Origin of the sequence: Lujinxingia vulgaris (assembly GCF_007997015.1) — a bacterium.
GTDB classification, from domain to species: domain Bacteria; phylum Myxococcota_A; class Bradymonadia; order Bradymonadales; family Bradymonadaceae; genus Lujinxingia; species Lujinxingia vulgaris.
On the sequence record NZ_VOSM01000004.1, the window covers coordinates 519045 to 568134 of the forward strand.

Sequence of the window (49090 nt, forward strand, 5' to 3'; positions counted from 1 at the left end):
CGACGCCCTCATCACCTCCCTCAAACACATGCTCGAGGTCTGCCCCCCGCTCTCCGACGCCTCCATCTCCACCCTTTACACCGCCCTCCCCTCCCTCATCAAAGACCTCAGCGCCAACTTCACCTCCATCGCCCACACCCTCAAAAACCTCACCACCCACCCCACCATCACCACCACCTTCCCGTCCGTCCGAGACACGGACATCACCCTTATAAACAGCCAGCGATCGGAGGTTGACCCCATCCACAACCTCACCCACACCGACCTCTTTGATGCCCGCGACGCCTTTTTGCGCGACCTCGCTGCCACCATCGCCGCCCACGCCCTCCACCATCACCTCGATGCGGTCCTCGACAAAAAACTCAGCGCCGACGACTTCCACCACCGCCTCCACACCACCTACACCGAACGTTTCTGGCAGATCGTTCACACCGTCGAAGACCCCGCCACCAGCGGCGACGGCATCATCCTCACCGCCGCCCGGCTGGCCGCCCCCAACAGCACCGTGGAGCTCCTCGGCACCCAGAACATCAAAGGCACCGGCCTCGACTTCGTCTACCGCTGGGTCGACCTCAACAACACCCTCACCCGCCACCAACGCCTGGAAAACGCCGACGACAACGCCCTGCGCGACGAGCTCATCTTCCTGGCCACCGCCTCCTCCCTGGGCCTCATCGAGGCTCTGGCCTGCTTCGAGAACCTGGAGCGCTGGCGCGCCTCCCGCAACCTCTCCGCCCCCCTGCGCACCCTCCTTGACCGCGCCCAATCCCACCTCGCCACCCTGGCCCAAACCCGCTTCACAAACGCCCTCCCCGACGACCAGGACGCCACCCCCGACTCCCCCCTCACCCGCGTCCTCGCCAAACTTGAGCGCTCCCTCGATAGCTTCGACGCCATCTACCGACGCCGCAAAGCCGACCGCCTTCAACGCCTCCTCGTCGAACAACGCATCAGCCACGCCCGCATCGCCCTGGAGATGCAGAAGCTGGTGAAGAGGCAAAAGGGTGGGTGGCTTGTGAAGCGATAATGCCCCCCTAAACTCGCGCGCCCATTGTCCGACCGAGACACGGACAATCTCCCTATTTTACGCGCCTCATCCCCCCTTCAACCTCCATCAACACCCCATCTTCCGCCTCCCCAACTTCCCCCCCCACCTCAACAAAATTCACCTCCTCCACGCAACTTCTCCCTCCACCTCTCGATAACAGCTCCACGTACTTCTCTTCACCCTCACCTGGAGCTGCCCATGACTCGCCCCCGTCGCCACCTCCCAGGCCAGGTCGTCGCCATCACGCGCCGCTGCTTCGACCGCACGTTTTACCTGCGCCCCGACGACACCATGAACGCCATCGCGCTCTATGTCTTCGCCAACGCCGCGCAGACCTACGACATCGAGATTCACGCCCTCGTAGTCATGTCCAACCACATCCACTTGATCATCACCGACGTCAAAGGCCGCCGCAGCGAGTTTATGCGCGACGCGATGTGCCTGATCTCCAAGGCCCGAAACCGCGATCTCGACCGCACTGACTACCTCTGGGAAGGCGGCTCCTACCGCGAAACCCTGCTCCTCGATCGGGACGCCCTGGAGCGAAAGCTCCTCTACACCTGGCTCAACCCGCTCGTAGACGACCTGGTCGAACGCGCACATGAATGGCCCGGCGCCAAAATCCTCCCCTGCAACTGGGGAACTTCGATAAAAATCCCAAAGCCGGACGTCTATTTTGGCCGCAAGTCGCCGGACTTCGCCAGGTTCACCCCCCAACCACCCCCCGGCTTCAACGCCTCGGACATCCCCGAAGTCACCACCCACTTTGAAACCCTCCTCACCGAAGCCGAAGACGACCTCATCGCCACGCGCACGCAAGAGAATCGCCAGGTTTTGGGCGTCGAAAAAATCCTGGCCTCCAGCCCCTTCAGCAAACCGAAAACGCCCTCACCCCGTTCAAAAATCATCCCGCGTTTCGCCACCCGAAATGCTGCGCTACTCGTCGCTGCAATCGCCCGCCACCGCGCCTTCCTCACCGCCTACGACCACCAACGTCATCGATGGCTCAAAGGCAAAAAGCGCGTTGAGTTCCCCTGCGGCACCGTCTGGCTCCGTCGCAATTCTCCTGTGAAATGTCGGGATCCCGAAGCCCCCGAGCCAGGCCTGGCCTCTATGATGTAGAAGCCGCCTTTTCGATATCAAAACCTTCGCGGGCATCCCCCTGATGCCATTTTCGACGCGACCCCAACGCGTTCCACGCACACCTCTGCCCGCCCCTCCGCACTACCGCCAATTCGTACGCCCAGATTCCCCTCTAAAGCGCCCTCCCGCCGCCAAAATCGGCAAATTTCTACCCGCGCGCGACCCTATCCCCTCCGACCAGCGCTCCCCGCACCCACGTCCGCCTAACTTCGTCGCGTTTCGCGCATCCTCGCGCTTCACGAGAACGCTTAATCACCCGCATAAATACTGCGCATCGTCCCTCTCTCGGTCGGCACAATGTCCGTCCCTCGGTCGGTCAAAGAGTCGCCGAATTCTCACCCAACTCCACGCCCTCGCCACCACAACACCACCCCCTGCCCCACCTGAATCGCCACCAGAGGCAACACCCCCATCCCCACCGCCAGCCCCCACCCCACCGCCCCGGGATTGACCGTCTCTAAAATCCCCCGCAACCACGGCACATACACCGTCATCGCCAACAACCCCGCACATAACCCGATCGCCGCCCACACCCAGCCATTTCGCATCACCGGACTGACCCGGGCATCGCTATCCCCACCGCGCGCCGCCAGATCCCGCATATTCAACGCATGAAACGCCTTCCCAAAACCCAGCGTCAAAAACGACACCGTCACCGCCCGCCCCACCTCATAGCCCATCACCTGCAACGCAATCGCCAGCGACCCGAGCACCGCCGCCGCAATCACCACCCCGTACACACCGATCGCCCCCCAGTGATGCCCCGTCAGAATCGACTCCTTCGGCGAACGCGGCGGCCGACGCATCAACTCCGACGCCCCCCCGGTCGCCACCAGCGCCAGCGCCGGGAAGACGTCCGTCACCACATTTAAATACAGAATCTGCAACGCGGTGACCGGAATCGGGGCCCCCACCAGAGACGCCACCACAATCGCCACGATCGATGCCCAGTTGATCGACAGCAAAAACACCACAAAGCGGCGAATGTTCGTAAAGATCACTCGCCCCTCCTCAATCCCGTACACGATCGTATTGAACCGGTCGTCGCGCAGCACAAGGTCCGCCGTCTCCCGCGCCGCCTGTGTTCCCCGCTGCCCCATCGCCACCCCGATATCGGCCCGCGCCAGCGCCGGCGAATCATTCACCCCGTCGCCGGTCATCGCCACCACCTCCCCGGCCTCCTGGTGCAACGCGATGATGTTGAGCTTCTGCTCCGGGCTCACCCGCGCAAAGATCGACGCCGCTCGCACCCGCTCTCGCTCCTCCTCCGAAAGCTCCTCCGGCGCCCGTAACTCCTTGCCACCAATCACCTCGGCATCTTCCGACGCCACGAGCCCGATCTGCGCCGCAATGCTCCGCGCCGTCGCCGCCTGATCCCCGGTGATCATCACCACCCGCACCCCGGCCTGCGCGCACTCCCCGATCGCATCGCGAACCTCCTCCCGCGGCGGATCATAAAACCCCACAAGCCCCACAAACGTGAGCTCCTCATAGGGCGCCACCTCCGCATCCGCCACCTCCCGCGACGCCAGCGCCAGCACCCGCAACCCCCGACGCGCCATCGCCTCATTCTCCCGGCGCCAGCGCTCCCGCTCCGCCTCATCAAACGCCCCCTCGCCAGCCTCCCCGCGCCACCGCGTCGACACCGCCAGCACCTCCTCCGGCGCCCCCTTGACCGCCACCCGCACCCGCCCATCTTCCAACCGGTGGTAGGTCGCCATCATCTTCACCTCCGAGTCGAACGCCTCCTCCCGAACCTCCGGCATCCGCGCCAACACCCCCTCCACCTCCACCCCCTCCTCCCGCGCCAGCCTCAGCAGCGCGACCTCCATCGGGTCCCCCATCGCCTGCCCGTCATGACCAATCGAGGCATTCGTACACAACACCCCCACCTCCAGCGCCTCGCGCACCTCAACCTCCCCGCCCGAACCTCCCCCGCCCACCAACCTCGCACCCTCCCCATCCCCCTCCACCATCACCTCCCCCGAGGGCAGCGCCAGACTCCGCACCACCATGCGATTCTCGGTCAGCGTCCCGGTCTTATCCGTGCAGATCAGCGTCGTCGCCCCCAGCGTCTCCACACTCGCCAGCCGACGCATCAGCGCGTTCCTATCCGCCATACGCAACATCCCCCGCGCCAGCGTCAGCGTCGCCACCACCGGCAGCCCCTCCGGAACCGTCGCCACCGCCAGCGCAATCGCCGTCATCCCCACCTCCTCCAACGTCCGGCCCGCCAGCACTCCGGCCGGCACTACCAGCGCCGACAACCCCAGCGTCACCCAGATAAGCCGACTCGCCAGCTTGTTGAGACGATGCTCCAGCGGTGTGTCCCCTTCCTCCTCTCCCTCCACCAACGCCGAGATCCCCCCCAGCTCCGTCGCCATCCCCGTCGCCACCACCACCCCTCGCCCCGTCCCCCGCGTCAGCGTCGTCCCCTTAAAAAGCATATTGCTGCGCTCCGCCAACGGCGTCTCCGCCTCCAGCGCCCCACCACCCTTCTCCACCGGCAACGACTCCCCCGTCAGCGCCGCCTCATCCACCTGCAACCGACTCGCCTCCACCAGCCGCATATCCACATTGATCACATCCCCTTCTTCCAGCAGCACCACATCCCCCGGCACCAGCTCATGCGCCCCGACCCGCACCGGACGCCCCTCCCTCACCACCGTCGACGACTCCTCCTCCAACTCCCGCAACGCCTGCATCGAACGCCGCGCCCTCAAGTCCATCGCCAGCCCCAACACCCCGTTGATCAGCACCACGATCGCCACCGCGACGCCCTCAACCCAGAACCCCAGCACCATCGAAAGCACCGCCGTCACGATCAAGAAGATGATCACCAGGTCATCGACCTGATCCACCAGGATGCTCCAGATCGACCGCCCCTTGATCTCCCGCAGCTGATTCGGCCCATACTTCTCCAGCCGCCACTGAGCCTCCTCCCCGCTCAACCCCCGCTCCGGCTCCACCTCAAACGCCCTGGCAACCTCATCGCCATCCCGACTCCACGCCCCCAACTCGCCACCCGGCGCCTCCACCGCCTCCATCCCCACCGACGTCTCCTCTCCGCCCTGCTCTCGCCGCATACGCATCCCCTCAGCTTCAACTCCCTCCCCCCAAAACTCGACGCATCCCCCCCCGAACCCTAAACAACTCGCTCCCCACGAGTAGCCCCTTCCCCCGGCAGCCCCCCAGTTCCCGGCACGAGCACGGGTTCCAGCACGAGTTCCAGCACGAGCACGAGCTCCAGCACGCGCACGAGTTCCAGCACGAGTACGAGCTCCAGCACGAGTACGAGCTCCAGCACGAGCACGAGTACGAGTACGAGTACGAGCTCCAGCGCGAGATCCAGTACGACATCGAGCTCCAGCGCGAGATCCAACAAGGAGCAAGGACGAAGCTGTAGCAGCGCTACCCCGAGTCCACTCCGACGCATCCAACGTCGTCCTCCTATCCAAACGCCCCCAAACCCGAGCGCATCCAGGGCTTCCGATAGCAAGAAGCAACGAGCAAGGAGCAACGAGCAACGAGCAGCGACCTCCCCCCGCACTTTACAAGATCCGAGCGCATCCAGGGCGAAGTCCAGCAAGGAGCAAGAAGGAGCGTGTAGCAGCGCTACCGCGACGACGCAGCGACACAGCTGGCTTCGTCCTGGTGCGCTCGGCACCGAGCGCATCCAGGGCGACGCCCGACAAGGAGATAGGGATGACGCTGTAGCAGCGCTACCGCGAATCCCTATCGACGCCGTCAGCGTCGTCCTGGTGCGCTCGGCACCTTGCCGTGAGTGGAACTGCGGGGCTACTATCCCCCCTCCCCGCACCCCCGGGCTCTCGCACCTCCACTCGCCGGCCACCTCACATGCCCACCCCTCGCCAGCTAGCCTTGTTGCTGCTTGTCCTCGGCACCCTGCAGGCCGCCGCTCTGCCCGCAACAGCCCAGCAAAGCCCCCGCGGCTTCGGCCCTACCGTGCGCATGAGCAGCTCGCTTCCCTCCGAAGACGCCGAGGCCGAGGCCCTGCTGCGCGCCACCCGCGCCGCACTCCGAGACCAGGCCCGTCAGGCCCTCTACGCCGCACTCGTTGACCCCGCTCCCCCTCTCCCCGACGACGAACGCAGCGCCGAACGCACCCTCCAACGCGTCATCGACGACCCCACCACCACCGCCAGCTTCAAAACCGCGCTGCAACTTCAACTGGCCGCACTCCACCTCTTCCGCGACCGCCCCCTCCTCGCCAGCCAGACCCTGGAGCGCGCCCGCCGACTCGCCGGCGACTCCCGCAGCCTCCTGCGCTCCATCGACCTCTTCGACGCCGGCCACGCGCTGAGCCTCGGCCAACCCGAACGCGCCCGAGCCCTGCTCGGCTGCGAACAACCCGCCGACGTTGACGCCGCCGCAACCCTCCTCTGCAACTCCGAGAGCCCCCTTCCGCCGGCCCCCGTCTTCCGACGCGAACTGATGGTCGCATCGCTTTTGCACCGCCCCCTCGAAGACGCCCGCGACACCGCCGAGGCCGCCCGCCGCTTCATCATCGAACCCCTCACCCTGGCCCGCGCTCGCGTCGAAACAGGTCCCCTTGAGCCCCTCGACGCCCTCCTCGCCAGCGCCCAACTCCGCGACGACGTCCCCGCACGCCTGCGCCTGCACCTCGCCATCGCCGAGCTGACCCTGCAACGCTCCGGCCCCGCTCGCCAGGCCGACACCCACCTCCAGAGCGCCACCGAACTTCTCCAGCGCCAACGTGATGGTTTCGCCGAACTTCGCCTGCTCGCCATCAACGCGCGCCACTGCCTTGACCGAGCGCCGGCAACCGCCTGCCCCTCCACCGCGCAGAAACTCGCCACGCTCACCGAGCTCCCCCCCGCGCTCCTCCCCGACATCCCCTGGACCCGCTACTGCACCCCGGACTCCGAAGAGCTCGCCCTCCCCTTCTGCGACGTCACCGAAGCGCGCGGCACCCCGCCCGAGCGCGCCCGCGCCGCCCTGACCCGCGCTCGCATCCAACTCAACGCCCACCACCCCACCCCGGCCCGCGACGCCCTGCTGTCCCTCGAAGATCACCTCGACCTCCTCGCCAACCCGCCACTCGACCTCCTCGTCGAACGCTGCCAGCTCAACGACCTCACCCGCACCTCGCGCACCTTCGACGTCTGCCGGCAGGCCCTCGACCTCCTCGCCAGCCCCACCGCCGAGTCACCCGCGCGCCAGGCCAACCTCGTCTTCATCCTACTTGCCATCGCCCGCGCCACCCCGCCCGAACCTACCCCGATGGCTCCCTCCGCCTACTTACGCCTGGCCATCGATCTGGCCACCGCCGGCCACCAGCCCCTCTGGGGCCTGGCCAGCCACGCCGCCCTCGACGCCGCCGACCTCCACGCCCGTCGCCAGCCCACCCCGCCCGACGCCCCCGCCCTCTTCGCCGAGGCCCTCGCCTTCGACGAGCGCGCCCGCTCCCGCGCCGAACACCCCGAACACGACCTCCTCCTCGACGATGCCGCCCGCGCCCGCAACCTCACCCGCTGGCTCGACGCCCTGGCCCAACTCCACCTCTGGCCCGATCTTCTCCACCGCGCCCGACACACCTACGACCTCGCCAGACGCACCGACGACACAACCCTCGGCGCACACGCCCTCCTGCGACGCGCCCAGGCCCACCACGCCCTCAACCGCTACGATCAGGCCTGCGCCTCACTACTCGCTGCAGACGCCCTCGGCACTCCGAGACACCTCCGCGAACTCTCCGAACGCCTCCGCTCCGAGCTCCCCGCGCGCTGCCTCCCCGCCAGCTCTCCGGCCAACGCCTCCGCCCCGAACCCCTCCCGCGCCACCCTCGCTCCGAAATAAGCCCCACGCCCCCATCGGTTCCCACTTACGCCCGCGCGCCCTGACTGACTGCCCTCTGACCTTGAGCTCCTGTATGCGCCCCCTCCTCGCCAGCTGCCTCGCGCTCGTCGCCCTCTCCCTTGCCGCCCCGACCCCCACCTTCGCCCAGGACCAACAGGGCGATGAAGCGCCTGCCGCCCCGACCTCCCCCGAAGGCGCACACCTCAACGACGCCCGCGCCCTCTACCAGGCCGGCCACTGGGAAGACGCCCTGGCCGCCTTCAACCGCGCCTTCGAGCTCGCCCCCGACCACTCCGAAATCAAAGCGGCCGCCGCCCTCGAAGCCGGCTCCCTCCTCTGGGAACAGGGCCGCTACGAGCCCGCGCGCCAGAAAGTCACCTTCGCCCTGGAGCTCGCCCGCGAGCGTAACTTCGACCACGCCACAGGCCAGATCCTGCTGACCCTGGGTCAGATCGAATCCGCCACCGGCCAGCTCCGCAGCGCCGAAGGCACCCTCAACATCTGCGTGCAACTCACCGGCGAACTCGGCGACGACGTCTACCGCGCCCTCTGCCGCATCAGCCGCCGCGCCACCCGCACCCTCCTCGGCCAGAACCCCGGCAGCGAATCCGACCTGCGCGCCGACATCCGCACCCTCCAGAACACCGACTCCCTGCTCGCCATCGGCACCGCCCTCACCCGCACCGCCGACCTCTACCAGGACAACGGGGACCTCGAACAAGCCCAACGCCTGCTCGCCCAGGCCAAACGCCATATCGAAGCCGCCGACAGCGTCCCGGCCCGCGCCCGCCACCACCTGCGCGAAGCCCAACTTCTCCGCCAGCAAAACAACCTCTCGGGCGCCTCCGAACTTCTCGACCAGGCCCTCCCCCTCTTCGAGTCCATGAACAACCGCCCCATGATCGTCCACACCCTGGGGCTCAAGGCCGAGATCGCCGCCCTTAACAACCAGGCCGCCCACGCCCTCACCCTCTACCGCCGCGCCCTCAACGTCGCCGACGCCACCTCCAATCCCCTCCTCAAAGGCCGCGTGCACCTGGCCCTCTGCGAACTCAACATCTCCCAGGCCCCTCAGCACTGCCAGCAGGCCATCGACACCTTCGCAAACGGCCAGCTCGCCACCTACCGCGTCCGCGCCCACGCCTCGCTTGCCCGCGCCCACCAGGCCGCCAACCGCTTTAACGACGCCCGCACTCACTACATGCGCGCCATCGAGCTCATTGGCGACCTCCCCGAAGGCAACACCCTCTACACCGAGTCCCTGGCCACCCAGCACGCCAACCTCTGCGTCGTCAACAACCGCCTGCGCGCCACCGGCGCCCTCGCCAGCTGCTTAGAGGCCCGTCAGCGCCTCCAGAAACTCCCCGACGCCGACGCCGACCACCACCGCCGCACCCTCGCCCACGTCACCCACGCCGCCGGCATGGCCGCCCTCCAGGAAAACAACGCCGAGCGCGCCATCGACCTCCTCCAACAGGCCGCCGACCAGGCCCTCGAACTCTCCCCCCGCGACATCGCCATCGCCTCCGACGCCCTCCTACGCCTGGGCGCCACCTACGCCGCCCTCCCCGACCACGCCCGCCAGGCACGCGACGCCTTCACCCGCGGCCTCGAAACCCTCAACCTCCCCGACCAGCCCGAAGGCGCCGACAACCGCCCCGCCCGCCTCGCCATCCTCACCCAGCTCACCCAGCTTCACCTCAACCAGCGCGACGCCGACGACACCCTCTCCCGCGCCGCCCAACTCATCGACGTCGCCACCGCCCTCAATGACCCCCGCACCCGAGCCTGGGCACACAACGCCCGCGCCAGCGCCCACCTCATCAACAAAGACCAGGACGCCGCCCGCGCCGAACTTCAGCGCGCACTCCCCCTGGCCCGCCAGGCCGACGACGCCGAGCTCACCGAACTCATCGAAGAGAACCTCCAGAAGTTCGACTGACCTCGTCCAGAAACACCTGCAACACGACATCGCTTGCATACAAAGAGGCGACCGCGCGAACTGCCCGGTCGCCTCTTTTCTTTTTGAGATGCAGCGACCTCTCCTGCATGCCGCCTTCCAGATCCATCGCATAAAAACTGGCCAATGTCCGTGTCTCGGACGGCTTCTCTCGGACCAGCCCCGCGCGTTTTCAGCAACTTTCAGCATCGCCGCGCCAGGCAAAAGATGTAGCGTCGCGCCCGCAAACGTAAACGTGACTCTTTTCCGGAACTCCCTCCATGACCTACACCGAAAAGATCGCCGAACTACGCGCCACCGGCGATATGAACGCCGTCCTGGCCTTCCTCGAGCAGATCTTCTGCGCACCTGAAAACCAGAGCATCAGCGGCAAACCTTCCGACTACTTGAACCAGGATGACGCCACGCAACACGCGCCACCCGCGGTGCTCTTCAAAACCTTCGTCGAGGGATTTAAGCCCGCCGAGGTCACCCGAAAGGTCGCCTTCATCTTCGACGAAGCCGAGTTCGCCGGCGTCATCCGCCCCATGGTCTTGGACCCCAAATCCGGTGAGTGGCACGACGTCGAAGGTACCCGCGCGCTCTTGAGCGAGGCGGACGAGGAGATGCAGAAGTTCCGCCCCTTCAACTGCCTGCACTTTCTCATCGGCGCCTACGAGCACGGCGACGCCGTCATCCTCAGCGGCCACTACAACCCCGAAAGCGGGGAGTTCACCCCGGGCTACCAGCTCAACGCCCATATCCTCGGCGAGGATGAGTCCCACGAAGACTACGACGTGGTCTACGCCCTTAAAGACGACGACCTCTACCGCTTCACCTACGAGGGCGACGTCATCGATCGCGAAGTTCTCTACCTCGACCTCAAAGCCACCCTCTTCACCCCTCACCTCACTGAGCTTGCCCTGGCGCTGCTGGCCGACGAACGCCTGGCGCGCTTTCCCAAAGCCTTTCCCTTCCACATCCTCTTCTCCAACCAGGAGTACTCGAGCGGCGACTTCCGCTATCAGGCGCCTCCCCTGACCCTGGAAGCCCTGGAGGCCGCCGGCGTCCACTGCGTCGACCTCCACCGCGAATCTCAGGTGGAGGCTCAGGAAACAAGCCCCGCAGAGCATTACGAATACCTCAAAAGCTGGATCGAAGACTGCGACCACGCCTCCTACACCGAGCTGCTCGATCTCTGCCGCTCCCATCGCGAAGCCTTCGACCTCCTGCTCGCTGAAGCCCACGAACTGCGGCGCATGAACGTCTCCTTCCACGTCGTCCACTTCAGCCGCGCACTCTGGGAGCTCGTAGACCTCGCACCTGAGGAGGTGGTTGCCTTCCAGAAAGCCCTCGTCGCCAACGAACCGCCGCCCTACGACCCCGAATCGCGCCGTACCGAAGCGCAGTGGTGGCTCAACCACGGCGACAACGCCGCGCTTATCCTGCGCATCTGCGAGGTCCGCACCCCCGAGCCCTACCGCGACACCATGGCCGAAGACTTCACCCGGGCCTGGCAGCGCCTGGTGAACCACGCCCACCCCATCGTCCGCCTCATCGCCCGCGATCTCCGCGTCATGCCCCGAGGCACACCGCTGGGCGACGTCGAAGAAGAGGGCGGACGTCCCATCGCCGATGACGCCGACGACGCCTACATCGCCGACGCCATCGCCATGCTCGACCTGATGCCCGAATCCTTCGATGGCTACTGGGGCCTCTGGGGCTTTACGATGGGTCGCCTCAAGGAACTCGGCCCCCGCGCCATCGCCGCCGCCCCCGCGGTCGAAGCCCTCCTCACGCGTTACATGGAAAATCGCTTCGACGACCAGCTCGCCAACACCTTCGGGCAGGTGCTCTTCGCGCTGGACAGCGACCACATCCCCGACGAGATTCACAAAGCACAGAGCCGCTACCACACCCAGGAGTACTACAAAGAGTGGGTAAAACGCGGCCCCTCCCGCGCCTGGGAGACCTTCCAGACCGCATGGCTCGAGAACGCCGAGCGTTTCGAGGCCCCCGAACTCTGGGAGACCTACCTCTACGACACCGAGGCCGGGCACCGCTTCTTTGCCGAACACCTCCTTGAGCTCGGCGCCGTCGACACCCTCATCGACACCGCTACCGGCGAAGCCGGCCCCAGACTCACCCGGCTCTTCCATGCCTTCGCCGACCTCAAAGGCATCGACGATCGCGTGCTCGTCGCCCTCCTCGGCTCCCTTAACGATCTCGACGAAACCTACGCCGAAAAGCTCGAATACGCCCGCGTCGCCGAGCTTATCCGCGCGTTTGAGCGCGACGACGACCAGGCCCCCACAACGCTTGCCCGACTCCTCGAACTCTACCCTACCAACCCTGCCCTGGCCTTCATCGCCATCGACCAGCGCGTCCGCAACGGGGAACTCGCCAGCGCCATGCGTCTGCTCGTCGACACGATGCGCGAGCGCACCGCCGACGACCTCGTCTACCGCCGCGCCTTCCACGACTTCTGCCACGACCCGACGCTCAGCTTCGCGATGTCTTCCGAGAACACCTTCCCCTTCTTCTGGATGGCCCGACGCGCCTTCCAGAACGCAAACTTCCGCGACGGGCAGTTCTCAAAAGACTTAAAAACGCTCAAAAAAGACCGCTTCTTCGACGTCTTCTACACCGGGACCGCCGACCACTCCGACGACCAGATCGCCACCTGGCTCGACGAAGCCCGCGGCGAATGGACCTTCCTCCAGGAAATCGCAGCCCGCTCCAATGAAGACTTAAGCGAAGAGCTGGAAACCTTCGACTGGCCCGTCGCCAGCGCCATCGCCGCGCGTCTCGTCAATACCGGCGACGCCTCCTTCGCCCCCGCACTCGCCGACTTCTTCGAACGCGTCGCTGACGACGAAGCGCGCCGCAAAAACCTCGCCGGCATCATCTGGCCCCTGGCCTCCCGCGAGCTCCTCCAGCGCCCCGCCTTCTTGGCCTACATCCCCACCTTCGTCTGCGACCACCCCTCTCCGCTGATCACCATCACCCGCGAGGTCCTCGTCGGACTCGAAGAGCTCGACCGCCAAGACCTCATCGTTCGCCTCTCCCCGGAGTTGCCGGCGCAAGCCGCCGTCTCCTGCTTCAAGAACATCCTCAACGCCCACATTGCCACCCGCGCCTTCGACCTGGCCGAAGCCCTCTTCGCCAGACTCGCCGACGGCATGACCGAGATCGTCCCGGACTGGCTGCTCATCCAGAACAACCGCGCCGTGCTCCTCATCGTCAGTGGACAGATGAAGCGCGCCGAAGCCCTCTTCGACGAGGTCTTTTCAAAAGACTTCCGTCGCTTTGAGCCCCGCGATCCCGACCCCACCGCCATCGCCGTCTTTGGCAACGACCTCGACCAGCAGGTCATCGACGTCTTCCAGACCTACTACGCCATGGCCAGATTCAACCAGGCCTGCCTCTTCGCCCTGACCGAGCGCCCCGATCAGGCCGTCGCCTCCCTGGAAGTCGCCACCGCCCGAGGCCACTACAGCGCCGAGAAACTCATGGCCGAGAGCGACTTCGCCTCGCTGCACGACCACGCCGGCTTTCAGCAACTCATCTCCACCCTTGAAGGAGGGCAGCCTTGACCCATCTCAAGCTCATCACCCGTCACCCGCTGCGCGACGCCAGGCAGCGGGCCTCCTACAGCGGTCAAATCCTGGTCGAGGGCGACCGCCTCTTCGTGATCGATGGCAACCAGGTCCAGATCCTCGACATCAGCGCCCCCCTGGCCCCTCGCGACCTCGGATTCGTCGCCTTTCGCGAGAGCGTCACCGGCATCGCCCTGCACAACGAGTTGCTCTACGCCGCCGAATGGATGCGTGCCCTAAATCTCGTCGACCTCCGAGATCCCATCGCTCCCGACTACTTCGATGCGCGCCCTTTCATTGGCGAACGCACCGGACATGTGGTGCGCCTCGGCGACTACCTGGTCATGGGGCTTAACCGCAAAAAGGGCTTCGCCCTCTTCGACCTGAAAAATCCCCGCGCCCCGCGCCTGCTCCAACGCCTGCCCATGGAGCAGGACATCGAGCACGTCATCCTCGACGGGGAGCTCGTACTCATCGCCAACTACGCCGACGGCCTGCGCTGGTACGACATCGCCCCCAGCGACGACGACCACCCGACCCTCCACGAGGTACGCCACCTGGAGACCCCCGACTTCAAAGCCGACAGGGTCTACCCCGGCAAAGACCGCCTCTACGTGGTCGGACGCGGCAAAGGCTGCGACATCATCGTGCTCGATCGACACACCGGCGAACGCCTCGGCGAAGTGCAGGTCGGCGGCATGGTCAGCTCCAACGTCGTCGAAGTCGGCGACCAGGCCCTCTTCTTCGCCAGCGACCACACCTGCTACCGCGTCGACCCCGACCACCAGATCGACCCACTTTTCTCTCAATACTTCGCCGACGACGACCGCCGCTACGTGGAGCGTACCAACATCGACGATCCATACGACCATCAGATGTCCCGCGCCGACGACATGCACCATTGGGTTCTGCGCGGCGACAAGCTCATCGCCATCCAGGGCGAAGCGCTCGTCGTCTACCAGGTGGAGGCCGGCTCGGCGTTCGCCGCCCCAATCCCACGCTAAACGCCGCATCACCGCATAAACACGCGCCGATGTCCGTCTCTCGGACGGACATGCCCCGATGCTGGCGCACTTAACACGCGCCTCCCATCAAAACCCACGAATATAAAAAGAGCCGGACTTCGCAAGCGAAGCCCGGCTATTCGAACAATGCACTGCGCGGTTACGCCTTATTACTCACCACCAGAAACCTCACCGCCCTCCTCCTGCCGGATCTCCCCGAGCACATCCACATCGTCGATGCCCTCCAGGTCCACCTGCTCCGCCTCACCGGCCTTCCGCCGACTCGTCGGGCGCACGCGCTCGGCGTGAGCGGGCATATCCACCAGACGGTAGAGGCTCTCCACAATCGAGGCTACCGGCACATAGTGGCGGTTCCAGTCTTCGGCCGCTTCCTGGCGCTTGTTCTGCGCGGCCTGCGTCCCGCGCTCCTCAAGCCCCAGGGCAGACAACTTCGCGTCGAGCGCGTCGATCTTCAGCTTGAGCCCGGCCGCCATCTCCCTCGTGTCGGGAACGCTGATGCCCAGCAGTGGCATATAATCTGCCAGCCCGGCCTCCAGCCCCCGATGCACCTGGCGAGCGTAGATCAACAGGTCCCAGGGCCGCTCCGGCGTCTCCCCGACCAACCCCACCGAGCGGCAGGCCTCCCGGCCCCAGAACCCCTCGACCACCCCTCGGGTCGCGATCACGCCCTGGCGAAGATCGACGACGCACGCGTCGCGATCACCGCGCAGAAATCGATCCCGGGAAAGCTCCGTGGCCACACGACGGTCCAACTCCGCAAAGGTCTCGTAGCGCCTCGAGAGCACCTCGACCAACGCGTGAATCACATCCTCCACACTCACACTCGGCGGCACCCCGTTGGGAAAGAGCTTCGCCTCCACACGCTTGCTCAGCGTGTACGAGTTCACACGCACCGACGACGCAATATTGCCATGAATCGCATACATATTGCCGGACAGACGGGAGATCTTAGCCATAACAAACCCCTCGCTTGCTATGCCCCCCGGACAGGTCGCTTTGACCACTCAAAGCGCACCCCCGACGTCGAGGACGTGTTGTGGTGTTGTAGAAAAACCCTAAAACCCATCTCGCACTGACTGCAAGCGAGAATTTCGGTGTTTTTTACGCCTGAAGCCTCCGGATCGTCGCCGCGATTTTAAGGGACGCTTCCGAACACTCCCGATTCGCAATCGCACTCACACGCAACCTCTCTGGAGTGCTCCCAACACTCGCTGACGCTGACAACAAAGGTTCCCGAGCCTCCCGAACCTTTGACTGCAGCGTCGGCAAACCTTCGGAAGGCTGCCGAACGTCACTTTTCAACTCAAAATCGCATCCGAAGGCTCCCGAAAGCCTCCCGAGCAGGCGCCGCCCCCATCCGAAGCCTCCGGACACCTCCCCCAAATGCAAAAACACGATCGGAAGGCTCCAGACGTCTTTCGCATCTGAAAAGACGCCTCAGGAAGCCTTCCGATCGCATCCTGCACCGCCCCCGGAACGATCGGACCCCTTCCGATACCTGTTCTGAGATCGCGATTCGCGTTCGGAACACTTCGGATCGCAATTCCCAAAACACGACACCCCGATCCGAAGCGCATAAACACTGGCGCATCGCACGATTCAAGTTTTGGAAGCCTCCGCCGGCCGGAAGTCGACGCGATGAGCACATTCAGCCCGGCCGGCGCTCCACCTTCTCGCTCCGGACTAAAAAGAACCCACCGCCTGCAGGTACGTCCAGTTCGCCACCCCCTGCGGTGCCGCCTCCGAATTGGAGACGCCCTGGTCGGGAACAAAAAGTCCGTGCCCCGCCCCGAGACTAAAGCCATCGCCAAACCTTGCGGCCACCTGCGCGTTGATCTCCAGACCGACGCGTTCGGTGCTGGGTTGCTGCCGGGTGAAGTCATGCGCGACGAGCTCCGCGTTCAGCCCCTCCCCCTCAAAGCGCAGCCCCGCACGAAGCTCCCGGATGTTGGTGCGCGCACCGATAAGATCCATATACCCCATGAAGGCGTGCGCCGTGGGGTAGAGGTGATTGTACGCTTCCACGTCGGCAGACTCAGGGTCGTCACCACTCGCCAGAGAGAACCCTACGAAGGGCGTAAACACACCCAGCGCGTAGCTCAACGTGCTGTCGAAGAAGAAGGCGCCGATGTCTGCACCTTCGTCCTGACACCTGGCGCTGGCAAGAGCCTCGGGGGCGCACACCGAACCCAGCTGGTAGCCCCCCTCCAGGGTGAGCCGGGCGTCGGCGGCTGCACCCTCGAGTCGGCTCCCGAGCATGACAAGGTTACGACGTGCGGCACCATCTCCGGCACCCTCGGCGCTGGGTTCACGGCCGAGTCGGGCGTCGTAGAGCACGTAAACATCCACCTCGCGAAGCAGCGGCGCCTCCATCCCTCCCATGGAGGCGTACACCCCCGAGAGGTAGGCGTCGTCGTCAAGAAAACCTCCGGCGCCATCCTGATACCGCGCCGCAAAAGCATCGACGGCCACACCGCCGCCAGGCCGCAACCCCAGCCGCACACCGTCCCACGCCCGACCCACCTGACTCCACCCCACACTCCCCAGCACACGCTGATCCCCATACGCCAACTCGAAGCGCCCCACGTCCGCAAAAAAAGTCTCCGTCGCCTCAAAACGCACCCACCCCTGATAAAGCGCCAGCGGCGGAGCCGTCAGGCTGTCCCCACCAAAGTCCCCCCAAGCCGCACTATGCTGCAGGGTCAGGCGCCCGCTGAGTCGCCCCCGCGCCACCTTCAGCCCCACCCGCGTCTGCTGACTGAATACATCCGCCTCATCCGGCTGGCCGCCGTAGTTCAGCTCGTCGGCCGCCAGCCCGAAGTGGTGGTTGAAACGCGCCTCCACGCGAGGCCGCACGCGAGCCGACAAACTCCAGGAGGTCGCCTGCTCAGGCTCGGACCGCGCCCCAGGCGCCGCCTCCGCAGCGCCCTCGCCGCCCTCCTGAGCACCCGCCAGCCCCGGCAACGTCATCGTCCAAACCACGATCAAAACGAGGAATCCAATGCGATGCGATGCGCTCATGAGAACCTCCACAACAAGAGAGTCGAATGCGTCCCAAACCATCTCCCTCGCCAGACTAAGAGCCAGAAGTCCTCAGGCCAGATCCACCTCCAACGCCGGGCGACGTCCGCCACCGACGCGCCCCCCGCCCACACCGACCAGCCCCCCCCAACGCCGTAAATCACCGCGCCTCAAGCACCCGTCGCATGCCCGAAAAGCGCCTCGGCCAACCCCTTAATCTCCGCCCCCATCGCGATCTTCTGACGCCACGCCTCCGGAATCGCCTCCGCCCCGTAATACGCCCCCGCAATCTGCCCGTAGACCGCCCCGGTCGTATCCGCATCATCTCCCAGATTCACCGCAGCAAGCGCGCCCGTTCGGAAATCCGAGGTCGTATAAAAGGCCCAGAGCGCCGCCTCCAGCGACTTGATCACATACCCCGAACCCTTGATCTCCGGCGGCTGACGCTCCTTAAACGACCCCCGTGCCACCTCCTCGATCTTCTCCGCCAACTCCCCTCGCTTGAAAGCTCGCGCCGGACCATAGCGCTCCGAAAGCAACGCCTCTTTCGAGACACCCCGCAACGCCCCGACAATCAGCCCCCCAAAATATCGGCAGGCATCCACCGCTTCGCGCGCACCGTGCGTCGTGCGCGAACTCTCCGCGCTCCGCTCCAAAGCCTCCGCCGGATCGTCCGCATAAAACATCGCCACCGGCGCAAGCCTCATGATCGAACCATTGCCCGCGCTAAAAGGGTCGGTCGGCCCCCCCAGCGGATCACCACCCCGCTCAAACGCCCGCAACGCCGTGGCCGTCGTTCCGCCAATATCAAAACACCGCCCCGTACAACTCCAGTACCCCTCCCGATACCACCGCACATAACGCTCCACCTGGTCGCGCGCGTCAAAGCCCCCACTCGCCACAAGACTCTTCGCCAGACACAGCGCCATCGACGTATCGTCCGTCCACTGCCCCGCCTCCAACCCGAAAGGCCCCCCTCCCACGATGTCGCTCAAAGGCTCAAAACTCCCCGGAGCGCTAAACTCCACCGTCGTTCCAAGCGCATCACCCACCGCCAACCCCACCAACGCTCCATAAAACCGATCAAAGGTCATCATCGCCTCTCCCTGAACGCCAATCATGCAAACCCCCTCTCCTCCTCCCATCCCATGGGCCAGGATAGCGCCGCCCCACCCGCCAACGCTACCCCCCGCACCCGATCACATCCTTCACCCTCAATCCCCCCGACCCCACCGCATCCCTCACCCTCAATCCCCCCAACCCCACCGCATCCAGGGCGGCGCCTGGCAAGGAATGCGCGATGAGAAGCTGTAGCAGCGCCTACTGCGGATCCCTCACCGCGCTGCCAGCGTTGTCCTAAAACGGTCGGCATGAGTTTTGGTGCTCGCCAGCCCCGTCCCTAAGTTTGCCCCCACAGCCACTCCGCACCGGAGGGCTTCGCGAAAGGACCTTTTGCAAGGGAGCATCCCTATGAACATCTACGACATCATGACCTCCGAGCCCGCCTGCTGCTCACCGAACGACTCCATCACCAGAGCCGCAAAGCTGATGCGCGACTGCGACTGCGGCCTGATCCCCGTCGTCGCCACCAACGGCCACCAGAACCCCATCGGCGTCATCACCGACCGCGACATCGTCTGCCGCCTCATCGCCGAGGGCAAAGACCTCAACAACTGCACCGTCGGCGACGCCATGACCTCCACCGTCATCACCGTCGAGCACGCCGCCCCGCTGGAAAACGCCATCAACTTGATGGAGAGCAACCAGCTCCGCCGCCTGGTCGTCGTCGACGATAGCGGCGACGTCTGCGGCGTCATCTCCCAGGCCGACATCGCCCGCCAGGCCAACCACACCCAGACCGGCGAAGTCGTCCAGAGTGTGTCGACTCCCTCCTCCAGCTCCCACGCCCTTCACTAAACCCGAAGAGCATCCCGGAGCACCACCGGACGCGGCCCCCTTCCCGGGGCCGCGTCTTTTTTGTGACCTTCAGCCTCCCCTCACCATCCCAACGCTTGACGCTCTGCACCAATCTTGCTCTTTTCCCCCTCAATAACCGCTTTGTTGACCTCGCCATAAGGCTGGAGCCCCCCCATGAGCACGCTTCCCACCGTCCACATCCTCTTTGAAAACCCCGACTGGCTCCCGCCCCTGCGCGACGCCCTCCAGAAACAGGGCTTTGAGTACAACGAGATCCCCGTCCACCACGGCATCATCGACGGCCCCCCCGCCCCGGGCATCTACCTCAACCGCATGAGCCCCTCCTCCCACACCCGCGGCCACCTCACCTCCGTGGCCCTGACCCGGGAGATCCTTGCCCACCTCGAAGCCCACGGCGCCCGCGTCGTCAACGGCCTGGCCGCCTTCGAGCTCGAGATGAGCAAGCTGCGCCAGCACCTCACCCTGCAGCGCTTCGGCATCCGCACCCCACGCACCGCCCTGGCCGTGGGCACCGAACACCTCGTCACACTCGCCGCATCCTTTGAAGGCCCCTTCATCACCAAACACAACCGCGGCGGCAAAGGCCTGGGCATCGAGCGCTTCGAGAACGCCGACGAGCTCCAGGACCGCCTGGCGCAAGGCGACTTCGACCTCGGCCCCGACCACCAGGTCCTCATCCAGCAGTACATCCAGGCCCCTGAACCCTTCATCACCCGCGTCGAGATCGTCGGCCAGCGCATGATCTTCGCCATGCGCTCCGCCACCGACGACGGCTTCCAACTCTGCCCCTCCGACGTCTGCCAGGTTGAGCTCCAGCGCGAGAAAGCACAGGCCGCTGCCATCGCCGACAACTGCCCCATCGACGGCGGCGCCAAATTCTCCCAGTCCCCTCTTCAAGCCGACGATCCCCTCGTGCTGCGCTACCTCGCCATGTGCGCCGCCAGCGGCATCGAGCTGGCCGGCATCGAGTTCGTCGAAGACGCCGAGGGCAAGCGCTACACCTACGACATCAACGGCACCACCAACTACAACCAGACCCTCGGCCACCAGATGGGCATCCACGGCATGGACGAGCTCGCCAGCTACCTCCGCCACGTCGTCGCCCACCAAATCTGACCCGATAATTTTTCACACCCATCCCCCTTGCCCCCGGCCCGAAACAGCCCACCTTTAGCGCTGTCTCGGGCCTTTTTTTCACCCATTTCAGACGACCCCAACCACCTACGGAGCTTCGGGGGGAGCTCATCGGCCCGCAACGTACACGCGCGCTCCCCCTCATCTGTACTCCTCGGCACATCATGGAGAACATATGAGATTCCCCCGTCGTCTGCGCCCACTCGCTGCCCTCCTCGCATTCGCCGCAGCCCTCACCCTGAGCGCCTGCTTCAGCGCCGAGCGCACTGACCACAACGCCCACCCCACCCCTCCCACCTCCGAGACGGGCCAGGCGCTCATCAGCTGCGCGCTGAACGCCCCCTGCCCCGGAAACTTTGTCTGCACCCAGGGCGGCCACTGCGTCGATCCCACAGGTCAGGTCCCGGCGACCGTCGCGCTGCAGGCCGACCTCGACAACCTCCCGGCCCCGGTGGGCCTGGGCACCCCCTACCGCCTGCCCGCCAACGCCCGCCTGCGCCTTGATGATCCCGACGGCGACGGCCTGGCCCTGCACGTCAACCGCCGCATCATCATCGACGGCCACGGCGCCCAGCTCTTTGTCGAAAACGACCTCATCGCCCTGCGCATCTCTGAGCCTGCCGACTGGTCGTCCGTGCGCGACTTAAGTTTCGCCCCCACCACCCCCTCCCAACCTCATGACGGCATCGGCCTGGATGTGCGTGCGCACGGCCTGCGCCTCGACAACCTCTACTTTGACCGCATGGGCACCGGCATCCGCGCCCACTCCATCGTCGACGGCCAGCACGCCAACCTCAACATCCAGCAGTGGAGCCGCATCGTCTTCTACGAGTGCCACAACTACGCCATGCACCTGGCCGGCGGCGACACCAACGCCGGCCTCTTCACCGGCCTGGAGGTCCGCGCCGGAAACGGCATCCTCGACTCCTCCTTTCTGGGCAACACCTACGTCTCTCCCCACCATCAACTCCACCACCGTCGATGCGCTGACCCTCGACAGCACCGCCAGCTCCGCCACCGTGCTTGGCGCCTACACCGAGATCAACGCCCCACCCATGCAGGCCAACTCCTTCCACGACCTGCACCTGGGCGGCAACGCCATCGACCGCCTCATCTCCGAGGGCGACCGCATCGGCCGCCACCACGCCTCCCTGCGCTTTCGCCACCCCCAGACCGGCCTGCGCGTGCGCATCCCCGGCGCCCCCCACGCCGCCATCGCCTTCAACCACCCCCTCGACGGCGAATGGTGGTACTTCCGCTTCTTCGACGAGCTCAGCCGCCGCATGTGGGGCTTCTCCTACCGCAACACCTCCACCAGCGCCTACCGCTTCACCGGCCACCAGCATCCCCAGGGCCCGGCCCTCTACCAGCTCGGCACCCCGCTCAGCACCACCTCCACCGCCGCCCTCACCACCTCCCCGCAGACCACCTCCACCGATGGTCCGCCCGCCCACGCCCCGGCCCACGGCCACCGCGCCCACACCCCCGTCTCCCCCGACCCCAACTGGGACGGCTCCGAGCCCCCCCCGCTCCGAAGCCCCCTTCTACAACACCGACCCCGACCACGACGCCTACTTCTGGCAGGGCATGCCCACCCCCTGACCACCTCGCACACCCGGAGATCTGACCGCACTCAGGGCGGCGACACAACCAGCGCCGTCCCGACGCGGTCAGCCCCCGCACACCCCTCCAAACGCGCTCACGAATCGACCAACACCCCGGCCCTCAACCACCCAACCACCCAACCACAACCCGCACGCCCCCCAACGCCCTCACGAATCGACCCACACCGCGCCCCTCCCACGCCCCTCAACCACCCAACCCCACAACCACCCAACCACAACCCGCACACCCCCCAACGCTCTTACGAACTTTCTACGCATCCCCAAAGACCTGACCGCACTCAGGGCGGCGATTGGCAAGGAGGCCGGGATGATGCTGTAGCAGCGCTACTGCGAATCCCGGACGACGCAGCCAGCGTCGTCCTGATGCGGTCAGCGATATTCGGGATTAGGATGCCCAAAATCACACCCCTCATCCCACAAGTCCCTCTGATTCCCCCAGGCCGGCACCCCGCCGGCCTCCTTCAGCATCCTGGCCATATGCAGAAGGTTCCACGTCATAAACGTGGTGTTCCGCTGCGTGAACGCGTTGCTCACCCCGCCCGAGCCCTCATCTCCGTAGGAGGGCCCCGGCCCTGCCTCCCCCACCCAGCCGGCGTCGGCCTGGGGTCCGACCAGATACCCCAGGTGCTGCAACGCGTAGAGGATCCCGCTTGAGCAATGTTTGATGCCATCTTCGTTGCCGGTGATCACGCACCCACCAACTTTGCCGTAATAGACGTACTGCCCCTTTTCGTTGGTCATCCCCGACATCGCATAGAGGCGTTCGATAACCCTCGAGCAGACCGACGAGCGCTCCCCGAGCCAGATGGGCGATCCCAACACGAGGATATCGGCCGCCTCGACCTCCTTGTAGATCTCGGGCCAGTCATCCTCCTCCCAGCCTTTCTCCCGCATATCCGGATACACCCCCGGCGCGAGGTTGTGATCGACGGCGCGCACGCTGCAGACCTTCACCCCGGCCCCGCGCATGATCGTACGCGAGACTTCCATCAGCACATCGGTGTTGGAGCGCTCCGGCGAGCGTTTGAGCGTGCAGTTGATAAAGAGCGCACGCAGCTCGGAGAAGTCCCACTGGTTTGGGTCGCATGCCTCATCGCGTGTCTGGGCCATCACGTCACCTCAGCTCTAAGTTAGGTCCTGGCGCGACGGCCCGCGGCCGCCCGCGTCCTTTCAAAGCTACACACGCCTTGCCGCACCGCCGCAGACGCCCCTCCGCGCACCCACCGGCCTTGTCCCCCGCTTCCCTTTGGGCTAAGACCGCGCCCATGGACGATCTCAAGAAAAAACTCGACGCCGCCTCAGACCTCATGGAGCAACTCATTGAGGATCGCGGGCTATTGGCCGACATCGACGAACCCACCCAGCGCCGTTTTCTCATCGCGGCGGGGCGAGTCTCTCACCCCTCGAAGCACGCGCGGCGAGCGCTTGCGAGGGCGAGGCAGCGTAGCAAAAGGGATCAGGAGCGCGATGAGGATCAGGCGCTTCTGGACCAGACGGGCATCCGCCAGCTGCGTGACAAGCCCATCTTCGAGACCCCGCGCCGCCGCGCGGAGTTTGAGGGGCGCCCCCACGAGCTACCCGCGCCTTACGAAGCGCCCACCAGTGAGCCCATTGGCCAGACCAACAACGAGCGCATCTGCTACGTCTGCCGTGCGAGCTACACCGAGGTGCATCACTTCTACGACCAGATGTGTCTGGAGTGCGGCGACTTCAACTTTGAAAAACGCTCGCAGACCGCGGACCTTCGCGGACGCGTCGCGCTCATCACCGGAGCGCGCGTCAAGATCGGCTACCAGGCCGCCATCATGCTCCTGCGCGCCGGCGCCCGCGTCATCGCGCTGACCCGCTTTCCCAACGATGCCGCGCGCCGTTACGCGGCCGAAGCGGACTTTGAGGAGTGGAAAGATCGCCTGGAGATCTACGGCCTGGACCTTCGCCACACCCCGGGCGTCGAGGTTTTCTGCCGCCACCTCCTCGACCACCTCCCGCGCCTGGACTACATCGTCAACAACGCCTGCCAGACGGTGCGCCGCCCGACCGGCTTCTACGAGCACCTGATGCAGGGCGAGCTCTCCAGCGACGACCTCGGCTCCGAGGTGCGCCGGCTGGTGGGGCGAGTGGAGCGTGATGACCAGCTCCCGGAAGGGGCGGCGTTGACGAAGCCGGGGGCTTCCAGTGCGCTCTTGAGTCAGGTGGAACTTCTGGCTGAAGATCGCGAGCGCGGCCACCACCTCTTCCCCAGAGGTCAGCTCGACGCCGACCTCCAGCAGGTGGACCTGCGCCGGGTGAACTCCTGGCGGCTGAAGCTCGACGAGGTCAGCGCGGTGGAGCTTCTCGAGGTTCAGCTCGTCAACGCCGTGGCCCCCTTTATTCTCAACGCGCGGCTGAAGCCCTTGATGGAGGCCGTGCCGACCCACGACAAGCACATCGTCAATGTCAGTGCGATGGAGGGCCAGTTCTACCGCATCTTCAAGACGGACCGGCACCCCCACACCAACATGGCCAAAGCCGCGCTCAACATGATGACGCGCACCTCGGCCGCCGACTACATCGAGTCGGGCATCCACATGAACTCGGTGGATACGGGCTGGGTCACCGACGAGGATCCGGCCGAGCACGCCCGCAAAAAACGCGAGATGCACCGCTTCCACCCCCCGCTCGACATTGTCGACGGGGCTGCGCGCATCATCGACCCCATCTTCGACGGCGCCAACACCGGCAACCACGTCTGGGGACTCTTCCTCAAAGACTACAAACCCACCGACTGGTAAGCCCCTCGCTTCGCCCCCTGCTCTTGCAACGCTCTTCAAAAAACATGCCCCCCACTCGCCCTTTTGGGCCCGGGGGGGCATGTTTTTCTCTACCGATCGTTGCTTCGCCCTGAGCCATCACGACCTCGGCGAGCACTCGGGGCGTTATAGAGTTGCCTTGACTGCGCTCGTCGCGTTACGAAGTCCCCCTCTGCGACTGGACTGACACGCGCCTCGCACTCGCGGCGCGCCCCTCAACCCCCGAGCCGTACCATGACCCAACCTCTCCGCGTCGGCGGCGTGCCCGAGCACTTCAACACCCCCTTCTACCGGGCTGCCGAACGCGACCTCTTCGCAGACGCCCCCTTCGACTACAGCTTCACCGAGTATTTTGGCGGCACCGGCCAGATGCTTGCCGCGCTCGACGCTGGCGAGTTGGATGTGGCGGTGCTCCTGACCGAAGGGGTGGTCACGCATATCGCCAAAGGTGGGGACGCGACCATCCTCGGCACCTACGTCACCTCCCCCCTGGTCTGGGGCGTGCACGTTCACGCCGAGGCTCCTTACGCCTCCATCGAGGAGCTGCGCGGCCAGCCCTTCGCCATCAGCCGACCGCGCTCCGGCTCGCATATCATGGCCTACGTGCTGGCGGCCGACCACGGCTGGGACCCGCGCAGCGAGATGAGCTTTGAGCAGGTCGGCGACCTGGCCGGCGCCCGCACCGCCCTGGCCGAAGGGCGCGGCACCGCCTTTATGTGGGAAAAGTTCACCACCAAGCCGGTGGTCGACTCCGGCGAATGGCGACGCGTGGGCACGTGTGCGACGCCCTGGGCGCCTTTTGTGATCGTGAGCCGCCGCGACTTCGCCCGCGAGCGCGCCGACGACCTCAACACCCTCTTTGCCACGCTTCAAACCCTGACCGCAGAGATGACGCAAGAGCCCGAGGCGACCATCGCCGAGGTCGTCTCTCGCTTCGGCCAGCGCCCCGAAGATGCGGCCGCCTGGCTTGAGCAGACCACCTGGGCGGAGCGCCCGGGCATCGACCAGCCCGACTTAAGCCGTGTCATCGACACGCTAACCGACGTCGGCGTCCTCGACGCCCCGCTGGCCCCCGAAGAGGTCCTCTTCCCGCGCTGATCACTCGACTTTTTTGAGCGGTGCTTATCTCCTCAGGGCCGCCAGGGCGCGCGCTGCGCGCGACCCCTGGCACCCTCGATTCGAGATTCAACCTGAGCCGTAAAGGGAGCATCCATGACCACCTACCCCACCCTCAAACTTCGCAGCGGCCTCTCCTTCCCGGCCTTTGGCCTGGGCACCTGGAAGAGCAAGCCCGGCGAGGTGTATGACGCGGTGCGCGCCGCCCTTGAAATTGGCTACCGGCATCTGGACTGCGCCGCCGTTTACGGCAACGAAACCGAAGTGGGCCAGGCCATCAAAGACGCCATCGCCGCCGGCGACATCACCCGCGACGAGCTCTGGGTCACCTCCAAACTCTGGAACAACGCCCACCTCAAAGACGACGTCGCCCCGGCGCTCGAGCAGACCTTAAGCGATCTTCAGCTCGACTACCTGGACCTCTACCTCATCCACTGGCCCATCGCGTTTAAGCCCGGCGTGGGCTTCCCCCGCTCGGCCGACGACTGGCTCACCCTCGAAGAGGCCCCCCTCTCCGAGACCTGGGAGGCGATGCTGGCCGCCAAACAAGCCGGCAAGTCCCGCGCCGTCGGCGTCTCCAACATGGGTCCGGAGCGCCTCAGCGCCCTTGGCACGGTTGGCGAGCTTCCCGAGGTCAACCAGGTCGAGTCGCACCCGCACCTGCAGCAGGGCGAGCTTCTGAACTTCTGCAACGAGCACAACATCGTGCTCACGGCGTACTCTCCCCTGGGCTCCACCGACCGCGAGAACCGCAAAGACGATGAGCCGCCGCTTCTCAATCACCCCACCATCGAGACCATCGCCAGCGAGGTCGGCGCCTCCACCGCGCAGGTGCTCATCGCCTGGGCCATCGCCCGCGGCACCGTGGTGATCCCCAAGTCGGTCAACCGCCAGCGCATCCAGCAGAACTTCGACGCGCTCAAGGTTGAGCTTACCGACGAGCATATGAAGACCATCGCCTCGCTCGACAAGGGCTACCGCTACCTCGATGGCAAGTTCTTCGCCTCCAACGGTTCGCCCTACACCCCCGAGGGCATCTACCGCTGAGTGCGGCGCGTGTCACAACGAAAAGGTCCGAAACCTGGCGGTTTCGGGCCTTTTCTTTTTGCGCTACCGGCGCGCCGCGCCAGTCCGCGCCCTTACTTCGAGGCTTCCACGTAAGCCGCGCGCGCGGCCGGGTCGGCGCTGATCTCAAAGATCTTCGCCTCCAGCTCTTCCTCGCTCATCTCGGCTTCAGCGAGCAGGGCTTCGACCTGCTCGGGGTTGGCCTTGATCTTGGCGCGCAGCGCAGCGACTTCGCGCGCCTCGACCACAAGCTCCGACTCCGGTGCGGCTTCTTCTTCGGCAGGCGCCTCTTCCACCGCCGCGCTCTCGGCCGGCTCGGCCGGGGCCTCCTCGGAGGGAGACTCACAGCCTGCCACCATCGCCAGACTCACCAGCATCGCAACACACATCCACATCATCTTTTGCATAGCTTTTCTCCTGGCTTACTGGTCCGCGTTCGCGTTTTTGCCCTTCGCACCGGCTGCAGCCGGGCGACGGCCCTGGCCACGCTCGGCGGCCGCTTCGCCCTCTTCACCTTCGGCCTGCGCCTCATCCTGCTGACCGCGAGGGGCTTTGCCCTTCGCGCCGCGCTCACCGGCCTGACCACGCTCACCGGCCTGACCACGCTCACCGGCCTGACCACGCTCACCGGCCTGACCACGCTCAGCCGCCTGACCGCGTTCGCCAGCCTGACCACGCTCACCGGCCTGACCATTCTCACCGGCCTGACCACGCTCCGGACGCGGACGGCGACGCTCGCGCTCCTCGCGGATCTTCGCAGCGAGCTCCTGGCCGCGCACACCCGACTCGACCTGCTCTTTGACGTAGTCGCCAAAGTTCTCCATCGGCCCGTGCTCGCGCGCAGCTTCGGCCTCGGCTTTCAGCGTGCGGGCGGCCTCGGCCGCGGCGCTGCCAGCTTCTTCGGCGCCTTCGGCACCTTCTGCCGCTTCAGCTCCGTCCGGCGCCTCGCCACCTTCGGCGCGGGCGGCCTGCCGCTCGCGAATCACCTCGATGGCGCGCTCGATTTGCACATTCTCCACGCCGGCTCGCTCAAGCTCAGCGGCAGCCTCCGGAAGCTCCAACGCCTCCAGAATCTCCACCGCCTTATCTCCGGCCTGCTCGCCACCTTCCTGAGCAAACGCCGGCACCGACATGCACACCACAGCCAGAAACACTCCGGCCCAACTCGCTCGTGTCCACCGCATCATACATCTCCTTTTTTTCGTCGCTGGATGGGTCGTCCGCTGCCAAGTTTAACCCACGCATGCTAGAATAACTACTCGCGCCAACGTGCCGCTTCACAATGTTTTCGGGTGCTTAACGTCCCCCGCACCTAGCACCCTCACCCCCCTCCGAACGCCGCCGACACTCGCAGGACGATTCATGAGCGACTTCGATTCACCCGAACCCACCCTGGTCGCGCGTTGGGAGACTCTGGCCATGGGCGACACCGACGCCGGCACGCGCGACGTCGGCGCCACCATCGCCCCTCGCCGCCCCCTGGAGACCTTCCAGCGCCAGCAGGCTCTGGGCGCCCTCCCGCTCATTCACACCGGCAGCGACGACGACGGAAAAGCCGATTTTTTGCCCGGCGAGCAGCTCGGCCAGGGCGGCATGGGCGTGGTGCGCCAGGCCCACCAGCGCTCCTTATGGCGCGATGTCGCCATCAAGACCATCCGCCCCGACCGCCGCAACTCCGAGTCCACCCGCAGCCTTCTTAAAGAAGCCTGGGTCACCGGGATGCTCGAACACCCCAACATCATCCCGGTCCACGCCCTGGGCGTCGACGCCTCCGGCGCCCCGATGATGGTCATGAAACGCGTCGAGGGCCGCGCCTGGCTCGACACGCTGAAAAAACCCGAGCTTCTGCCCCGACGTTTTGCCGGCTACCAGGAGCCGCTGGACGCCCACATCGAGATCCTCATGCAGGTCTGCGATGCGGTGCACTTCGCCCACAGCCGCGCCGTCATTCACCGCGACCTCAAGCCCGAAAACGTCATGCTCGGCGACTATGGCGAGGTCTACCTGGTGGACTGGGGCATCGCCGTAAGCCTCCTCGACGACGGCACCGACCGCATCCAGCTCGCCCGCCATGTCGACGAAGTCGCCGGCACCCCCTCTTATATGGCCCCCGAGATGGCCCGCGGCGAGGGCGCTTCGATCGACCAGCGCAGCGACGTTTATCAGCTGGGCGCCATCCTCCACGAGCTCATCACCCACACCCCCCGAAACGCCGGCAATTCGGTGATGGCCAGCCTCATCAGCGCTTACCGCGCCGAGCCGGTCGACTACGGCCCCGAGGTCCCCGAAGAGCTCGCCAGCATCTGCAACACCGCCACCGCCCACAACCCCGACGATCGTTTCCAGAGCGCCGAAGATCTTCGCCAGGCCCTCGCCAGCTACCAGCACCACCGCGACTCTCGCCGACTGGCCGACGAAGCCCGCATGCGTCTGATCACCCTGGAGGCGCACCTCCACGAGCTGCTCGGCGACGAGGCCGAATCCCATCCGACCTCCACCAACCTCCCCGCCGCCGACGACGACGCCACCGCCCGCATCTACCGCCTCTACGCCGAGTGCCGCTTCGGCTTTGAGCAGGCCCTGACCGTCTGGCCCGACAACCTCCCGGCTCGCCAGGGCCTCGACCGCGCCATCGAGCGCATGCTCGACTTCGAGCTGCGCCAGGGCGACGACAAAGCCGCAGCGCTACTCCTCGACGAAGTCCGCGGCGATCGCAGCGACTTTGAGGCGCGCCTGCGCGCTCTGCGCCTGCGCCTCAACGACGAGGCCCGCGAGCTGCAAAAGCTCAAAAGGCTCTCCCACGACGTCGACATCGACCTCAACAGCGCCGCCCGAAGCCGCATGAGTTTCTTTCTCGGCCTGGTCCTGGGCGCCATCCCCCTCATCAACAGCGGACTGGTGCACCTGGGCCTGGCCACCATGACGTTCTCCGAGTACTTCCTTCAGTACCTGGGCGTCATCGGCGGCTCCGGCCTCATCGTCTTTTTGATGCGAAAACGGCTCTTAAGCAACGCGATCAACACGCGCATCATCATCAGCATCTTCGTCATCCTCTTCGGATCGCTGATCATGCGCGTGATGGGCTTTATCCTGGGCCTGGACGTCGCCGGCTGCATCGCCCTGGAGAACGGCCTCTTCGCCTTCGCCCTGATGATGATGGCCACCTCCCTCGACGCTCGCCTCTGGCCGGCCAGCATTGCCTTTCTGGTCGGCGCCATCGGCGGCGGCCTGCTCCCCCACTGGATGCTCGAGTTCGACGGCGCCAGCAACGCCGCCGCCCTCTGGATCATTGCCTGGGTCTGGCGTGTCCCCCGCGAGCGCGTCCTGCCCGGCCAGCGCGGCGAATCCTAAGAAAAATCCCATCTTAAAGTCCCTCCACAATACGCTCGCTCTCTTCCCAGAGCCGCCGCGCAAGCTCCATATCTCGCCCGTAGCGGCTGCTCTTCGCCTCGTTGCAGTCCGCAAAATACGCCCCCGACGCATCCACCTGGGGATGCACCGCCACGTAGCACTGCGTCGCCGCCCCCTGCTCCACATTCTTGAGCGTCAGCGACTCAAACATTCCGAACAAGGACGTCAAAATCGGGTTCATATGCCGCGTCAGGTTGGTCTTAATCACCCCGGGATGCACCGAATACGCCTGGCGCTCGCTTCCCTCAAACTGCCTGGCGAGCTCCCGCGCAAAGAGCAGATTCGCCAGCTTCGACTGCCCGTAAAAACGCCACGCGTCATAGCCCTTGCGACCATCGAGGTTATCAAAAGCAATACCCCCTTTCGGCGTATGCTGATGCCCGGCGCTGCTCAACGCCACGACCCGCGCATCCTCACTCAGCATCTCGCGCAGCCCCTGCGTTAAGATGAAATGCCCGATGTGGTTTGTGAGAAACTGAAGCTCATAGCCGTGATGCACCTGCAGCTCCGGCAACGCCATAATCCCCGCGTTGAGCATCAACACATCGATCGTCCGACTCGCCGCTTTGACCGCCTCCACACTCGCCCGCACCGACTCCGGCTCCGAGAGCTCGCAGGCCACCACCGTGGTCTGCGCACTCACCCCCAGCTCATCAGCCGTGGCCTGCGCCTTCTCCTCGGTGCGCGCCGCCGCGATGATATGCGCCCCCCTGGCCGCCAGCACCCGAAACGACTCTTTGCCAATCCCGGAGTTGCACCCGGTGATCAGAATCGTCTTCCCACTCAGGTCCAGCCCCTCGGTCACGTCTTCTGCCGTCGACCCGTACCCGAACCCGCTCGGCCCACTCCCCTTAAACGCGCTCAACAATGACATCGCCTCTCCCTTGCCTCAGACCTGGACATTTCCCGGCGACCCATGCGCCGGCCCCTCTCTCACTTAGGCACACATATCCATACAGCAACGCGATGTACACGATTCCGCCCCCCACCGGCAAGGCGTCCTCCCCCCCCAACCACAAAAGCGAACCCGCCGACCCGAGCGCATTCAGGGCGGGGCTGACAAGGAGCCAGGACGAAGCTGTGGCAGCGCCACCGCGAGGACGCAGCGACGCAGTCAGCGTCGTCCTGAGTGAGCTCGGCACTCACGAACCTCCCCACCCCGCAAACCCCGACGCCCCACAACCACACAACCACACAACCACACAACCACAAAGCGCGCCCCTCCCACCGCACTCACGAACCTCCCCACCCCTCAAACCCCGACGCCCCTCAACCACACAACCACACAACCACACAACCACAAAGCACGCCCCCCAACCTTGTCCCCCTCCCCCACCTCTCGCTACTCTCCCCACCTTCAATGCCCCCCAACCCTCAACACCTCAAACCTCGAGCCCCCCATGCATCTTCACCGCCTTACCTCGCTCAGCGCCGCACTCGCACTGACGCTTACCGCCTGCGCCTCACCGGCCCCCTCCGCCGACACCGCCCCCACCGAAAGCGCCAGCCAGCCCGCCCTCACTCCCCCCATAGCTCAACGCATCGACACCACCACCGAGATCCACAGCCACACCCTCGTTGACCCTTACGCCTGGCTGCGCGATCGCGACAACCCCGAGACCATCGCTTACCTGGAAGCCGAAAACGCCTACGCCGAAGCCGCCATGGCCCACACCGAGGAGCTTCAGGAGTCGATCTACCAGGAGATCCTCTCCCGCATCGACCAGACCGACCTCTCGGTGCCCGTGCGTCGCGGCGACTTTTTTTACTACTCCCGCACCGTCGAGGGGCAGGATTACCCGATCTACGCCCGCAAACGCGGCAGCCTCGACGCCGACGAAGAGGTCCTGCTCGACCTCAATGAGCTGGCCGAAGGTCACGACTACCTCGGCCTCGGCGCCTATGAGCTCAGCGACGATCATCGCCTGCTGGCCTACGCCCTCGACACCTCCGGCAACGAGCGTTACGCCCTGCACGTCCTCGACATCGAGAGCGGTACCCACGTCGCCGGCCCCATCGAGAACACCTCGTCGGTGGCCTGGGCCAACGACAACACCACCCTCTTCTACACCACCCTCGACAGCGCGCATCGCCCCGACAAAGTCTTCCGCATGCGCCTCGATGAGCCCGACGCCGACCACGAGCTCGTCTTCCACGAAGAAGACGAAGCCTTCTACGCCTACGTCAGTAAGACCCGCAGCGGCGACTTTCTGCAGCTCACCCTCTGGAGCAACGCCAGCGGCGAATCCCACATCCTGGATGCCACCACCCCCGGCGAGGACTTTCGGGTGGTCGCCCCCCGCAGGCCCGGCGTTGAGTACAGCGTCGCCCACCACGGCGACCACTTCCTCATCGTCACCAACGAAGATGCCATCAACTTCAAGCTGATGCGCACCCCCACCGACAACCTCGCAAAAGACCAGTGGGAAGAAGTCATCCCCCACCGCCCCGAAACCCTGCTTCGAGCCGTCCACACCTTCCAGAACTGGTGGATCTTCGAAGAGCGCCACGGCGGCTCCCCACGTCTGCGCGCCCGCAACCTCGATAGCGGCGACGAGCACACCATCGCCATGCCCGAGCAGACCTACTCGCTGCGCTTTAACGACAACCCCGAATTCGCCACCGACACCATCCGCTTCACCTACAGCTCCCTCATCACCCCGCGCTCGGTCTTCGACTACACCCTTCCCACCCGCGCCCTCGATCTTCAAAAAGAGACCACCGTCCACCACTACGAGCGCGACCTCTACGAGAGCAGCCGCATCTACGCCACCTCCCCCGACGGCACGGAGGTGCCCATCTCCATCGTCCACAAAAAGGGCATCGCGCTCGACGGCTCCCACCCCCTCTTTTTGCTGGGCTACGGGGCCTACGGCATGAACTACGACCCCTACTTCTCCGCCTCCCGCATCTCCCTTCTGGAGCGCGGCGTGATCTTCGCCATCGCGCATATCCGCGGCGGCGGCGAGATGGGCCGGCAGTGGTACCTCGACGGCAAACTCACCAACAAACAAAACACCTTCACCGACTTCATCGCCAGCGCCGAACACCTGATTGAGGCCGGCTACACCTCCCCCGGGCGCCTGGCCATCAACGGCGGCTCCGCCGGCGGTCTGCTCATCGGCGCCGTCCTCAACCAGCGCCCCGACCTCTTTGAGGCCGCCGTCGCCGACGTTCCCTTCGTCGACGTCATCAACACCATGCTCGACGCCTCCCTCCCCCTGACCGTCGTCGAGTACACCGAGTGGGGAAACCCCAACACCCCCGAGGCCTTTGAGACCATCTTCGCCTACTCCCCCTACGACAACGTCACGGCCCAGGCCTACCCCCACCTGCTCGTCACCGCCGGCCTCAACGACCCCCGCGTCCACTACTGGGAACCCGCCAAATGGGTCGCCCGCCTGCGCCACACCCGCACCGACGACAACCTCACCCTCCTTCAAACCAACATGGGCGCCGGGCACGGCGGCGCCTCGGGCCGCTACGCCTACTTCCGCGAAACCGCCTTCACCTATGCCTTCGTCCTCGACCGCCTCGGCGCCACCGAACTCGCAAACACCTCCCCCGAATCGGCCCGGGCAGACGACACCACCGCCCCCCCCGCTCCCGAGTAAAACGCATCTACTAACACCGCATAAAAACTAACAAAAAAGGCGGCCCACCGGGCCGCCTTTTCACTTAAACCTCCCCCCTCAACCTCCCAGCCGCCCACACGAATCGACTCACTCCGCAAAACTCGATGCCCCACAACCACCCAACCACTTAACCACCTAACCACAACACGCGCCCCACCATCCCCCCATCACCTCAAAACATCTCAGTCCCCGGCGAGCGCCGGCGCCTCACCAGCCTCTGGCTCCGACGAGAGATCCACCACAAAAGGCGCAAACGGAATCACCGACGCCGCCAGCGCTCCGGCCGTCTTCTCCAGCGTCCATTTCGTGCGAAAGGCCTCCACGAGCACCCACGCCACAAAGATCATGAACAACACCCCGTGCGCCATCCCCACCATGCGCACCATCTCGGGCTGGTCCCAGACGTACTTCAGGGGCATCGCCACAAAGAGCAGCACCACCATCGAGAGGCCCTCAATGAGCCCGAATGTTTTGAGCGAAAACAACTTCATGTTTTGCCTCACTGCCTGTTGAGACCGCGGCCTCAGATCACCTGCTCGAATCTGCTCAGAAAGGCCGAAACACCATCAGCCCCACACACCCCACAAGCGCCAATGCGCTGACGCAGGCCAACGCCGCGCTCCGTCTGCCCTCGGCCGCTGCTGACCACATCACGGCGTTCATCACCGCGGTCATCAGCAAAAAGGTCACGATGATCCAGCCGCTGAAGAGCGCATGGTTGTACATGCCCACCATCAGCATGCCGCCGCCCCAGGTCGCCATATAGCCGGGTGCGGCCACCACGTACGCCGCGCGCTGGCGCAGCCGCAGGCCCTCGCCAAGAAAGGTCAGCGCCGCGCCGGCCGCAAAGAGCACAAGCCCCGCGTATTTGACCAGCTTTAATACCGGCAACATCTCACCGCTCATCGTCTGCCTCGTGCGTTGTTCAAAACCTGCCGGCGCCGCGTCCGTCGCGCCGCCCTGGGCGATACCTTCGCAGAATTTGCGCCCGGCGCAAGGTGGCAACCTGTCGCAAGGCCGCCTCAACGACCAGGGCACTCGTCAGTGCCTTGAGGCCAGGACGCCTGCGGCCTCCGCTCTCGAGCCCGCGCTGGCTCACGGGTCGAAGACACCACAAAAAAGGGCGGCCCCCTCAAAGGGCCGCCCTTCTTCACACCGGAACTCACCAGCCCTCCCCGACTTCCGGGAGGCCTGGTTAAGAACTTAGAGCTCGTTGGCCTCACAGCCGCCGATGTCTTCGCAGATCAGCGTGATCCCGCACTCACGCGTGGCCTCATCGCAGTCGGTGCGCGCGGAGTAGCCCGCCGGGCAGATGTCGTAATCGGTGGTGCAGTCGACCTCCGGTCCACGGCAGTACACGTTGACGTCGGGGCAAATCTCGACGGTAAAGCACATCCGGTCGGCGTCCGGCCCCAGATCCACGGTGCAGTCGACATCAGCGACCGCCTCCAGACCGTCCGGGCAGGTGTAACCGGCCGGATCACAGGGGTCGGTGGGCTCGGGCGCACACAGGATCGTGGCGTCGCACATGGTCACCTCGCGGCACTCATCGAAACCGTCGCAGCTGTCCACCTCAACCTCGCCAGTGTTGCAGACCGGCTCAGCATCGCAGGTGTCGACCTCGGGCGCACAGCCGTAGGTTTCACCGCAGGCGCTCAGCTCGATGCACCCATCAATCCCGTCGCAGCTCTCCACTTTGGTGAGCGTCTCACCGCAGCCGGCAAGCTCCACATCACAGGTGGCGTCCTGCGGCACGCAGAGCACCTGTTCTTCACAGGCATCTACCGCGCGGCAGTCTTCGTCCGCGTAGCCATTGCAACTCTCCACCTCGGCTTCATTCGCCTCGCAGACGGGCACCTCGGTGCAGCTGTCTTCCTCCGCGCAGAGGATCGTGATGCCGCAGAGCGTGACTTCGTCGCAGGACTCCAGGCCTTCGCAGCTGTCGACCTCTTCAAACCCTTCCTCACACCAGGGCAACCCATCACAGGTGTCCTGCTCATCCACATCCTCGCCGGCATCCGAGGCATCTTCATCCGGCAGCACATCTTCCTGCCCCACATCGGCTGGCTCATCGACGTTGGGGTCCGAGCTACAGCCGGCAATCAACCCGCTGGCCAGGAGCACCATCACGCTCAAACGCATCTTCTTCATCCAGTTCATCGCATCTCCCTTATGGAAATATTGAAATCTACAGATCCAAACCCCCTCCGGGGCAGCATCGCCCCTTTGTGGCAAAGCTCCCGGCGTCAAACAAGCACGAACGCCTCTGGCAGTGAGGCTGCGAACAAAGGCCCGCTGCCTCCGGAGAGCCCCCCGCCAGGCCGGAAGCCGCTCCCCCGAAGAAAAGCTCCCCACCCGTTGCCCGCGCATCGCTTCGTGGCCCCGGAGACGAGGCGCAACATCACCGTCGCCTTTTATTTGCACATATGCGCAAACGTGCTAATTTAAACAGATGAACACCATCGACCTCAGCGCGGCGATGCCGCTTCAGACCTTTCGAGCCCTGGCCGAACCCACCCGCATCGAGCTGCTCGCCATGCTCATGCGCGCCGGGGGCCAGGCCAACGTGGGCACCCTCACCGACGCGATGAGCGTCGACGGCTCGGTGGTCAGCCGCCACCTGCGCGAGCTCCACCGCGCCGGCCTGCTCGACGTGGAGCGACGCGGTCGGGAGCGCTGGTACAGCATCAACTACGACGCGTTTATCTCCCAATTCAGCGACCTTGTGCGCCAGTTCGAGGCGCTGCGCGACGGCAAGCCCTGCTGCAAATAGGACGGTCTCCATGAAGCAAGTCGCCGCTTATCTGCTCTTCCCCCTCAGCCTGCTTCTCGGGACGTGGGGTGCGTTTTTCGCCCTGGACGCTAAGCTCTCGCCAGCGCTGGTCTCCGGCGGAATCACGCTCGTCGCCTTCGGGGTGGCGATGGTGTTTGAGCGTTGGCTCCCAAGGATCAAACGCGCGCATGAGCCCGGGGAGCTGCGCGCAGACCTGACCTATGCCGGCATCACCGGTGTGCTCTCCGATCCGCTGGCCCACGCCCTGGTCGCGGGGCTGACCACCTATGCGGCCGGGCTGCGCGGGGGCAGCTGGGAGGTGGGGCTGCCGCTGGGAGTTCTGGCCGTGGTCGTCCTGCTCGTGCACGGGCTGGGCGACTACTGGGCCCACCGCCTGAGCCACCGGTGGGAGTGGTGGTGGAAGCTGCACGCGGTGCACCACGCGCCGGCCCGCATGACGGCGCTCAACAACCTGCGCCTGCACCCGCTCGATTACACGTTGAAGGTGCTCTTCGGGATGGGACCGGTGCTGCTGCTGGGATTTTCCGAAGAGAGCGTCGCGCTGGCGATGGCGATCAAGGGGGTCTGCCTGGCCTATCAGCACGCCGATCTCGACCTGCGCCACGGTCCGCTCAACCTCATCTTCGCGACCAACAGCGTGCACCGCTGGCATCACTCGGCCAGCCCGGCCGAGGGCAATCGCAACTTCGGGGGCGTGCTGAGCCTCTACGATATCCTCTTCGCAAGCCTGCTGCTCCCCGCTGAAGATGCCGAGCCTGAGCGCATGGGTCTTTTTGGGGATGAACACTATCCACGTCACAACGTGCTGCGCGCGACGGCCGCGCCCTGGTGCTGGAAGCGCTGCGTCGCAGACCCGCCCTCCCAAGGGTAGGCGGCGCTTTTCATCAAGACCGCCTGCAGATACGCCCTACCTCTCAGGCCCGCCGCCGCCAGAAAGGCCGCCCTCCCACCACCGGGCGATAGGGTTTCTGCTGCCCGGCGCCCACCCCCTCGCGCCGGGTGGTGCGGTAGAGGGCAAAGAAACCAATCGCGGCCTGAATCACCGCCACGCCCACATAAAAGCCCCCCGGTCCCATCGTATCCATCAGCGTGGCCACCCCCACTGGCCCCGCCGTCGCCCCCAGGCCGAAGACCAGCACCAGCGTGCTACTCGCCGCCACACGCTGACCCGGGCGCAGGTGATCGTTGGCGTGCGCCATCCCCAGCGCGTAGACCGGCATCGAAAACCCACCTACCAGAAAAATCAGCCCCAGGGTCAGCGCCGCGCTCTGCCCCATCATCACCCAGGCCACGAGCGCCACGGCCACACTTAACGCGCTGGTCAGCACGATCACCGCGCGGCGAGGAAGCCGGTCGCTGAGCCTACCGATGGGAAACTGCAAGATCGCCGCGCCCGCGATCAGCATCGCCATAAAGATCGAAATCTCACCGACCGAGAGTCCGACCTCCTCCCCGAATACCGCGCCCATCCCCAACAATGCCCCCGTCGAGAGCCCCGCCCCCGCACATGCCATCACCCCCAGCGGTGAGAGCTTCCACAGGGCACGCGGGCTCAGTCGCTCCTGTTCTTCTGTGGGCTGCGGCGCGCTGGTGGTCAATGAAATCGGCACCAGCGCCAACGAGATCAGCACCGAGGTCAGGACAAAGAGCAACAGCTCCGCCGGCGAGCCCACGTTGAGCAGAAGTTGGCCCCCGCTCAAGCCGACGTACTGCACCACCATATAAAGCGAGAGAAGTTGGCCGCGGGTGCGGTTATCCGCCCGATCGTTGAGCCAGCTCTCGGCCACCACATACACGCCCGCATAACAGAAGCCGGTCACCAGGCGCATCAGCCCCCAGAACCAGGGCTCAAGGATCAGCCCGTGCAACAGGATCGCCGCCGAGGCCATCGACGACCACGCCGCAAAGACGCGGATATGTCCCACATTTTTGACGATCTTCGGGGTGAGCGTGGAGCCTGCCAGAAAGCCCACATAGAACGCCGACATGATCGCGCCGGTCGCCCCGGTGCTAAAGCCCTCGATCGAGGCGCGAAGCCCCAGAAGGCTCGTCTGCAGGCCGTTGCCCAGCATGATCAGCGCGATCCCCACCAGGAGCGCCCAGGAATGTCGAAGCGCGCTTTTCACCCTGCACCTCTGCCTCAATACGTACGATGTGACGGCGCGCAATGCGCGACCTGCGGCGCTCTACTGAAATTGTCCGCCCCGGGCAAGCGCGCTGCACCCAAAGCTCATCACCGGTCGCAAAAAAGCCCCCGACCGCCTGCAGCGATCGGGGGCAACACGCGGCAGCACTAGCGCGTACCACGCTGAAGTTCAGGGGAGGAGCACCGCAGCGCTCCTCCCCCACCTCACTCACTCCGAGAGGCACTGCTCATCGAGCGGCGAAGGATGCGTCTGCTGGCAACGCCCCGAGTCGATGGAGCCGGGAATTTCCTCGAGCTGCACCGGCATGATGCGGTCCTGGTTCAGACACTGCGCCCCCAGCCCGCTATGGCAGGAACCCACGCTGACGTAGACCATGCCCGCCAGGCTCATCGGCACATTCAGCGCCCAGTTGCCCATCGCGTCGGTCACTGTATGCGCGACCACCGGCCCCCAGGTGAAGGGATCGTCCATGCCCGGATCACAGCTTCGCGCCGGGTAGCTCGAATACACATAGACCGGCACGCCGGGCGCAGGCGTCGTCCACCCGTTGAGCGACACCGAGCTCTGCAAGCACGCCGTCTCACCCGAGCCCAGCACAAGCGCATCGGCTTCGGCACACCCCTCCTCGCCACATTCGGCCGCCGCAGCGCCCACCGTGCTCGCCACGCCGGACGCCACCTGGCCCTGACCGTCGAGCGCGCTCAGCTCCAGCTCCGCATCGAGCGGAACTTCGATGCAGTAGCCGCCCTCGCTGTCGCTGACCGCCGAGAAGAACTGCGCACCCACCGCGCCATCGTAGACCGCGAACACCGTCGCGCCTTCCACCGGCGCGTCGTCGCCGTCGAGCACCTCACCGCTGAGGCAGGTCCCCCGGTCGAGAAGCTCCACGGTGACCTCCACACACTGCCCCTGGCCATCGCCAGCGCAGGTCGCGGAAACATCGCTGCCGCTCACCGTCACCGGACCACCGGCCTGGTAGAGGTAGTCGGCGTGGTAGGCCCCCACGTTCAGCGTGCCATCGAGCAAGAAGTCCATGCACGCCTGGCCATCGGCGTCGGTAAGCCCCGAGCCGACCATCGCCCCCTCGAAGTCCAGGCCCTCGCCCTGCAGGATCGCCCCGGGGATGGGCTCGCCAGTGTCCGCATCGACCACGGTGATGTTCACACAGTTGCGCAGAGAGACGGGCTTATCGGCGTTCCACCAGCTGAAGTGCGACGCATCGCACTCCGCCAGAAGTTGGCTCCCCGCCTCGGCCACAGCGCACTCGCCCTCCTGCACCCAGCGGGCCTGCGAGAGGTCAAAATGCCAGAACTCGATGGCATCGCCGGCCTCATAGGCTTCCAGCGCCTCGGGGATCACAAACTCCACGCGCGCCAGCTGACCCTCGGCCAGCTGCAACTTCTCGCCATCCTGCCAGAAGGAGATGTCCGCCATCATCACGCTCAGAATCGGCGTCTCCGCCCCTCCGCCTTCCGGAAGACCGATGAGGGGCCCCGGCATAAAACGCGCGTCCTCGGTGGTCGGGTCGAGCGAAGCGATCGTCGCCTCAACCTCGCCAGTCACCGGGTTGCCCTCACCATCAATGAGGCTGTTGGCCGGCAGGCGCACCCGCACTCGCCCCCGCGAGATGACGGCCTCAGCGTCGTGGTTAAAGACCTGCGCCGGCCCCAGGGGAAGAAGCCGCACGATGGCGTGCGCCTCAGCCCCCTCCTCGGCCTGGCGAACGGGGTAGTCCAGGCTCGAAGGCGCATAGCCCTCGGCCTGCACCTGCGCCAGAAAACGCTCCGCCTCTTCCGGCGCGCCGAGCAAAACCTCACCGGCCCCGTCGCTGAGCAGCACCTCCTCGCCATGGCGCACCTCAGCCCCCTCCACCGGAAGCCCCGCCTTGTTGAGAACCTTCACCCGCAGCGGCATCGCCGCCTGCTCAATCGGGTCTTCGGCGTCGGCGTCCGGATCTTCGGCGTCGGGCTCACCCGCATCATCCTCGCTGGCGTCTTCGTCGCCGGCATCCTCCTCACCGGCGTCCGGATCGGCATCGGCGTCCTGCTCATCTTCGATCTGCGGATCATCCGGCGTATCGGAGCACCCCAGGGGTCCGGTCGCTACAAGCCCGCCGGCGAGTATCATCATCACAAGTCGCTTCATCATCATCGCATTCATCATCATCCTCGTGCTTCAGTATGGGAACCGGGCGCCTGCGTCCTCGCCAGGGCCGACTCCATGTTCGCGTAATGTCGATAACTTCAGACATTGCACAGCCGATGCCAGACCTTCGCTCGCCACTCAGAAACCCTCGCTAAGCCCCGAAACAAGCGATCTTCGCGGGGATTGAATACGCGCACGTCTCGCCGCGTCTCTCCCCTTCCCCGCGCGATCGGAGTAGACGTTTGCCGATCGAGGCTGACCTTGCGGTCAATACACCCCGGCTCCCTACTCCACTTCGGCGTCGTCTTTAGAGAAGGGCCACGAGTCGCCCTTCCGCGAGCGCCCCGAATCCGCCCACACTCAGGGCGGCGATGGCAAGGAGACCGGGGTGAAGCTGTAGCAGCGCTACTGCGAGGACGCAGCGACGCGGCCAGCGTCGTCCTGATGCGGCCGGCGACGGCAACGCTAACCCCGAACCCGCCCGCACTCAGGGCGGCGATGGCAAGGAGACCGGGGTGAAGCTGTAGCAGCGCTACTGCGAACCCCGGTCGACGCGGCCAGCGTCGTCTTGATGCGGGCGGCGACGGCGTAAATACTGGACTTTGCGCAACTCCCGGTCGGTGCATCTCCTAAAAAAATCATTAAAAAAAGCCCCCGAGCGATCGGGGGCTTTTTGATGGTCCGTCGAAGCGCGCGCCGGCATCAGCGCTGCGCTTCAAACGTGTCATACGGCTTCACTCAGTCATTGAAGCACATCGGCGCGAGCGAGAACTCACCCACATCCTGGCAGCCACCTTCTGCGACCGTCGTCTCAATGCCTTCGACGTCGAAGAGGATGTTGCCCCCTGGCGAGTAGCCAAAGCCCAGGCATTCCTGCCCGTAGGTGGAGTGGCATTCACCGATGCTCACCGTGATCTGCTGCGAGACGCCCAGGGGCATATCCAGGGCAAAGCCGCCACTGCCGTCGGTCACGCCCTGAGCCAGAATCTGACCCCAGGTCTCGGGACCTTCGCCCGGCTGGCAGCTCCGCTGCACCTCACCGGCTAAGATGTAGACCGGCAGCCCGGCACGCGGGATCTCACCATCGATCGTGTAGCTCTGCGCAAGGCCGCTCACGCAGGTCATCGGCTCGTTCTCCAGGATCAGGTCATCGGCCTCAAGGCAGCCATCGCCGCCGCAGGTGGCCTCCACGAGCGAGACCGGGTCGAAGCTCACGCTCCCCTGCGCCACAGCGCCCTCAAACACCGAGGAGAGTTGCAGGTCTTCCACCAGGGGAATCTGCATGCAGTAGGCCCCGTCCGCTCCCGAAGTCGCCATCACCGAACCCGGGCCCGACGCCGTCTCGTACACCCCGTAGATGGGCGCACCTTCGATCGGCTGCTCGTCTTCATCGATGAGCATCCCGTTGAGACACGCCGTCTCACTGCTCATCTCAATGGTGATCTGCAGGCACTCACCGCCCTCATCGCTGTTGCAGCTGGCGGCCTCATCGTTACCGACGACCGTCAACGGACCGTCGGCCTGCGAGTAGTAGTAGAAGTGGAAAGTGCTCAGCTCGAGGGTGCCCTCGCGCATGAAGTCCAGGCAGGTCAGACCCTCGGCGTCGGTGGCACCGAAGGACATGGCAACCCCCTGAAAGTCCACGCCCTCGCCGGTCACCGAGACCCCGGGAACCGGCGCGCCAGTCTCGGAGTCGATGACGGTGACTTCGACGCAGTTGCGCGTGCCAAAGGGCTTGTCGACGTTCCACCAGCTGAAGTGGCTGGTCTCCCCACAATACACCTCACCGGGGGTCTCACCGTCTGCCGCGGCGACAACCTCGCATTCGCCCTCTTCGATCCAGCGGGCCCGCTCCAGATCAAAGCTCCAGTACGGGATCAGGTCGCCCTGGACATAACCCGAGAGCGCCGGCGCCAGCGGGTAGGTCACCTGCGCCTGCACCCCGTCGGCCAGCTGCAACTTCTCGCCATCCTGCCAGAAGGAGATGTCGGCCATATACACGCTGAGAAGATCGACCTCATCGCCGGCCTCCTCCACCCCGCGCAGCGGCCCGGGCATCATCCGAAGGTCGCCGCTGGTCGGGTCGATACCCGCCACCGTCACCTGCGCCTGACCCGTAACCGGGCTGCCCTCGCCATCGACAAAAGCGTTGGCCGGAAGACGGATCTTCAGCCCCTCGATATCCAGGTTGGCCTCCGCCTCGGCATCGAAGCTCAGGGGCTCACTCAACTTCAGAAGACGCACAAGCGCGCTCATCTTCTGCCCCTCAGCCGCCTCCACCACCGGGCGCTCCGCGCTGGAGGGCGCATAACCCTCGGCCTCAACCTGCACGATCATCGACTCGGCATCCTCGGCGGGCGCAATCTCCACCCGACCCGCGCTGTCGCTCAGGTGCTCATCGCCTTCATAGATGACGCGCGCGCCCTCCACCGGCAGCCCCGCCTCATCGAGCACCTGCACCACGAGCGGCATCGCCGACGTCTCAATCGGGTCGCCGCCATCAGCGTCCGGATCGACATCGGGATCGACATCTTCCTCCGCATCCGGATCGACGTCTTCATCCCCACCATCAATCTCGCCACTATCGGGCTCGGTGTAGGTGGTCTCTTCACTCGGGCATCCCAGCGCGCCGCCGAGCGCAAGCGCGCCCACCAACATCGCCAGACTCATCTTTGTACTCAACATCTTCATCATCTCATCCTCCATTGCACTCAACTATGGGGCCAGACGTCACAACATCAGGGTGCGTCGCAACGCCTTCAGGGAGGCCCCGGGGCCAACTCTCGTGTTGCGGGTTCTGAGCTTGCACCATCGGTGCCACCGCGCATCACCGGCCCCCATTTTCTGACGCAATGCGTCGCAACCCCGCGCCAGACCACCCCGATCGCCATCTCATTGATCTCCTCACCGGGCTCGCGCCCTCGCCAGCCCCTCTCTTCGCCCCCCGGAAGTGGACGAGGCCTGCACCGCGCCCTGACCTCACCGGAAGGTCAGTGCTCCACACATCATCCAGACTGCCCGCCAGGCCTCTTCCAATAGGGGACTGAAATTGGCTTCGAGCCGCATAAACAAAGGATGTTGCGCGACCCCCGGTCGGTCGAAAGATCGCTGTTCAATCGCATAAATGGAGGGCCCTGTGCGACTCCCGGTCGGTCTCAAATTCGCCGATCAGCCGCATAGTTCGTGGACCGTGTGCGACTCCCGGTCGGTCTCAAATTCGCCGATCAGCCGCATAGTTCGTGGACCTGGTGCGACTCCCGGTCGGTCTCAAACCCACAACCCCGGCACATGGTCCGCAACGAGCCCACCATCAACCCCCAAACCCGCCCGCACTCCGCACTCAGGGCGGCGATGGCAAGGAGACCGGGGTGAAGCTGTAGCAGCGCTACTGCGAACCCCGGTCGACGCGGCCAGCGTCGTTCTGATGCGGGCGGCGGGGCGATGGCAAGGAGACCGGGGTGAAAAGCTGTAGCAGCGCTACTGCGAACCCCGGTCGACGCGGCCAGCGTCGTTCTGATGCGGGCGGCGGGGCGATGGCAAGGAGACCGGGGTGAAGCTGTAGCAGCGCTACTGCGAACCCCGGTCGACGCGGCCAGCGTCGTTCTGATGCGGGCGGCGGGGCGATGGCAAGGAGACCGGGGTGAAGCTGTAGCAGCGCTACTGCGAACCCCGGTCGACGCGGCCAGCGTCGTTCTGATGCGGGCGGCGAGACTTCAACCGGAAGCCAAAGCGCGATATGGATAGATGACTCGGACGCTCCCACCGAGGCGCATCCAACTCCCCCATCCGACGACCCGATGTCCTCATCACCTCCCACATTCTGGCGAGATCTGCCCCTCTGGAGTGTCGGCGCGCTGATCGCCGGCGCTCTCGGCGCGACCCTGGACACAGCGCTCACCCTCTTCAGCGCGTCCGACCCCTCTCTGCTTGCAGCGCTTTTCACCTTTGTCTCGGCCATCGCCCTCTGGAGCATCGGCGCCGGGCTCTGGGCGCCTCTCTCCGCCGCGGCGCTCTGGGCGGCCACCGGCCGCCCCACCGCTACCGGACTTCTGGAGCAGACCAGACGCCTCACAATGCGCCTCTGGCGCGAGCGCGCCACCGCGTCCGACCACCGGCGCGCCGCCACCCTGATGAGCGCGCTGGTGGCGCTTCCCCTCTTTGCTGCCGCCTCGATCGCCATCACCGCCGCCCTCATCGAGCACCGCAACGGCCCGTTGCTCATCGCCGCGGCCTCCCTGGCCGCGCAGCTGCTGGTGATCGCCGCGCTCGGCGTTGGTGCGGCCGCGCTGCGCCGACTCCTCATCTTCACGCTCACCCGATGGCCCGCAGCAGGGCGCGTCTTCAACACAGCCACTCTCATCCTCGCCACCCTCATCGCGGGGCTGGGCGTGGCCCTGGCGGCCTCCTGGAGCCTGCGCCACACCCTGATGTCCATTGAGGGCCCCACGATCGTGCTCATCGGCCTGAGCCTGCTCCTTCACCCCCTGATCGCGTTTACGCTGCGCGGGCGCCGGCCCGGCCGCCTTGCCGGAGCGCTGGCGCTGGCCGCGCCGCTGCTCGCCATTCCCATCGCCGGCATTGCCAGCCAACACCCGGAAGCACGGCGCATGCTCGTCTTCCACGCCGAAACCTCGCGCTTTGCCCTCGACCTCTCCCAGCGCTACCTGATGCTCGACCGCATCTTCCTCGGCGGGGACTGCCCGGTGCCCGATCTTCTTACGAAGGATGAACTGCAAGCGCATATCGAGACCTGCCTCGACCCGGAGTTTGACCGCCCCACCGCTCGCCAGGACATTCCCGAGGTTGAGCGGCCACAGCTCGCGCAGCGCCCCTCCTTTGTGCTCATCACCTGGGACTCGGTGCGTGCCGAGCGCCTGGGATTTCTCGGCGGAGAGCGCCCCACCTCCCCCAACCTCGATGCCTTCGCCAAAGAGAGCGCGGTCTTTTCGCGCGCCTTCAGCCAGGACTCCGGCACCGGCCCCAGCCTCTGGTCACTCTTCAGCGGAAAGACCCCCTTTCAGGTCGACCTCTCCGAAGGGCACCGCTTCCCCCCACTGATCGCCCCCGACGAGCCGCTGCTCACCGAGGTGCTCATCGACGAGGGTTACACCGCTGAGGCCATCCTCTGCGCGACGGTCTTCGACAGCCCGCGCTGGACGATCCGCCGCGGCTTTGAGCGCTTCGACAACGTCTGCGGAAAACGCAAACACCGACTCGCACCCCACGTCACCCGCGAGGGTCAGAAGACGCTGCGACGCCTGGCCGAGCAGGACGCCCCCTTCTTTGTGTGGCTGCACTACTACGACCCGCACACCCCCTACTTCGATCATCCCGATGTGGACTGGGGCGACGAGCCCGTGGACCACTACGACGAGGAGCTTCGCTACACCGACGAGCAGATGGCGCCCGTCCTCGACCTCATCAAAGAGCTCGGCCAGGAGCGCCCCATCTACACCTTCTTCGGGGCAGACCACGGCGAAGCGTTCGGCGAACACGGCCCCGACCCCCACGCCCGAAACCTCTACCGGGCAGTGACCCACGTGCCCCTGCTGATGCACGGCCCCCACATTGAACCCGCCCGCTTTGAGACGCCGGTCGCCCTCAACGATCTCTACCCAACGATGCTCGATCTGGCCGACATCCCCACACCCCAGGGTCGCACCATGGTCAGCCAGGCGCCCACCCTGCTCGGCGCCCCCCCCGACGACCAGCGCATGGTCTTTCAAGAAAACTCCTACTCTCGCCCCCGCCGCCACACCCGGGCGGTGATCCGGGGCGACTACCAGTTCATCATGGATCTGACCGGCCGAACCGAGGAGCTCTACAACCTCAAAGACGATCCGATGGCCCGCCAGAACCTCATCGGCCTTGGCCTCATCGAGGAGCGCATCCTGCGCCAGGCGCTGACCCGTTTCCTGCTCACCTCCACCCTCCCCGAAGGCCTCGAAGACTGACGCCCCAAAATTGCCGATCACCCGCACCAGCACAGAACCTCGTCCAACCCCCGGTCATCATCACCCACATCATCATCCACCGACCGAGAGTCGAACATCACCCTTTATTTATGCGGGCATCGACGCTTTCCCCCCCCTCCCGGGCCGACCTCGACTTCTCCGGCCCTCCCGAGGTTTTCGATTCCATCCGGTATCCCCTGGAAGACCGGCCCGAATTCTGTCGTCATCATCCACCGACCGAGAGTCGAACATCACCCCTTATTTATGCGGGCATCGACGCTTTCCCTCCCCTCCCGGGCCGACCTCGACTTCTCCGGCCCTCCCGAGGGTTTCGATTCCGTCCGGTATCCCCTGGAAGACCGCCCCGCATCCTGCTGTCGAAAGGGCAGACCACGTCTCACACCATCTCTCCTTGACCTCACTCCCCCGACAGTCCATCACCCCGGATGACATCCGATAACGACCATCACATCGTCCGCCCGAGAGTCGAACATCACCCTTTATTTATGCGACAATTCGACTCTTGAGCTCTTCGAAACCTCTCACTTTCCCTATCTCAAACAACCTGCCATGACCGAACAAAACCGCATCGTCGCACCGACCTTCCCCTACGACATGGTTCGCCTGGAAGACGGCACCAAAACACGCCCCCCCGAAGGCTGGGTGCTGCTCAAGCCCGGCGACGCCACGCTCACTCGCCGCGTCAAAGCCGCCGGCCCTTCGTGGACGGTCCAGGAGAAGAAGGGCCGCAAGACCTTCTCCCACGGCGTCTGGGCTCCGGCCGACATCATTGAGCGTGAGACGAAGCGCCGCGAAGCAGAACAGGCCTCCCCCACCTACCAACGCCGTCTGGCCGCCGACCGCGCGCGCCGCGCCAAAAAGCACGAGGAGTACGCCGAGGACTTTGAAGCCGCCGTCTTCGACTTCCTCAACTTCCACAGCCGCTACCTCGACCTCGCAAAGACGATGGCCGCCGCCATCGCCGCCCACACCACCCCGGTGGGAAGCGGCACCGTCGCCCGCACCAAACGCATCCCCATTGAGGAGCGCGCCTCCGCGGCCACCATCGCCTGGATGCGCCACCAGACCACCGCCTACGACGACATGAAGATCGCCCGCGTCAAAGGAAGGCGTCGCGAGGTCCGCCGCGAGCTTGCCCAGCGCTCCAAGTCCCTGCTCAACACCTACCGCAAGGGCGAAGAAACCCCGGAACGCTGCCCTCTCAAACTCGCACTCTCAAAACTCTAACCCGACCGACAGTCGCACACCCACCCGACCGACAGTCGCACATCCCCCAGCTTTTATGCGGCGATGCGCCACTTCTACCCTGGCTCGCATCGCCGCATTCAGCCGAATTCCCCCCCAGATTTCACCGCTCTCATCCACACCCAGGCTCTCCGCACCCTAATTCGCCCTGCCTTCGCCTCCTTCAGCGCGCACTTCCCCCCAATAATCTCTCCCCACCGCCCCCCGAATCCCCAACCAGCCCCACCACCCCACGCAGAGATCGGCCTCAAGCGCCCATCACGCGCCCGAAGCCAGACTTCCCCCATGTTTTACCCTTCCCGCAACGCCCCCGAAGACGCGTCGCCACGCATCTCCTTCAGCATCGCCACATCTTCCCAGCAGCGCATCGCCACACCGTCACAGCCCCGCAGCCCCTCGCCACCTGGCTCAACCCGCCAGCGACACCCCCGCCGCCCCGCCACACGCAGGCCGCA

The 49090-nt window shown here is 65.5% G+C and carries 33 protein-coding genes (1 of these 33 running past the window's edge); 18 read left to right on the forward strand and 15 right to left on the reverse strand.

What is annotated here, in order from left to right; all coding sequences use genetic code 11:
- Window positions 1–1027 carry the 3' portion of a hypothetical protein gene (locus FRC98_RS11295; RefSeq protein ID WP_146981515.1) on the forward strand. It extends 3509 nt beyond the left edge of the window, so only the last 1027 of its 4536 coding nucleotides appear in the window; its start codon lies off the left edge, out of view; the stop codon is at window positions 1025–1027.
- 219 nt (window positions 1028–1246) lie between these two features.
- Window positions 1247–2170 carry a transposase gene (locus tag FRC98_RS11300; protein WP_146981516.1) on the forward strand — a complete coding sequence of 308 codons (924 nt, stop codon included), beginning with the start codon at window positions 1247–1249 and terminating at the stop codon, window positions 2168–2170.
- Window positions 2171–2526: 356 nt separating this feature from the next.
- Here the strand turns inward: FRC98_RS11300 and FRC98_RS11305 are convergent, their stop codons facing one another.
- Window positions 2527–5277 carry a cation-translocating P-type ATPase gene (locus tag FRC98_RS11305; protein ID WP_230467511.1) on the reverse strand — a complete coding sequence of 917 codons (2751 nt, stop codon included), beginning with the start codon at window positions 5275–5277 and terminating at the stop codon, window positions 2527–2529.
- Between the two features lie 59 nt (window positions 5278–5336).
- Window positions 5337–5627 (reverse strand): hypothetical protein, encoded by a 291-nt coding sequence (locus FRC98_RS11310; protein ID WP_146981517.1) that lies wholly within the window; start codon window positions 5625–5627, stop codon window positions 5337–5339.
- Window positions 5628–6049: 422 nt separating this feature from the next.
- On the opposite strand from FRC98_RS11310, the gene FRC98_RS21505 reads away from it, so the two are divergent.
- From FRC98_RS21505 to FRC98_RS11330, 4 genes are all read left to right on the forward strand, one after another.
- A complete protein-coding gene (locus FRC98_RS21505; protein ID WP_230467512.1) occupies window positions 6050–8032 on the forward strand; it encodes a hypothetical protein in 1983 nt (660 codons plus the stop codon).
- Window positions 8033–8105: 73 nt separating this feature from the next.
- Complete coding sequence (locus FRC98_RS11320) at window positions 8106–9974, forward strand: tetratricopeptide repeat protein (RefSeq protein ID WP_146981519.1); 1869 nt, start codon at window positions 8106–8108, stop codon at window positions 9972–9974.
- 278 nt (window positions 9975–10252) lie between these two features.
- Window positions 10253–13567, forward strand: coding sequence for a TPR end-of-group domain-containing protein (locus tag FRC98_RS11325; protein WP_146981520.1), 3315 nt, complete (start codon window positions 10253–10255; stop codon window positions 13565–13567).
- The gene (locus FRC98_RS11330) at window positions 13564–14574 is read left to right on the forward strand and encodes an LVIVD repeat-containing protein (RefSeq protein ID WP_146981521.1); all 1011 of its coding nucleotides are present in this window, start codon (window positions 13564–13566) and stop codon (window positions 14572–14574) included. Before FRC98_RS11325 ends, FRC98_RS11330 begins: the two co-directional genes overlap by 4 nt.
- A 170-nt stretch (window positions 14575–14744) precedes the next feature.
- Here the strand turns inward: FRC98_RS11330 and FRC98_RS11335 are convergent, their stop codons facing one another.
- The 3 genes from FRC98_RS11335 to FRC98_RS11345 all read right to left on the reverse strand — a co-directional run bounded on the left by FRC98_RS11335 (window position 14745) and on the right by FRC98_RS11345 (window position 18713).
- Complete coding sequence (locus tag FRC98_RS11335) at window positions 14745–15551, reverse strand: hypothetical protein (protein WP_146981522.1); 807 nt, start codon at window positions 15549–15551, stop codon at window positions 14745–14747.
- A gap of 727 nt (window positions 15552–16278) precedes the next feature.
- Window positions 16279–17616 (reverse strand): alginate export family protein, encoded by a 1338-nt coding sequence (locus FRC98_RS11340; RefSeq protein ID WP_230467513.1) that lies wholly within the window; start codon window positions 17614–17616, stop codon window positions 16279–16281.
- 170 nt (window positions 17617–17786) lie between these two features.
- Complete coding sequence (locus tag FRC98_RS11345; RefSeq protein WP_146981524.1) at window positions 17787–18713, reverse strand: ADP-ribosylglycohydrolase family protein; 927 nt, start codon at window positions 18711–18713, stop codon at window positions 17787–17789.
- Window positions 18714–19086: 373 nt separating this feature from the next.
- Here FRC98_RS11345 and FRC98_RS11350 point away from each other — a divergent pair, with 373 nt between their 5' ends.
- From FRC98_RS11350 to FRC98_RS22030, 3 genes are all read left to right on the forward strand, one after another.
- Entirely contained in the window at window positions 19087–19533 is a 447-nt protein-coding gene (locus tag FRC98_RS11350; RefSeq protein WP_146981525.1) for a CBS domain-containing protein, read from the forward strand.
- 174 nt (window positions 19534–19707) lie between these two features.
- The gene (locus tag FRC98_RS11355) at window positions 19708–20670 is read left to right on the forward strand and encodes an ATP-grasp domain-containing protein (protein ID WP_146981526.1); all 963 of its coding nucleotides are present in this window, start codon (window positions 19708–19710) and stop codon (window positions 20668–20670) included.
- Window positions 20671–20863: 193 nt separating this feature from the next.
- A complete protein-coding gene (locus tag FRC98_RS22030) occupies window positions 20864–22315 on the forward strand; it encodes a hypothetical protein (protein ID WP_283809650.1) in 1452 nt (483 codons plus the stop codon).
- A gap of 367 nt (window positions 22316–22682) precedes the next feature.
- On the opposite strand, the gene FRC98_RS11365 is transcribed toward FRC98_RS22030, so the two are convergent.
- Complete coding sequence (locus tag FRC98_RS11365) at window positions 22683–23423, reverse strand: flavodoxin family protein (RefSeq protein ID WP_146981528.1); 741 nt, start codon at window positions 23421–23423, stop codon at window positions 22683–22685.
- Between the two features lie 155 nt (window positions 23424–23578).
- Between FRC98_RS11365 and FRC98_RS11370 the strand changes: the two genes are divergently transcribed.
- From FRC98_RS11370 to FRC98_RS11380, 3 genes are all read left to right on the forward strand, one after another.
- A complete protein-coding gene (locus tag FRC98_RS11370; RefSeq protein WP_146981529.1) occupies window positions 23579–25084 on the forward strand; it encodes an SDR family NAD(P)-dependent oxidoreductase in 1506 nt (501 codons plus the stop codon).
- 252 nt (window positions 25085–25336) lie between these two features.
- Entirely contained in the window at window positions 25337–26200 is an 864-nt protein-coding gene (locus tag FRC98_RS11375) for a PhnD/SsuA/transferrin family substrate-binding protein (RefSeq protein ID WP_146981530.1), read from the forward strand.
- A gap of 114 nt (window positions 26201–26314) precedes the next feature.
- Window positions 26315–27265 carry an aldo/keto reductase gene (locus FRC98_RS11380; RefSeq protein WP_146981531.1) on the forward strand — a complete coding sequence of 317 codons (951 nt, stop codon included), beginning with the start codon at window positions 26315–26317 and terminating at the stop codon, window positions 27263–27265.
- Between the two features lie 92 nt (window positions 27266–27357).
- Here the strand turns inward: FRC98_RS11380 and FRC98_RS21515 are convergent, their stop codons facing one another.
- The gene (locus FRC98_RS21515; RefSeq protein ID WP_230467514.1) at window positions 27358–27690 is read right to left on the reverse strand and encodes a hypothetical protein; all 333 of its coding nucleotides are present in this window, start codon (window positions 27688–27690) and stop codon (window positions 27358–27360) included.
- Window positions 27691–27705: 15 nt separating this feature from the next.
- A complete protein-coding gene (locus tag FRC98_RS11390; protein WP_146981532.1) occupies window positions 27706–28467 on the reverse strand; it encodes a hypothetical protein in 762 nt (253 codons plus the stop codon).
- Window positions 28468–28645: 178 nt separating this feature from the next.
- Here FRC98_RS11390 and FRC98_RS11395 point away from each other — a divergent pair, with 178 nt between their 5' ends.
- Entirely contained in the window at window positions 28646–30634 is a 1989-nt protein-coding gene (locus FRC98_RS11395) for a serine/threonine-protein kinase (RefSeq protein ID WP_146981533.1), read from the forward strand.
- A gap of 13 nt (window positions 30635–30647) precedes the next feature.
- Here the strand turns inward: FRC98_RS11395 and FRC98_RS11400 are convergent, their stop codons facing one another.
- Entirely contained in the window at window positions 30648–31568 is a 921-nt protein-coding gene (locus FRC98_RS11400; protein WP_146981534.1) for an SDR family oxidoreductase, read from the reverse strand.
- A 526-nt stretch (window positions 31569–32094) separates the two neighbouring features.
- Between FRC98_RS11400 and FRC98_RS11405 the strand changes: the two genes are divergently transcribed.
- Window positions 32095–34308 (forward strand): S9 family peptidase, encoded by a 2214-nt coding sequence (locus FRC98_RS11405; protein WP_146981535.1) that lies wholly within the window; start codon window positions 32095–32097, stop codon window positions 34306–34308.
- A 203-nt stretch (window positions 34309–34511) separates the two neighbouring features.
- Here FRC98_RS11405 and FRC98_RS11410 read toward each other — a convergent pair whose 3' ends face one another.
- The 3 genes from FRC98_RS11410 to FRC98_RS11420 all read right to left on the reverse strand — a co-directional run bounded on the left by FRC98_RS11410 (window position 34512) and on the right by FRC98_RS11420 (window position 36489).
- Window positions 34512–34820 (reverse strand): DUF3817 domain-containing protein, encoded by a 309-nt coding sequence (locus tag FRC98_RS11410; RefSeq protein WP_146981536.1) that lies wholly within the window; start codon window positions 34818–34820, stop codon window positions 34512–34514.
- A 55-nt stretch (window positions 34821–34875) separates the two neighbouring features.
- A complete protein-coding gene (locus tag FRC98_RS11415; RefSeq protein WP_146981537.1) occupies window positions 34876–35235 on the reverse strand; it encodes a hypothetical protein in 360 nt (119 codons plus the stop codon).
- A 297-nt stretch (window positions 35236–35532) separates the two neighbouring features.
- Window positions 35533–36489 (reverse strand): hypothetical protein, encoded by a 957-nt coding sequence (locus FRC98_RS11420; protein ID WP_146981538.1) that lies wholly within the window; start codon window positions 36487–36489, stop codon window positions 35533–35535.
- A gap of 292 nt (window positions 36490–36781) precedes the next feature.
- Between FRC98_RS11420 and FRC98_RS11425 the strand changes: the two genes are divergently transcribed.
- Together FRC98_RS11425 and FRC98_RS11430 are read left to right on the forward strand one after the other, a co-directional pair.
- Window positions 36782–37102 (forward strand): ArsR/SmtB family transcription factor, encoded by a 321-nt coding sequence (locus FRC98_RS11425; protein WP_146981539.1) that lies wholly within the window; start codon window positions 36782–36784, stop codon window positions 37100–37102.
- A gap of 10 nt (window positions 37103–37112) precedes the next feature.
- Complete coding sequence (locus FRC98_RS11430; RefSeq protein WP_146981540.1) at window positions 37113–37994, forward strand: sterol desaturase family protein; 882 nt, start codon at window positions 37113–37115, stop codon at window positions 37992–37994.
- A gap of 43 nt (window positions 37995–38037) precedes the next feature.
- Here FRC98_RS11430 and FRC98_RS11435 read toward each other — a convergent pair whose 3' ends face one another.
- The 3 genes from FRC98_RS11435 to FRC98_RS11445 all read right to left on the reverse strand — a co-directional run bounded on the left by FRC98_RS11435 (window position 38038) and on the right by FRC98_RS11445 (window position 44109).
- Window positions 38038–39249: an MFS transporter gene (locus FRC98_RS11435; RefSeq protein WP_146981541.1), complete on the reverse strand. Its 1212-nt coding sequence runs from the start codon at window positions 39247–39249 to the stop codon at window positions 38038–38040.
- A gap of 228 nt (window positions 39250–39477) precedes the next feature.
- The gene (locus FRC98_RS11440) at window positions 39478–41421 is read right to left on the reverse strand and encodes an MSCRAMM family protein (RefSeq protein ID WP_230467515.1); all 1944 of its coding nucleotides are present in this window, start codon (window positions 41419–41421) and stop codon (window positions 39478–39480) included.
- Window positions 41422–42153: 732 nt separating this feature from the next.
- Window positions 42154–44109, reverse strand: a complete 1956-nt coding sequence (locus FRC98_RS11445) for a hypothetical protein (RefSeq protein WP_146981543.1) — start codon at window positions 44107–44109, stop codon at window positions 42154–42156.
- Between the two features lie 1103 nt (window positions 44110–45212).
- Between FRC98_RS11445 and FRC98_RS11450 the strand changes: the two genes are divergently transcribed.
- A complete protein-coding gene (locus FRC98_RS11450) occupies window positions 45213–47369 on the forward strand; it encodes a sulfatase (RefSeq protein ID WP_146981544.1) in 2157 nt (718 codons plus the stop codon).
- Between the two features lie 570 nt (window positions 47370–47939).
- Window positions 47940–48617: a DUF2293 domain-containing protein gene (locus tag FRC98_RS11455; protein WP_146981545.1), complete on the forward strand. Its 678-nt coding sequence runs from the start codon at window positions 47940–47942 to the stop codon at window positions 48615–48617.
- Window positions 48618–49090: the final 473 nt, after the last annotated feature.

Coding starts and splice junctions, on each gene's coding strand:
- FRC98_RS11415 (WP_146981537.1), bottom strand. CDS start 35,235: ATGAGCGGTGAGATGTTGCCGGTATTAAAGCTGGTCAAATACGCGGGG.
- FRC98_RS11305 (WP_230467511.1), bottom strand. CDS start 5,277: ATGCGGCGAGAGCAGGGCGGAGAGGAGACGTCGGTGGGGATGGAGGCG.
- FRC98_RS22030 (WP_283809650.1), top strand. CDS start 20,864: ATGAGATTCCCCCGTCGTCTGCGCCCACTCGCTGCCCTCCTCGCATTC.
- FRC98_RS11440 (WP_230467515.1), bottom strand. CDS start 41,421: ATGATGATGAAGCGACTTGTGATGATGATACTCGCCGGCGGGCTTGTA.
- FRC98_RS11375 (WP_146981530.1), top strand. CDS start 25,337: ATGACCCAACCTCTCCGCGTCGGCGGCGTGCCCGAGCACTTCAACACC.
- FRC98_RS11300 (WP_146981516.1), top strand. CDS start 1,247: ATGACTCGCCCCCGTCGCCACCTCCCAGGCCAGGTCGTCGCCATCACG.
- FRC98_RS11310 (WP_146981517.1), bottom strand. CDS start 5,627: ATGCGTCGGAGTGGACTCGGGGTAGCGCTGCTACAGCTTCGTCCTTGC.
- FRC98_RS11335 (WP_146981522.1), bottom strand. CDS start 15,551: ATGGCTAAGATCTCCCGTCTGTCCGGCAATATGTATGCGATTCATGGC.
- FRC98_RS11420 (WP_146981538.1), bottom strand. CDS start 36,489: ATGAACTGGATGAAGAAGATGCGTTTGAGCGTGATGGTGCTCCTGGCC.
- FRC98_RS11350 (WP_146981525.1), top strand. CDS start 19,087: ATGAACATCTACGACATCATGACCTCCGAGCCCGCCTGCTGCTCACCG.
- FRC98_RS11325 (WP_146981520.1), top strand. CDS start 10,253: ATGACCTACACCGAAAAGATCGCCGAACTACGCGCCACCGGCGATATG.
- FRC98_RS11340 (WP_230467513.1), bottom strand. CDS start 17,616: ATGAGCGCATCGCATCGCATTGGATTCCTCGTTTTGATCGTGGTTTGG.
- FRC98_RS11425 (WP_146981539.1), top strand. CDS start 36,782: ATGAACACCATCGACCTCAGCGCGGCGATGCCGCTTCAGACCTTTCGA.
- FRC98_RS11365 (WP_146981528.1), bottom strand. CDS start 23,423: ATGGCCCAGACACGCGATGAGGCATGCGACCCAAACCAGTGGGACTTC.
- FRC98_RS11390 (WP_146981532.1), bottom strand. CDS start 28,467: ATGCGGTGGACACGAGCGAGTTGGGCCGGAGTGTTTCTGGCTGTGGTG.
- FRC98_RS21515 (WP_230467514.1), bottom strand. CDS start 27,690: ATGCAAAAGATGATGTGGATGTGTGTTGCGATGCTGGTGAGTCTGGCG.
- FRC98_RS11345 (WP_146981524.1), bottom strand. CDS start 18,713: ATGATGACCTTTGATCGGTTTTATGGAGCGTTGGTGGGGTTGGCGGTG.
- FRC98_RS11400 (WP_146981534.1), bottom strand. CDS start 31,568: ATGTCATTGTTGAGCGCGTTTAAGGGGAGTGGGCCGAGCGGGTTCGGG.
- FRC98_RS11395 (WP_146981533.1), top strand. CDS start 28,646: ATGAGCGACTTCGATTCACCCGAACCCACCCTGGTCGCGCGTTGGGAG.
- FRC98_RS11445 (WP_146981543.1), bottom strand. CDS start 44,109: ATGATGAAGATGTTGAGTACAAAGATGAGTCTGGCGATGTTGGTGGGC.
- FRC98_RS21505 (WP_230467512.1), top strand. CDS start 6,050: ATGCCCACCCCTCGCCAGCTAGCCTTGTTGCTGCTTGTCCTCGGCACC.
- FRC98_RS11380 (WP_146981531.1), top strand. CDS start 26,315: ATGACCACCTACCCCACCCTCAAACTTCGCAGCGGCCTCTCCTTCCCG.
- FRC98_RS11430 (WP_146981540.1), top strand. CDS start 37,113: ATGAAGCAAGTCGCCGCTTATCTGCTCTTCCCCCTCAGCCTGCTTCTC.
- FRC98_RS11370 (WP_146981529.1), top strand. CDS start 23,579: ATGGACGATCTCAAGAAAAAACTCGACGCCGCCTCAGACCTCATGGAG.
- FRC98_RS11410 (WP_146981536.1), bottom strand. CDS start 34,820: ATGAAGTTGTTTTCGCTCAAAACATTCGGGCTCATTGAGGGCCTCTCG.
- FRC98_RS11450 (WP_146981544.1), top strand. CDS start 45,213: ATGTCCTCATCACCTCCCACATTCTGGCGAGATCTGCCCCTCTGGAGT.
- FRC98_RS11320 (WP_146981519.1), top strand. CDS start 8,106: ATGCGCCCCCTCCTCGCCAGCTGCCTCGCGCTCGTCGCCCTCTCCCTT.
- FRC98_RS11455 (WP_146981545.1), top strand. CDS start 47,940: ATGACCGAACAAAACCGCATCGTCGCACCGACCTTCCCCTACGACATG.
- FRC98_RS11355 (WP_146981526.1), top strand. CDS start 19,708: ATGAGCACGCTTCCCACCGTCCACATCCTCTTTGAAAACCCCGACTGG.
- FRC98_RS11405 (WP_146981535.1), top strand. CDS start 32,095: ATGCATCTTCACCGCCTTACCTCGCTCAGCGCCGCACTCGCACTGACG.